At 67.3% G+C, this 54,098-nt stretch carries 59 protein-coding genes (2 of these 59 cut by a window edge); 27 read left to right on the top strand and 32 right to left on the bottom strand.

Going from position 1 to position 54,098, the window contains the following annotated elements; translation table 11 throughout:
• From KF941_RS20470 to KF941_RS20460, 3 genes are all read right to left on the bottom strand, one after another.
• On the bottom strand, positions 1–22 hold the start of the coding sequence (locus tag KF941_RS20470) for a hypothetical protein (protein WP_214274369.1). 530 nt of this gene lie to the left of the window's left edge; 22 of the gene's 552 nt are visible here — the first part of the coding sequence; the start codon lies at positions 20–22; its stop codon lies off the left edge, out of view.
• Between the two features lie 144 nt (positions 23–166).
• Entirely contained in the window at positions 167–1,762 is a 1,596-nt protein-coding gene (locus KF941_RS20465; protein ID WP_036754887.1) for a peptide chain release factor 3, read from the bottom strand.
• 82 nt (positions 1,763–1,844) lie between these two features.
• A complete protein-coding gene (locus KF941_RS20460; protein WP_072462526.1) occupies positions 1,845–2,594 on the bottom strand; it encodes an NAD kinase in 750 nt (249 codons plus the stop codon).
• 142 nt (positions 2,595–2,736) lie between these two features.
• Here KF941_RS20460 and glyA point away from each other — a divergent pair, with 142 nt between their 5' ends.
• Positions 2,737–4,020: a serine hydroxymethyltransferase gene (gene glyA, locus KF941_RS20455; RefSeq protein ID WP_036754882.1), complete on the top strand. Its 1,284-nt coding sequence runs from the start codon at positions 2,737–2,739 to the stop codon at positions 4,018–4,020.
• A gap of 795 nt (positions 4,021–4,815) precedes the next feature.
• Here glyA and KF941_RS20450 read toward each other — a convergent pair.
• Entirely contained in the window at positions 4,816–5,199 is a 384-nt protein-coding gene (locus KF941_RS20450) for a hypothetical protein (RefSeq protein ID WP_036754880.1), read from the bottom strand.
• A 73-nt stretch (positions 5,200–5,272) separates the two neighbouring features.
• Here KF941_RS20450 and KF941_RS20445 point away from each other — a divergent pair, with 73 nt between their 5' ends.
• Positions 5,273–6,037, top strand: a complete 765-nt coding sequence (locus KF941_RS20445; protein WP_214274628.1) for an alpha/beta fold hydrolase — start codon at positions 5,273–5,275, stop codon at positions 6,035–6,037.
• Between the two features lie 22 nt (positions 6,038–6,059).
• On the opposite strand, the gene KF941_RS20440 is transcribed toward KF941_RS20445, so the two are convergent.
• On the bottom strand, positions 6,060–6,368 hold the full coding sequence (locus KF941_RS20440) for a hypothetical protein (RefSeq protein ID WP_072462525.1): 309 nt from the start codon (positions 6,366–6,368) through the stop codon (positions 6,060–6,062).
• Between the two features lie 104 nt (positions 6,369–6,472).
• On the opposite strand from KF941_RS20440, the gene KF941_RS20435 reads away from it, so the two are divergent.
• Positions 6,473–6,616: an entericidin A/B family lipoprotein gene (locus KF941_RS20435; protein WP_036754874.1), complete on the top strand. Its 144-nt coding sequence runs from the start codon at positions 6,473–6,475 to the stop codon at positions 6,614–6,616.
• A 6-nt stretch (positions 6,617–6,622) separates the two neighbouring features.
• Here KF941_RS20435 and KF941_RS20430 read toward each other — a convergent pair whose 3' ends face one another.
• Positions 6,623–6,928, bottom strand: a complete 306-nt coding sequence (locus tag KF941_RS20430) for a TraR/DksA C4-type zinc finger protein (protein ID WP_214274368.1) — start codon at positions 6,926–6,928, stop codon at positions 6,623–6,625.
• Positions 6,929–7,176: 248 nt separating this feature from the next.
• On the opposite strand from KF941_RS20430, the gene KF941_RS20425 reads away from it, so the two are divergent.
• Positions 7,177–7,389, top strand: coding sequence for an entericidin A/B family lipoprotein (locus tag KF941_RS20425; RefSeq protein ID WP_240540501.1), 213 nt, complete (start codon positions 7,177–7,179; stop codon positions 7,387–7,389).
• Positions 7,390–7,425: 36 nt separating this feature from the next.
• On the opposite strand, the gene KF941_RS20420 is transcribed toward KF941_RS20425, so the two are convergent.
• Positions 7,426–7,860 carry a MarR family winged helix-turn-helix transcriptional regulator gene (locus KF941_RS20420; RefSeq protein WP_214274367.1) on the bottom strand — a complete coding sequence of 145 codons (435 nt, stop codon included), beginning with the start codon at positions 7,858–7,860 and terminating at the stop codon, positions 7,426–7,428.
• A 132-nt stretch (positions 7,861–7,992) separates the two neighbouring features.
• Here KF941_RS20420 and hmgA point away from each other — a divergent pair, with 132 nt between their 5' ends.
• A complete protein-coding gene (gene hmgA, locus KF941_RS20415) occupies positions 7,993–9,354 on the top strand; it encodes a homogentisate 1,2-dioxygenase (RefSeq protein WP_214274366.1) in 1,362 nt (453 codons plus the stop codon).
• A 186-nt stretch (positions 9,355–9,540) separates the two neighbouring features.
• Here the strand turns inward: hmgA and KF941_RS20410 are convergent, their stop codons facing one another.
• The 4 genes from KF941_RS20410 to KF941_RS20395 all read right to left on the bottom strand — a co-directional run bounded on the left by KF941_RS20410 (position 9,541) and on the right by KF941_RS20395 (position 15,907).
• Positions 9,541–10,902 carry an efflux transporter outer membrane subunit gene (locus KF941_RS20410; protein WP_214274365.1) on the bottom strand — a complete coding sequence of 454 codons (1,362 nt, stop codon included), beginning with the start codon at positions 10,900–10,902 and terminating at the stop codon, positions 9,541–9,543.
• 93 nt (positions 10,903–10,995) lie between these two features.
• Positions 10,996–14,121 carry an efflux RND transporter permease subunit gene (locus KF941_RS20405; RefSeq protein WP_214274364.1) on the bottom strand — a complete coding sequence of 1,042 codons (3,126 nt, stop codon included), beginning with the start codon at positions 14,119–14,121 and terminating at the stop codon, positions 10,996–10,998.
• A 4-nt stretch (positions 14,122–14,125) separates the two neighbouring features.
• Positions 14,126–15,301 carry an efflux RND transporter periplasmic adaptor subunit gene (locus KF941_RS20400; RefSeq protein ID WP_036754861.1) on the bottom strand — a complete coding sequence of 392 codons (1,176 nt, stop codon included), beginning with the start codon at positions 15,299–15,301 and terminating at the stop codon, positions 14,126–14,128.
• A 39-nt stretch (positions 15,302–15,340) separates the two neighbouring features.
• Positions 15,341–15,907, bottom strand: a complete 567-nt coding sequence (locus KF941_RS20395; protein ID WP_214274363.1) for a TetR family transcriptional regulator — start codon at positions 15,905–15,907, stop codon at positions 15,341–15,343.
• Positions 15,908–16,052: 145 nt separating this feature from the next.
• Between KF941_RS20395 and KF941_RS20390 the strand changes: the two genes are divergently transcribed.
• Complete coding sequence (locus KF941_RS20390; protein ID WP_214274362.1) at positions 16,053–16,646, top strand: TetR/AcrR family transcriptional regulator; 594 nt, start codon at positions 16,053–16,055, stop codon at positions 16,644–16,646.
• On the top strand, positions 16,643–17,572 hold the full coding sequence (locus tag KF941_RS28580; RefSeq protein ID WP_214274361.1) for an EamA family transporter: 930 nt from the start codon (positions 16,643–16,645) through the stop codon (positions 17,570–17,572). Before KF941_RS20390 ends, KF941_RS28580 begins: the two co-directional genes overlap by 4 nt.
• Before the next feature lie 1,087 nt (positions 17,573–18,659).
• Here KF941_RS28580 and KF941_RS20380 read toward each other — a convergent pair.
• The 6 genes from KF941_RS20380 to KF941_RS20355 all read right to left on the bottom strand — a co-directional run bounded on the left by KF941_RS20380 (position 18,660) and on the right by KF941_RS20355 (position 21,842).
• Positions 18,660–19,445 carry a DUF1217 domain-containing protein gene (locus KF941_RS20380; RefSeq protein ID WP_084197058.1) on the bottom strand — a complete coding sequence of 262 codons (786 nt, stop codon included), beginning with the start codon at positions 19,443–19,445 and terminating at the stop codon, positions 18,660–18,662.
• Positions 19,442–19,846, bottom strand: a complete 405-nt coding sequence (flbT, locus tag KF941_RS20375; RefSeq protein WP_084197056.1) for a flagellar biosynthesis repressor FlbT — start codon at positions 19,844–19,846, stop codon at positions 19,442–19,444. Before flbT ends, KF941_RS20380 begins: the two co-directional genes overlap by 4 nt.
• Entirely contained in the window at positions 19,843–20,211 is a 369-nt protein-coding gene (locus KF941_RS20370) for a flagellar biosynthesis regulator FlaF (RefSeq protein ID WP_084197054.1), read from the bottom strand. Before KF941_RS20370 ends, flbT begins: the two co-directional genes overlap by 4 nt.
• A gap of 64 nt (positions 20,212–20,275) precedes the next feature.
• Complete coding sequence (locus KF941_RS20365; protein ID WP_036754856.1) at positions 20,276–21,118, bottom strand: flagellin; 843 nt, start codon at positions 21,116–21,118, stop codon at positions 20,276–20,278.
• Between the two features lie 164 nt (positions 21,119–21,282).
• Positions 21,283–21,597, bottom strand: a complete 315-nt coding sequence (locus KF941_RS20360; protein ID WP_072462512.1) for a hypothetical protein — start codon at positions 21,595–21,597, stop codon at positions 21,283–21,285.
• Positions 21,594–21,842 carry a hypothetical protein gene (locus KF941_RS20355; RefSeq protein WP_214274360.1) on the bottom strand — a complete coding sequence of 83 codons (249 nt, stop codon included), beginning with the start codon at positions 21,840–21,842 and terminating at the stop codon, positions 21,594–21,596. The genes KF941_RS20360 and KF941_RS20355 overlap by 4 nt, the downstream gene beginning before the upstream one ends.
• A 96-nt stretch (positions 21,843–21,938) precedes the next feature.
• Between KF941_RS20355 and KF941_RS20350 the strand changes: the two genes are divergently transcribed.
• The gene (locus KF941_RS20350; RefSeq protein ID WP_214274359.1) at positions 21,939–23,138 is read left to right on the top strand and encodes a flagellar hook-length control protein FliK; all 1,200 of its coding nucleotides are present in this window, start codon (positions 21,939–21,941) and stop codon (positions 23,136–23,138) included.
• A 9-nt stretch (positions 23,139–23,147) separates the two neighbouring features.
• A complete protein-coding gene (locus KF941_RS20345; protein WP_214274358.1) occupies positions 23,148–23,816 on the top strand; it encodes a flagellar hook capping FlgD N-terminal domain-containing protein in 669 nt (222 codons plus the stop codon).
• A gap of 1,197 nt (positions 23,817–25,013) precedes the next feature.
• Here the strand turns inward: KF941_RS20345 and KF941_RS20340 are convergent.
• The 5 genes from KF941_RS20340 to KF941_RS20320 form a co-directional block, all read right to left on the bottom strand.
• Positions 25,014–25,361 (bottom strand): DUF3325 domain-containing protein, encoded by a 348-nt coding sequence (locus KF941_RS20340; protein ID WP_214274357.1) that lies wholly within the window; start codon positions 25,359–25,361, stop codon positions 25,014–25,016.
• Position 25,362: 1 nt separating this feature from the next.
• Positions 25,363–26,946, bottom strand: a complete 1,584-nt coding sequence (locus KF941_RS20335) for a PepSY-associated TM helix domain-containing protein (RefSeq protein ID WP_214274356.1) — start codon at positions 26,944–26,946, stop codon at positions 25,363–25,365.
• A complete protein-coding gene (locus tag KF941_RS20330) occupies positions 26,943–27,233 on the bottom strand; it encodes a DUF3649 domain-containing protein (protein ID WP_116220534.1) in 291 nt (96 codons plus the stop codon). Before KF941_RS20330 ends, KF941_RS20335 begins: the two co-directional genes overlap by 4 nt.
• Before the next feature lie 163 nt (positions 27,234–27,396).
• On the bottom strand, positions 27,397–28,752 hold the full coding sequence (locus KF941_RS20325) for a YncE family protein (RefSeq protein ID WP_214274355.1): 1,356 nt from the start codon (positions 28,750–28,752) through the stop codon (positions 27,397–27,399).
• Between the two features lie 69 nt (positions 28,753–28,821).
• Positions 28,822–30,852, bottom strand: a complete 2,031-nt coding sequence (locus tag KF941_RS20320; RefSeq protein WP_214274354.1) for a TonB-dependent receptor — start codon at positions 30,850–30,852, stop codon at positions 28,822–28,824.
• A gap of 282 nt (positions 30,853–31,134) precedes the next feature.
• On the opposite strand from KF941_RS20320, the gene KF941_RS20315 reads away from it, so the two are divergent.
• From KF941_RS20315 to KF941_RS20305, 3 genes are all read left to right on the top strand, one after another.
• Positions 31,135–31,641: an RNA polymerase sigma factor gene (locus KF941_RS20315; RefSeq protein WP_036754846.1), complete on the top strand. Its 507-nt coding sequence runs from the start codon at positions 31,135–31,137 to the stop codon at positions 31,639–31,641.
• An 11-nt stretch (positions 31,642–31,652) separates the two neighbouring features.
• Positions 31,653–32,630 (top strand): FecR domain-containing protein, encoded by a 978-nt coding sequence (locus KF941_RS20310; RefSeq protein ID WP_181820604.1) that lies wholly within the window; start codon positions 31,653–31,655, stop codon positions 32,628–32,630.
• Between the two features lie 156 nt (positions 32,631–32,786).
• The gene (locus KF941_RS20305; RefSeq protein ID WP_214274353.1) at positions 32,787–34,994 is read left to right on the top strand and encodes a TonB-dependent receptor; all 2,208 of its coding nucleotides are present in this window, start codon (positions 32,787–32,789) and stop codon (positions 34,992–34,994) included.
• A gap of 597 nt (positions 34,995–35,591) precedes the next feature.
• Here the strand turns inward: KF941_RS20305 and KF941_RS28425 are convergent.
• A complete protein-coding gene (locus tag KF941_RS28425; protein WP_255469536.1) occupies positions 35,592–35,717 on the bottom strand; it encodes a hypothetical protein in 126 nt (41 codons plus the stop codon).
• Between the two features lie 200 nt (positions 35,718–35,917).
• On the opposite strand from KF941_RS28425, the gene KF941_RS20300 reads away from it, so the two are divergent.
• From KF941_RS20300 to KF941_RS20285, 4 genes are all read left to right on the top strand, one after another.
• Entirely contained in the window at positions 35,918–36,115 is a 198-nt protein-coding gene (locus KF941_RS20300) for a hypothetical protein (RefSeq protein ID WP_036754845.1), read from the top strand.
• A gap of 26 nt (positions 36,116–36,141) precedes the next feature.
• Positions 36,142–36,393, top strand: coding sequence for a hypothetical protein (locus KF941_RS20295; protein WP_214274352.1), 252 nt, complete (start codon positions 36,142–36,144; stop codon positions 36,391–36,393).
• Between the two features lie 105 nt (positions 36,394–36,498).
• Positions 36,499–37,629, top strand: coding sequence for a carboxylate-amine ligase (locus tag KF941_RS20290; protein ID WP_214274351.1), 1,131 nt, complete (start codon positions 36,499–36,501; stop codon positions 37,627–37,629).
• Between the two features lie 92 nt (positions 37,630–37,721).
• Complete coding sequence (locus KF941_RS20285) at positions 37,722–38,219, top strand: superoxide dismutase family protein (RefSeq protein WP_036754830.1); 498 nt, start codon at positions 37,722–37,724, stop codon at positions 38,217–38,219.
• A 16-nt stretch (positions 38,220–38,235) separates the two neighbouring features.
• Here the strand turns inward: KF941_RS20285 and KF941_RS20280 are convergent, their stop codons facing one another.
• Positions 38,236–39,330 carry a PAS domain-containing sensor histidine kinase gene (locus tag KF941_RS20280; RefSeq protein ID WP_214274350.1) on the bottom strand — a complete coding sequence of 365 codons (1,095 nt, stop codon included), beginning with the start codon at positions 39,328–39,330 and terminating at the stop codon, positions 38,236–38,238.
• Positions 39,331–39,644: 314 nt separating this feature from the next.
• On the opposite strand from KF941_RS20280, the gene KF941_RS20275 reads away from it, so the two are divergent.
• From KF941_RS20275 to KF941_RS20265, 3 genes are all read left to right on the top strand, one after another.
• A complete protein-coding gene (locus KF941_RS20275) occupies positions 39,645–40,256 on the top strand; it encodes a cysteine hydrolase (RefSeq protein WP_116220528.1) in 612 nt (203 codons plus the stop codon).
• A gap of 149 nt (positions 40,257–40,405) precedes the next feature.
• On the top strand, positions 40,406–40,972 hold the full coding sequence (locus KF941_RS20270; RefSeq protein ID WP_214274349.1) for a hypothetical protein: 567 nt from the start codon (positions 40,406–40,408) through the stop codon (positions 40,970–40,972).
• Positions 40,973–41,201: 229 nt separating this feature from the next.
• On the top strand, positions 41,202–42,107 hold the full coding sequence (locus KF941_RS20265; RefSeq protein WP_214274348.1) for a hypothetical protein: 906 nt from the start codon (positions 41,202–41,204) through the stop codon (positions 42,105–42,107).
• A gap of 356 nt (positions 42,108–42,463) precedes the next feature.
• Here KF941_RS20265 and KF941_RS20260 read toward each other — a convergent pair whose 3' ends face one another.
• On the bottom strand, positions 42,464–42,961 hold the full coding sequence (locus tag KF941_RS20260; RefSeq protein WP_036761186.1) for a ferritin-like domain-containing protein: 498 nt from the start codon (positions 42,959–42,961) through the stop codon (positions 42,464–42,466).
• A gap of 121 nt (positions 42,962–43,082) precedes the next feature.
• Between KF941_RS20260 and KF941_RS20255 the strand changes: the two genes are divergently transcribed.
• The 3 genes from KF941_RS20255 to KF941_RS20245 are packed head-to-tail and all read left to right on the top strand — an operon-like array spanning position 43,083 to position 44,901.
• Positions 43,083–43,796: a hypothetical protein gene (locus KF941_RS20255; RefSeq protein WP_240540500.1), complete on the top strand. Its 714-nt coding sequence runs from the start codon at positions 43,083–43,085 to the stop codon at positions 43,794–43,796.
• Positions 43,793–44,650, top strand: coding sequence for a glucose 1-dehydrogenase (locus KF941_RS20250; protein WP_214274347.1), 858 nt, complete (start codon positions 43,793–43,795; stop codon positions 44,648–44,650). The genes KF941_RS20255 and KF941_RS20250 overlap by 4 nt, the downstream gene beginning before the upstream one ends.
• A 14-nt stretch (positions 44,651–44,664) precedes the next feature.
• Entirely contained in the window at positions 44,665–44,901 is a 237-nt protein-coding gene (locus KF941_RS20245) for a hypothetical protein (protein ID WP_116220524.1), read from the top strand.
• Between the two features lie 77 nt (positions 44,902–44,978).
• Here KF941_RS20245 and KF941_RS20240 read toward each other — a convergent pair whose 3' ends face one another.
• From KF941_RS20240 to KF941_RS20230, 3 genes are all read right to left on the bottom strand, one after another.
• Positions 44,979–45,173 (bottom strand): DUF3008 family protein, encoded by a 195-nt coding sequence (locus KF941_RS20240; protein ID WP_116220523.1) that lies wholly within the window; start codon positions 45,171–45,173, stop codon positions 44,979–44,981.
• 61 nt (positions 45,174–45,234) lie between these two features.
• The gene (locus KF941_RS20235) at positions 45,235–45,441 is read right to left on the bottom strand and encodes a hypothetical protein (RefSeq protein WP_036761175.1); all 207 of its coding nucleotides are present in this window, start codon (positions 45,439–45,441) and stop codon (positions 45,235–45,237) included.
• A gap of 66 nt (positions 45,442–45,507) precedes the next feature.
• Positions 45,508–45,804, bottom strand: a complete 297-nt coding sequence (locus KF941_RS20230; protein WP_114537598.1) for a PRC-barrel domain-containing protein — start codon at positions 45,802–45,804, stop codon at positions 45,508–45,510.
• A 154-nt stretch (positions 45,805–45,958) separates the two neighbouring features.
• Here KF941_RS20230 and KF941_RS20225 point away from each other — a divergent pair, with 154 nt between their 5' ends.
• From KF941_RS20225 to KF941_RS20210, 4 genes are all read left to right on the top strand, one after another.
• A complete protein-coding gene (locus KF941_RS20225) occupies positions 45,959–46,864 on the top strand; it encodes a photosystem reaction center protein H (RefSeq protein WP_214274346.1) in 906 nt (301 codons plus the stop codon).
• A 70-nt stretch (positions 46,865–46,934) separates the two neighbouring features.
• The gene (locus KF941_RS20220) at positions 46,935–47,462 is read left to right on the top strand and encodes a hypothetical protein (RefSeq protein ID WP_214274345.1); all 528 of its coding nucleotides are present in this window, start codon (positions 46,935–46,937) and stop codon (positions 47,460–47,462) included.
• A 10-nt stretch (positions 47,463–47,472) separates the two neighbouring features.
• Positions 47,473–47,925: a YetF domain-containing protein gene (locus tag KF941_RS20215; RefSeq protein ID WP_072462492.1), complete on the top strand. Its 453-nt coding sequence runs from the start codon at positions 47,473–47,475 to the stop codon at positions 47,923–47,925.
• Between the two features lie 75 nt (positions 47,926–48,000).
• Entirely contained in the window at positions 48,001–48,837 is an 837-nt protein-coding gene (locus KF941_RS20210) for a Ku protein (protein WP_214274344.1), read from the top strand.
• Between the two features lie 11 nt (positions 48,838–48,848).
• Here KF941_RS20210 and KF941_RS20205 read toward each other — a convergent pair whose 3' ends face one another.
• From KF941_RS20205 to KF941_RS20195, 3 genes are read right to left on the bottom strand one after another with little or no spacing between them, the layout of a single operon-like run.
• The gene (locus tag KF941_RS20205; RefSeq protein ID WP_114537603.1) at positions 48,849–49,559 is read right to left on the bottom strand and encodes a sulfite exporter TauE/SafE family protein; all 711 of its coding nucleotides are present in this window, start codon (positions 49,557–49,559) and stop codon (positions 48,849–48,851) included.
• Complete coding sequence (locus KF941_RS20200) at positions 49,556–50,953, bottom strand: amidohydrolase family protein (protein ID WP_036760855.1); 1,398 nt, start codon at positions 50,951–50,953, stop codon at positions 49,556–49,558. The genes KF941_RS20205 and KF941_RS20200 overlap by 4 nt, the downstream gene beginning before the upstream one ends.
• Complete coding sequence (locus KF941_RS20195) at positions 50,953–52,290, bottom strand: uracil-xanthine permease family protein (protein WP_214274343.1); 1,338 nt, start codon at positions 52,288–52,290, stop codon at positions 50,953–50,955. Before KF941_RS20195 ends, KF941_RS20200 begins: the two co-directional genes overlap by 1 nt.
• Positions 52,291–52,448: 158 nt before the next feature.
• Here KF941_RS20195 and KF941_RS20190 point away from each other — a divergent pair, with 158 nt between their 5' ends.
• Positions 52,449–53,447: a LacI family DNA-binding transcriptional regulator gene (locus KF941_RS20190; RefSeq protein WP_240540499.1), complete on the top strand. Its 999-nt coding sequence runs from the start codon at positions 52,449–52,451 to the stop codon at positions 53,445–53,447.
• Positions 53,448–53,460: 13 nt separating this feature from the next.
• Here the strand turns inward: KF941_RS20190 and KF941_RS20185 are convergent, their stop codons facing one another.
• A protein-coding gene (locus KF941_RS20185) for a Tex family protein (RefSeq protein ID WP_214274341.1) crosses the window boundary here: on the bottom strand, positions 53,461–54,098 show its 3' end. It continues 1,675 nt past the right edge of the window; the window shows 638 of its 2,313 coding nt (coding positions 1,676–2,313); its start codon lies off the right edge, out of view; the stop codon is at positions 53,461–53,463.

Here is a 54,098-nt window from a genome sequence, read left to right as displayed (position 1 = left end):
CCAAGCAGATAAGAAGCCGCATCACATGATCCCAATCTATCATGACAAGTTTTGCACGACGCCAAATGTCTGTTTTGGGCTCCTCCACGCCGTTCAGGAACTGCGGGGCGACATGCGCGCACCATAGCCCGTCAGACAAGCCGGGCTTTTGCCGAGATCGGCGCGCTTACACCATCATCTCCTTGGTCGCCGTCAGCTTCAGATCGGGATGGTCGCGCTCTACGCGGTCGATGTCCCATTGCAGCCGCGTCAGGTAAACCAGGTCGCCGTCATGGTCCTGCGCCATATGGCCCTTGTTCGTATTGGCGAAAGCCTCGACCTTGTCCTTGGGCCCGGACACCCAGCGCGCGCTGGTGAATTGCGAGGATTCGAAGCGCACCGGCAGGCCGTATTCCAGCTCGATGCGGCTGGCCAGCACCTCGAATTGCAGCGCCCCCACCACGCCGACGATGAAGCCCGAGCCGATCATCGGCTTGAACACCTTGGCCGCGCCCTCCTCGGCGAATTGCATCAGCGCCTTTTCCAGGTGCTTGGCCTTCATCGGATCGCCCGCGCGCACCGTCTGCAAAAGCTCGGGCGCAAAGGAGGGGATGCCGGTGAAGCGCAGCGCCTCGCCCTCGGTCAGCGCGTCGCCGATGCGCAGCTGGCCGTGGTTCGGGATGCCGATGATGTCGCCGGCCCAGGCCTCCTCGGCCAGCTCGCGGTCGGCGGCCAGGAACAGGACCGGGTTGCTGACTGCCATCGGCTTCTTGGACCGGACGTGCAACAGCTTCATCCCGCGCTCGAAATGCCCCGAGGCCAGGCGGACGAAGGCCACCCGGTCGCGATGCTTGGGGTCCATGTTGGCCTGCACCTTGAAGACGAAGCCCGTCACCGGCTTTTCCTCGGGGGCGATCTGGCGCTCGGCGGCGTTCTGCGGCTGCGGCTGGGGGCCGAACTCGCCGATGCCGGTCATCAGCTCCTTGACGCCGAAGCTGTTGATGGCGGAACCGAACCAGATCGGCGTCATGTGCCCTTCCAGGAAGGACTTGCGGTCGAAGGCGGGCAGCAGTTCGCGCGCCATCTCCAGCTCTTCGCGCAGCTTTTCCAGCAGGTCGGCGGGGACATGCTCGGCCAGCCTCGGATCGTCGAGCCCGCTGATCTGGATCGACTCGGCCACCTTGTTGCGGTCGGCGCGGTCCATGATCTCCAGCCGGTCGTTGAGCAGGTCGTAGGCGCCGATGAAGTCGCGACCCATGCCGATGGGCCAGCTGACCGGCGCCACGTCGATGGCCAGGTTTTCCTGGATCTCGTCGATGATCTCGAAGGTGTCGCGGCTTTCGCGGTCCATCTTGTTGCAGAAGGTCAGGATCGGCAGGTCGCGCAGCCGGCAGACCTCGAAGAGCTTGCGGGTCTGGCTTTCGACGCCCTTGGCGCCGTCGATCACCATGATCGCCGCATCCACCGCGGTCAGCGTGCGATAGGTGTCCTCGGAGAAATCGCTGTGGCCGGGCGTGTCCACCAGGTTGAAGCGATAGGGCCCGAAATCGAAGCTCATGGCCGAGGCGGAGACCGAAATCCCTCGGTCCTGCTCCATCTTCATGAAGTCCGAGCGCGTGCGCCGCGCCTCGCCCTTGGCGCGGACCTGGCCGGCCATCTGGATCGCGCCGCCGAACAGCAGGAACTTTTCGGTCAGCGTGGTCTTGCCCGCGTCCGGGTGCGAGATGATCGCAAAGGTGCGGCGGCGGGCGATTTCGGGCGGAAGTTCGGGACGGTTCATCATGCCCGGCCGTTTAGCGCGCGCCGCGCACAGTCTCAAATGGAATCGCGGCCCAGAGGGAATCGGGCTCGAACGGAATCGCGGATCAGACGAATTGTTCGCGGATCAGCCGTTCCTCCAGCCCGTGGCCGGGGTCGAAAAGCAGGTGATGGCGGATGGTGTTTTCCGAACGGATCTCGACCCACAGCACCGAATCGACGCCGCGCGAATCGGCATCGGCCATCACCGGCCGCTTGTCGGGGTCCAGCACGTCGATGCGCACCGTCGCCGACTTGGGCAGGATCGCACCGCGCCAGCGCCGCGGCCGGAAGGGCGCGATCGCGGTCAGCGCCAGCACGTCCGAGCCCAGGGGCAGGATCGGCCCGTTCGCCGAATAGTTGTAGGCGGTCGAGCCCGCCGGGGTCGACAGCAACATACCGTCGCAGATCAGCTCCTCCAGCCGCACCCGGCCGTTCACGCTGATGCGCAGCCGCGCCGCCTGCGGTCCGGCGCGCAGCATGCTGACCTCGTTGATCGCCAGCGCGCAATGCTCGTGCCCGTCGGTGGTGCCGGCGGTCATGGCCAGGGGATTGACCACGGTTTCCTCGGCGGCGCGGATGCGGCCGGGCAGGTCGTCCTCGGAATAGGCGTTCATCAGAAAGCCCACGGTGCCCCTGTTCATGCCATAGACCGGCAGGCCGCGATTCTGGTGCATGACCGACAGCATCAGCCCGTCGCCGCCCAGCGCCACGATCACCTCGGCCTCGCGGATCGGCACATGGCCGTAGCGCGCGGACAGCGTCTCGGCGGCGGTCACGGCGGTTTCGGTGCTGGAGGCGATGAAATGCATCTTCATGCGGCCATCATGGCCAGCCGCCGGGCGGAAGCAAGTCCCGGCGACGCATGGAATATCTACCACCAAGGCGTCGCATCCGTCCTAGCGGGGCGCGGCGAAAGGCGCTAGAAGGCCGGCAAGCCGCTTTTTGCATGAGGACCAGATGACCGACACCGGATTCTTCACCGAGACGCTGGACAGCCGCGACCCCGACATCTTCGGCGCCATCCGCAAGGAACTTGGCCGCCAGCGCGACGAGATCGAGCTGATCGCCTCGGAAAACATCGTCTCCAAGGCCGTGCTGGAAGCGCAGGGCTCGGTGCTGACGAACAAATATGCCGAGGGCTATCCGGGCAAGCGCTATTACGGCGGCTGCCAGTATGTCGACATCGTCGAGGAACTGGCGATCGAGCGCGCCAAGGAACTGTTCGGCTGCGCATATGCCAACGTCCAGCCGAACTCGGGCAGCCAGATGAACCAGGCGGTGTTCCTGGCGCTTCTGCAGCCGGGCGACACCTTCATGGGCCTCGACCTGAACTCGGGCGGGCACCTGACGCATGGCTCGCCGGTCAACATGTCCGGCAAGTGGTTCAACGTCGTCAGCTACGGCGTGCGCCAGCAGGACCAGCTGCTCGACATGGAAGAGATCCGCAAGAAGGCGCATGAGAGCAAGCCCAAGCTGATCCTGGCCGGCGGCACCGCCTATTCGCGCGTCTGGGACTGGGCTGAATTCCGCAAGATCGCGGACGAGGTCGGCGCCTGGCTGATGGTGGACATGGCCCATATCGCGGGCCTGGTGGCCGGCGGCCAGCATCCCTCGCCGCTGCCGCACGCCCATGTCGTGACCACCACCACCCACAAGTCGCTGCGCGGCCCGCGCGGGGGCATGGTGCTGACCAACGACGCCGACATCGCGAAAAAGATCAACTCGGCCGTCTTCCCCGGCCTTCAGGGCGGCCCGCTGATGCATGTCATCGCCGCCAAGGCCGTGGCCTTCGGCGAGGCGCTGCGCCCCGAGTTCAAGGACTATGCCGCGCAGGTCGTCGCCAATGCGCGCGCCATGGCGGACGAGCTGATGAAGGGCGGCATCGACATCGTCTCGGGCGGCACCGACAACCACCTGTGCCTGGCCGACCTGCGCCCGAAAGGCGTGACCGGCAAGGCGACCGAGGCGGCGCTGGGTCGCGCCCACATCACCTGCAACAAGAACGGCGTGCCCTTCGACCCCGAAAAGCCCTTCGTGACCTCGGGCATCCGCCTGGGCGCCCCCGCCGGCACCACTCGCGGCTTCAAGGAAGAAGAGTTCCGCCAGATCGCCCGCTGGATCGTCGAGGTCGTCGATGGCCTTGCCGCGAACGGCGAGGAAGGCAATGCCGAGGTGGAAGCCCGCGTCAAGGCCGAGGTCGAGACGCTTTGCGCCCGCTTCCCGCTTTATAACGGTATGTAATCCCGGCGCGGCGCGGGTTCGTTCGGACCCGCGCCGCCCCTTAATGCCCGGCCAGCCGTTGCCCCGGCCGGACAGCAGGGCGCCACCGGCACCTGGGCCGGCATCCGGGCCTCTCCCTCCTTTGCCGTCCCGCCCAGCCGGCACAGTTCCTCGCTTCGCCCGGCAGCGCCGAACCTATCACAAGGCGCACAACCCGGAGCCGACCGCGCGGCTGTCCTGACGCCAGCGGCGACGGTGCTGCAAGAAGCAAGTCCACCGGAGCCAGTCGAGCCGGCTTCAAAGCGGGCGATGCGGACAAGGCGTGCGGCGGGGCCCCTTCACGAATCGCAACACCTTCGCCGGCAGGGAGCAAGCGACGCTCAGTCAGCTCACGGCGACTGCGGCTAGCGTGCTGGCTTGGCACAGATGCTGCGGCCACGCCCCCGGCGACGGCCCTGACAATCTTTGGAAAAAGCGGTAATCCATCGCAAACAATTGATCTATATCAAAAACAAGTATGCGACTGCTCTTCCAGCAAGGCGCACGGCAAGTCTCTGCACAAATCGGAACATCTTCATCGGCGCAGAGCAAGCGCCGTTCCGATCAGCCCGCGGCGGCCTTTCCGGCGCAAGACGCCCAGTTCGGCGCAGATGACTGAACCGCGCGGCCACTCCATCCCCGGCGACGGCCTGGTCTTGCAAGAAGCGCGATCCAACGTAACCCGTGGATCCGGCTGAAAAGCAGGCCTTCCGAGAGGAACGTGGGACGGCCTCTCCACGAATCGCGACACCCTTGCCGGCGCCCGGCAAGCGACCCTCAGATCAGCCCGCGGCGGGTCATGATCCAGAGGGCGACGGCACCCAGCAGCAGCAGGCCGAACAGCACGCTGGCCGCGATGCTGGCCGCGCCGCCCCGCAGCCGCATCCCCTGCCCCAGCGGCCGCAGATAGGCCGTCAGCGCCTTGTGCGCATGTTCCAGCCGCGTGAAATCCACCTGGCGCGCCAGCTTCGGCTGGCCGGCCTTGCGGTCGGCCTCGGCCAGGATGCGCGCCTCGCGCCGCAATCGCCGCGGCAGCGCGCCGCCGCGCTTGCGCAGCATGCTTTCCAGATCGGCCTGCTGGCCGCGCCTGAGGCCGCCGAACCGCGCCGCCATCAGGCTGGCGACCTCGTCCGCCATCGGCCGGATGCTTTCGATGCCCATCGCCCCCATCCCGTTTTCGCCAAGGCTAGCGCCTCTGGCGCCGCTTCGCCAGTGCCGCTAGGCTGCGCGCATGATGCTGAACATGACGATGACAGGAATGGATTCGGATCGCCCGCCGGTGCTGCTGGCACATGGGCTGTTCGGATCGGGGCGCAACCTGGGCGGCCTTGCGCGGCGGCTGGGGGAAAGCCGGCGGGTGATCTCGGTCGACATGCGCAACCATGGCGACAGTTTCCACGATCCCGACCATGGCTATGCCGCGCTGGCCGGCGACCTGGCCCAGGTGATCGCGGCGCAGGGCGGCCGGGCGGATGTTCTGGGGCATTCGATGGGCGGCAAGGCCGCGATGATGCTGGCGCTGACGCAGCCCGACCTGGTGCGCCGGCTGGTCGTCATGGACATCGCCCCCTTCGCCTATGGCCACAGCCAGAGCGGCCTGATCGACGCGATGGAGACGGTGGACCTTGCCGGGCTTCGCCTGCGCTCCGAGGCGGATGCGCGGCTGGCCGAACGCGTCGCCGATCCGGGCGTGCGGGCGTTTCTGCTGCAATCGCTGGACCTCAAGGCCGATCCGCCGCGCTGGAAGTTCAACCTGCCGGCGTTGCGGGACCAGATGCCCCGGCTGGTCGGCTGGCCTGGGGCGCCCAAGGGCGGTTTCACCGGCCCCGCGCTGTTCCTGGCCGGAGAGGATTCGGATTACTGCCGCGCGCCGCAAGCCGAGGCGATCCGCGAATATTTCCCCCAGGCCGAGATCCGCGTCATCCCCGGCGCGGGACATTGGCTGCATGCCGACCGCCCGGCCGAGGTCGCCGAGGCGGTGGCGGCCTTCCTGGACTGATCCCGCCGGCGGCACGGGCCCTTCAGCCGTCGGGACAGCGCAGCGACAGCCGCGCCTCGCCGGTATCGCCGGGGATGCGGCTGCGCAGGCTGTTCGGAATCGCCTGGCATCCGGTCGTCCGCTCGGCGGCGATCACCATCAGCTCCGGCACCACTGCCCGCGCGTCCCGGCCAAGGTAGCCCAGGCGGATCACCTCTGCCTGGCTGCCGTCGTGAAAGACGGCGAAGCGGATGCCCTCCAGCGTGATGTCATGCCGCTGGGCGCCGAAAAACTGCGGCGCAGGCGAGGCGCAGGCGGAAAGGAACAGCACAAGAAACAGAATCACACGCATGACGCCTGTCTAGCGACCAACGGTTAAGAAACCCTTAACAGGCGGGGAACCCCGGCCGGGGGCAGGCGTTGATCCCAAAGGAAAATCCACGCAGGAGACTGAATATGCGTAAAATTATTCACGTTTCGCCCCTGCTTGCACTGCTGGTCCTGGCCGCCTGCCAGACGGTGCAGGGCGCCGGGCGCGACCTGCAAAGCGCCGGACAGGCGATCAGCCGGGAAAGCCAGGAAGCCCAAGCCGGCATGTGATCTGCCTCAGGCGGCCCGGTTGCAGTCCTCGCAAACGGGGGTGTCCGGCAGCGGTTCCAGCCGTGCCGGCAGGATGCTGGTCCCGCAACCCGTGCAAACCCCGTATTGGCCGCTTTCCATGCGGCGCAGGGTTGCCTCTATACGCTCCACCTCGATCTGCTGGACCCTGCCGAGCGCGTGAAAGACCCTCTCTTGCGCGGCCTTCGCATCCTGCGGGCCGGCAGGGCGCAATGCCTTTTCGATAGAGGCAAGGTCGGCAAGAAGCGCCCTGCGCCGCATGATCAGCATGGTCTTGCGCGCATTCAGGTCCATGGAACTTCCTCTCTTGGTCCCGGCGTTCTGGCACAGCTGCGCGGCTGCCCGCTTGACTTGCGTCAAGTTGTCACGGGGCCTCGCGGCGGGCCCCGCCCAGCCGGATCGGCCGGGATCCGCCTGCGGGAGCGTCCCTTTCAAGACAATCCTTGCCGATCGGGCGCCCACTGCCACGGCTGTGACTTGAGCGGCTTGCCAAGGAGATTAGGCTTTGCCGACAACGAGCAGAAAAAAAGAAAGGAACGTGCATGCGTCGGATGGTTACGGTCGGCCTTTGCATGGCCGGCATGGCGGTCGCGGGCTGCGAGACGATGCAGGGCGCGGGGCGCGACATGCAGACCGCGGGACAGTTGCTGAGCGAACAGGCGGCAAACAGCCAGGTGCAGATGGGACAGCCGGCCCCCTATGGAACCGCACCGGCCCCTTATACGCCGCCGGAAGTGGCGCCCGCGCCCTATTGAGCCAGGCGGCCGGCCGGCTGTCCAGGCCGTCGCGGGCTAGGCCGCGCCCGTCTCCTTGCCGGCCAGCCGCGACAGGAGACGGTCCAGCGCGGCGGCATCCGGCCCCAGTTCGGCCAGCAGATCGGCCTGGAACGCCTCGGCGATGCGGCCCAGCCGCAGCATCAGCGCCTGCCCCTGGGGCGTCAGTTCCAGCACGATCAGCCGCCGGTCGGCGTCGTTGCCCGATTTCCGAACCAACCCCGCCCCCTGCAGGCGCGAGGCGGCACGGCTGACCACGGACTTGTCCAGGTTCACGCGGGCATGGATGTCGCGGATGCTGACCGCGCCGGAATGGTCCAGATGCGCCAGCACCCGCCATTCGGGGATGGTCAGCCCCGCCTCGACCTCGTAGAGCGCGGCGAATCGGCGGCTGACCTGCGCCGCCGCCACGGACAGGCGATAGGGCAGGAAAGCGTCCAGCCGAAAGGTCATGGGGCACCCCTTTTTCCGGCCAGAACAGCAAGGATTCGTCGCCTTGGCAACAGGAATGGGCGGCGCTTGACAGGCCTGCGGCCCAGGCGGCATAATCGTTGCAACTGCAATGATCTTGCGGGGAGGAGCCCGATGACCAGCCCTGCTCTGCCCGGCGGCATGATCCGCGCGACCGTCACCACCGGCACGCATCCGGGCTACATGCCCGGCTTTGGCAACGATTTCGAAACCGAGGCCCTGCCCGGCGCCCTGCCGCAGGGCCAGAACAGCCCGCAGAAATGCGCCTATGGGCTTTATGCCGAGCAGCTTTCCGGCACCGCCTTCACCGCGCCGCGCGGCCGGAACGAGCGGACCTGGTGCTATCGCATCCGCCCCTCGGTCCGGCATACCGGCGATTTCGCCGCGATCGACCTGCCCTATTGGAAGACGGCGCCGAATGTGCGCGACGACATCGCCAGCCTGGGGCAGTATCGCTGGGATCCGATCCCGGTCCCGGAGGAGGCGCTGACCTGGATCACCGGCATGCGCACCATGACCACCGCCGGCGACGTGAACATCCAGGTCGGCATGGCCAGCCATGTCTACCTGGTCACGCGCTCGATGCAGGACGAATATTTCTTCTCGGCCGACAGCGAATTGCTGGTGGTCCCGCAGGAGGGCCGGCTGCGCTTTTGCACCGAGCTGGGGGTGATCGACCTGGAGCCGAAAGAAATCGCCATCATCCCGCGCGGCCTGGTCCATCGCGTCGAAGTGCTGGAGGGCCCCTGCCGCGGCTTCGTCTGCGAGAATTACGGGCAGAAATTCGACCTGCCGAACCGCGGCCCCATCGGCGCCAATTGCCTGGCCAATCCGCGCGACTTCAAATGCCCGGTCGCGGCCTTCGAGGACCGCGAGGCGCGTTCCCGCGTGGTGATCAAGTGGTGCGGCCGGTTCCACGAGACCTGGATCGACCACAGCCCGCTGGACGTGGTGGCCTGGCATGGCAATTACTGCGCCTATAAATACGACCTGCGCACCTATTCGCCCGTCGGCGCGGTGCTGTTCGACCATCCCGACCCGTCGATCTTTACCGTGCTGACCGCGCCCTCGGGGCAGGAGGGGACGGCGAATATCGATTTCGTGCTGTTCCGCGAGCGCTGGCAGGTGGCCGAACACAGCTTCCGCCCGCCCTGGTATCACAAGAACATCATGTCCGAGTTGATGGGCAATATCTATGGCATCTACGACGCCAAGCCGCAGGGCTTCGCGCCGGGCGGCATCAGCCTGCACAATTGCATGCTGCCGCATGGGCCGGACCGCGGCGCCTTCGAGGGCGCCTCGAACGCCGAGCTGAAGCCCGAGAAGCTGGACAACACCATGTCCTTCATGTTCGAAACCCGCTTTCCCCAGCACCTGACCGAATTCGCCGCCCGCGAGGCACCGATGCAGCGCGACTACGTCCAGGTCTGGCAGCAGCTGGAGAAGAAGTTCGACGGAACACCCGGCGGCAAATAGGCGCGTAGCGGTGCGGTGCATCAATCCGCCCGCCCGCCCCCCGCCGAACGGCTTGAGCGTCGGGGGCGAAGAAGGACGCGGGCAGCATTCCCCGCCTTTCCCGGCGCGGCGCCGGGATCAAGGCGGGCAGCCGCCAGCCAGAACCGGCGTGCCGGGCCGAAGGCGACGGCGCGCCGCCTGCCGCGCTCAGACCGAGGGCAGGCCCACCCCGCCGGCCGAGGCCGCGCTCAGCGCGACGAAGTTCAGCGCCTGCTGGCGGATGGCCGCCGCCAGTTCCTGGCGGGCCGAGAGCAGGCTGCGCTCGGCATCGAGGACCGGGAAGAAATCCGCCTCGCCCAGCTCATAGGAGCTGCGGGTCAGGTTCACCGTCTCGCGCGCATTCTCGACCAGCCGCGATTGCGCGGCGACAGCACGGGCATCGCGGTTATAGCCGGCCAGCGCATTCTCGACCTCCTCGACCGCGCCCAGCACCGCGGCCTGCCAGGCCAGCCGCGCCTGTTCCGCCCGCGCCTGCGCCGCGGAAAGCCGGGCCTGGTTCGCACCGCCCGAGAACAGCGGCAGCGAGATCTGCGGCCCGAAGCCCCAGGTCTTGCCATTCGTCGGCGTGATCGAGCCCGAAAGCGTCAGCCGCGGATAGAAGGCCGCCTGCGCCTCGCCGACATCGGCGGCGGCGGCGGCGAGGTTGCGCTCGGCCATGCGCACGTCGGGGCGGACGCGGACCACATCCGCCGGCACGCCGACGCTGGCGCTGTAGCGTGCGCGCGGCTGGCCGCCGCCCTGGCGCAGTTGCGCCGCAAGCTCGGCGCTGCGCCCGGCGGTCAGCGTGGCCAGCCGGTTCACCGACTGGTCGAAGCCGACCTCGAGACCCGGCAGCGCCGCCTCGGCCTGCGCCACCAGCTGCTCGGCCTGCAGGACTTCCAGCCGCGAGACGCTGCCGAAGGCGTCCTGGGTGCGGGTCATCTCCAGCGTGCGGCGGCGGCTTTCCAGGCTCTGCCGGGTCAGCGCCAGCGCCTCCTGGTAATAACGCGCGTCGACATAGGCCGAGGCGATGGCGCTGGCCACGGTCAGCCGCGCCACCTCGGCCGACAGATAGGCCGCGTCCAGCCGGGCCGAGGCGCCCTGCCGCGCCGCGCGGGTCGAGCCGAACAGGTCGACCAGCCAGGACACGCCCAGCGTGGCGGAGCTGGTCTCGACGATCCCGGTCTCGCTACGGCTGCGCGCGGCCGAGCCCTGCACATCCACCTGCGGCAGGTCGCTGGCGCCGATCAGCCGGGCGTTGGCCTGGGCCTCGCGGATGGTGGCGACGGCGGTCTGCACGTCCAGGTTGCGCCGCAGCCCGGTGGCGATCAGCGCGTCCAGCCGCTTGTCGCGGAACGCGGCCCACCAGGCATTCGCCCCGGCGCGGCGGGCGGGCGAATCGGCGGCGAACTCGGTCGCCAGCTCGGCGCGGGGCGCGGCATAGCGGACCGGGTTGCAGGCCGCCAGCGCCAGGCTGGAGACGAGCCCGCCCAAGATGCCGCGGCGGGAGAAAGGCAAGGTCTGGGTCATCCGAAACTCTCTGTTGGGTGGCCCGGCTTGCGGGCGCGAAAGGAACGGGCAGGGACGGTTCTCAACCGCCCCTGCCATGGGCTGCGGCGCGACTCAAGCGGCCGTATCGCCGCGGATGGGCGCGGACTCGCGGCGGCCGGTCGCCCGGCTGAACAGGCCCAGCACGAAGACGAAGAACACCGGCACGAAGAACACCGCCAGCACCGTGGCCGCGACCATGCCGCCGATGACCCCGGTGCCGATGGCGTTCTGGCTGGCCGCCGACGGTCCGGTGGCGATGGCCAAGGGCACCACGCCCAGCGTGAAGGCCAGCGAGGTCATCAGGATCGGCCGGAAGCGCAGCTTCGCCGCCGTCACCGCCGCCTCGATCAGGCTTTGGCCCTCGTCGCGCAGATCCTTGGCGAATTCGACGATCAGGATGGCGTTCTTGGCCGAAAGCCCGATGATCGCGATCAGCCCGACCTTGAAATAGATGTCGTTGGGCATGTCGCGCAGCATGACCGCGACGACGCAGCCCAGGACACCCAGGGGCACGACCAGCATCACCGACAGCGGGATCGACCAGCTTTCGTAAAGCCCGGACAGCAGCAGGAAGACGAACAGGATGCTCATGGCGTAAAGCAGCGTCGCCTGGCTGCCGGCCTGGATCTCCTCCAGCGACTGCCCGGTCCATTCGTAGCCGAAGCCCTGCGGCAGTTCGGCCGCCAGCCGCTCCATCTCGGCCATGGCGGCGCCGGAACTGTAGCCCGGCCCGGCGGCGCCGGCGATGCGGACCGCCGGATAGCCGTTATAGCCCACGACCTGCGACGGCCCCTGTTCCCACGCCACGCTGGCGAAGGACGAAAACGGCACCATCCCGCCATTGGCGTTGCGCACGGTCAGCGCCAGGATGTCCTCGGCCTGCATGCGCGAGTCCTCCTCGGCCTGCATGACCACGCGCTGCATCTTCCCGGCATTGGGGAAGTCGTTGATATAGGCCGAGCCGAGGTATTGCGAGATCGTCGCCGAGATGTCGGCGAAGGTCACGCCGAAGGCATTGGCCTTTTCGCGGTCGATGGTGACGAAGACCTGCGCGGCCGAGGGCAGCCCCTCGATCCGCAGCCCGGTGGCGATGCCGTTTTCCTGGGCCTGGGCAATGATCTGCTGGGCGGCGGCCAGCAGCGCCTCCTGCCCCTGCCCGCCGCGGTCCTGCAGGCGGAAGCTGAAGCCGCCGGTGGCGCCGAAGCCGGGGATCGGCGGCGGTGACAGTGCGAAGGCCTGCGCGTCCTGATAGCCGAACATCTGCATGTTCGCGGCATTGGCGATGTCCTGCGCCGATTGCTCGCGCTCGGCCCAGTCCTTGAAGGTGACGAACATCAGCCCCGCATTCGGCCCCTGCCCCGAAAAGCTGAAGCCGCGGATCGCCACGGTATTCTCGACCGCCTCGTTCTGCTGGAACATCTGCGTGGCCTGGGCCAGCACCTCGTCGGTGCGGTTGGAACTGGCCGTGGCCGGGGTCTGGATGTCGGCGATGATGAAGCCCTGGTCCTCGTTCGGCAGGAAGCTGGAGGGCAGGCGAAGGAAGCCCATGGCCGTCGCCCCGACCAGCACCAGGTAGAAAGCCATCATCACCAGCCGCCGCCGCGTGACCAGCCCGACCGCGCCGGTATAGCGGTCGGTCAGCCGGTCGAAATTGCGGTTGAACCAGCCGAAGAAGCCCTTCCTTTCGTGATGGCCGCTGATCGGCTTGAGGAAGGTCGCGCAAAGCGCCGGGGTCAGCGTCAGCGCCAGGAAGGCCGAGAACAGGATCGACACCACCATGGTCAGCGCGAACTGGCGATAGATGATGCCCGAAGAGCCGGGAAAGAAGGCCATCGGCACGAAGACCGCCGCCAGCACCAACGTGATGCCGACGATGGCGCCCGAGATCTGGCCCATGGCCTTTTTGGTGGCCTCGCGCGGCGGCAGGCCCTCGGTCGCCATGATGCGTTCCACGTTCTCGATCACCACGATGGCGTCGTCGACCAGGATGCCGATGGCCAGCACCATGGCGAACATGGTCAGCACGTTGATCGAGAACCCCGCCGCCAGCATGACCGCCACCGTCCCCATCAGCGCGATGGGCACGACGATGGTCGGGATGATGGTATAGCGGAAATTCTGCAAGAACAGGAACATCACCACGAAGACCAGCGCCATGGCCTCGACCAGCGTATGCAGCACCTTCTCGATCGAAGCCTCGACGAAGGGGGTGGTGTCGTAGGGGATTGTGTAGCTCACCCCCTCGGGGAAGAACTGCGACAGCTCCTCCATTTTCTGATGCACCGCCTCGGAGGTGTTCAGCGCATTGCCGGTGGCCGACAGCTGGACACCCAGCGCCGCCGCCGGCTTGCCGTTGATGCGCGAGGCGAAGCTGTAGCTTTCCGCCCCCACTTCCAGCCGCGCCACGTCGCGAAGCAGCACGGTCGAGCCGTCGGGATTGGCGCGCAGCACGATCTTGCCGAACTCGTCCACGTCGTCGAGCTGACCCTTGATCAGCACGGTCGCGGTCAGCTGCTGGCCGATGGGGTTCGGGTCGGCGCCGACCTTGCCGGCCGCCACCTGCGCGTTCTGCGCCCGCACCGCCGCCACGATCTCGGCCGAGCTGAGGTTCAGCCCGGTCATCTTGGCCGGATCGACCCAGATGCGCAGCGCGCGTTCCGGGGCAAAGACCTGCGCCCGGCCCACACCCTCGATGCGGCGAATCTCGCCCACCACGTTGCGGTTCAGGTAATCGCCCAGCGCGATGTCGTCCAGCGAGCCGTCGTCCGAGGTCAGCGCCACCATCATCAGGAAGCCCGTGCCCGCCTCTTCGATCAGCACGCCCTGGTCGACCACGCTTTGCGGCAAGAGCGGCTCGACCCGCGCCACGGCGTTCTGCACGTCGACCTGGGCGCGGGCGATGTCGGTGCCCGGCTCGAAGGTGGCGGTAATCGACATGGCCCCGGAACTGTCCGAGACCGATTCGTAATAGGCCAGCCCCTCGACGCCGTTCAGCTCGTCCTCGATGGGCTGGGCGACCGCCTGGTTGATCTCGCCCGGCGCGGCGCCGGTATAGGCGGTCGAGATGGTGATCTGCGGCCAGGCCACCTGCGGATATTGCGCGACCGGCATCATCGGCAGCGCCAGCACGCCGGCGATGACGATGAAGATGGAAATCACCCAGGCCAGCACCGGCCGGTGAATGAAGAACCGTGCCATCGCCCTACTCCTGCGCGGGCGCTTCGGCGGCCGCGGCGGCGCCGGCCGGCACCCTGGGGGCCTCGACCGGCTGCGCCACCACCTTGGCGTCGGGGTAAAGCTTCTGCGCCCCCAGCACCACGACGCGGTCGCCCGGCTCCAGCCCGCTTTCCACCAGCCAGCGGTTGTCGGTGGTCTGGCCCAGGGTCACGTCGCGGCGCTCGACCGTCTCGTCATCCTTCAGCGCATAGACATAGGCTTGGCCCGACTGGTCGCGCTGCACCGCCATCTGCGGCACGGTCAGGGCGTTGTCGCGCATGGCCTGCTCGATCCGCACCCGGACGTAAAGGCCGGGCAGCAGCTCGCCCTCGGGGTTCGGGAACTCGGCGCGCAGTGTGATCTGCCCGGTCGAGCTGTCCACGCTCGCCTCGGAAAACAGCAGCTTGCCGGGATGGGCATATTCGCTGCCGTCGTCGAAGATCAGCCGCACCGCCGCCTCGTCGGCCGACATCATCGCCAGCTGCCCCGCCGCCAGGGCCCGGCGCAGCGCGAAAAGCTCCGAGGAGGACTGGGTGAAATCCACATAGACCGGGTCGAGTTGCTGGATCGTCGCCATGATGTCGGTCTGGGCGTTGACCAGCGCCCCCTCGGTCACCAGCGCGCGGCCGACCACGCCGGCGATGGGCGCCGTCACCTCGGTATAGGAACGGTTCAGCTGCGCCTCTTGCAGCGAGGCGCGGGCAATGGCGACATCCGCCTGGGCCTGGGCCAGCGCGGTGGCGGCATTGTCCAGGTCGACCCCCGCCGTTACCTTGCGCTCGCGCAGGGCACGGGCGCGCTTTTCTTGGTCGGCGGCGTTCAGCGCGGTGGCCTCGGCGCGGGCCAGCGCACCCTGGGCGCTGGCGACGCGCACGTCATAGGGCGCCGGGTCGATGCGATAAAGCACATCGCCCGCCTCGACCTTGCCGCCCTGTTCGAAGACGCGCTCGACGACGATGCCGCCGACGCGGGGCCGCACCTCGGCGATGCGGGTCGCGGCGACTCGGCCGGGCAGTTCGTTCACCACCGGCAACGCCTCGGGCGTCATCACCTGCACGCTGACCTGGGGCGGCGGCAGTTGCTGCGCCGCCACCGGGGCGGCCGCCGTCAGGCAGCAAAGCACAAGCCCGGCGCAAAGGCCGGGAGACAGTCTCATGGTCATGGTTCTTTCCTGGGAGGGCTGAATGGTTGGGGGGAGGGATCAGTCTCCGGCTGTGCCGGGGTCGCTTTCCGCGACCGCCATCAATTCATCAAGGATCTCATCGCGGGTTTCCTGGTCGAAGCGGTGGAAGCCGAAATATTCCAGGAAGGCCATGCCGTGCAGCGTCAGCAGCGCCATCAGCATCCGGCGCCGGTCGGCCGCCTCGGCCGCGACCGCCTCGGCATCGCCGGCCAGCACCTCGCGCATGATCTCGCGGCATTCGGCATGCTCGCCCATGCTGGCGCTGATCAGCAGCGCCATGTCCAGTTCCTCGTCGGTCGGAACCCGGCGATATTCATCGATCAGCGCGCGCAGCCGGGCATTGGGCTCGCCCTCGTGCCGGGCGCGCACCTCGGCGAATCGCGCCCGGTGCTGGGCCATCTTGTGGCGGATGAAGGCGGCCAGCAGCCCGGCCTTGCTTTCGCAGTCATAGACCACGCTGGACTTGCTGATCCCGGCCTCCCTGGCCACCGCGTCGATGCTGAGCCCGGCAATGCCCGAGCGCCGCGCCACCCGTTCGATGGCGCCCATCAACTCGTCGCGGTTGATCGTGCGCTTGCGTCCCATATCCACCACCAAGATTTCAATACGGTCGTTCGTTTATAATTTTGACCCTCTCCTGTCAACCGCTTCTCCGCGTCGGATGCCGCAAGCCCTGCTTGACTCGCCGGGCCAGCCATAGGTATACCGACCTACCTACTTCGTGGAGGCGATGATGGAAGCTCCCCAGCCCCCAGCGCCGGAAAGCGCGCGCGAACGGCTGCTCAAGGCGGCTGCCGTGCTGTTCTACAACAACGGCATCGGCGGGACCGGCATCGACGCCATCGTCGAGCGCGCGGGCGTGGCGAAGAAAAGCCTCTACAACAACTTCTCCTCCAAGGCCGACCTGGTGAACCAGTATCTGCAGGCGCGGCACGAGGAATGGCTGGGCCTCCATGAAGCTCGGGCGCGGGATGCCGAAACACCCTGCGCGCGGGTGCTGGCAGTGTTCGACGCCTATCAGGACCATGCCGAGCATGAATACGAGCGCGGCTTTCGCGGCTGCGGGTTGCTGAACGCCGCCGCCGAACTGACCGCCGGCGACGTCGGCCGCCAGGCCGTCCGCCACCACAAGGAAGAGGTCGAAGCCCTGCTGGCCGCGCCCCTGGCCGAACTGCTGCCTGATGATCCAGACCGCGCGGCCCGGCTGGCGCAGCAGCTTTCCTTCCTGCTGGAAGGGGCCATCGCCCGCGCCGGGCTGGAAGGCACCAGCGCCCTGGTGCATGAGGCCCGCGCCATGGCCTCGAACATGCTGGAGGCGCTGTGAGCAGCCCGTCCAGGGATCACGGCATCGGCGTCGCCGCGGTCCTGTTCTCCTCGGTCGTCTGGGGCACCACCGGCACCGCCGCCACCTTCGCGCCCGAGGTCGGCCCGGCCGCCATCGGCGCGGCGGCGATGGGCGTCGGCGGGCTGCTGCAGGCGCTGCTGGCCGGCGGGCGCATCGCCCGCGCCCTGCCGGAACTGGCACGGCATTGGCGCAACCTGCTGCTTGGGGGGCTGGCGGTGGCGATCTATCCGCTGGCCTTCTACGCCTCGATGCGCCTGGCCGGGGTGACCATCGGCACGGTGGTGACCATCGGCTCGGCACCGCTGCTGTCGGCCCTGATCGAATGGCTTTTCGACGGCGCGCGGCTGTCGCGGCGTTGGCTGGCCGGGGCCTCGATCGGGCTTCTGGGCATGGTGCTGCTGTGCCTGGCCGAGGATGCGGGACACCAGGCCGGCGAGGGCGCGACCCTGCTCGGCATCGCGCTCGGCCTGGTCGGCGGGCTGACCTATGCGCTTTACTCCTGGACGGCGCGGCGGCTGATGCTACGCGGCATCCACTCGCGCGTGGCGATGGGCGCGACCTTCGGCATCGGCGGGCTGCTGCTGATGCCGGTGCTGGTCGCGACCGGCGGGCCGTTCCTGGCCTCGTGGGGGAATGCCGCGGTGGGCATCTACATGGCGCTGGTGCCGATGTTCCTGGGCTATGTCTGCTTCGGCATCGGCCTGGCGCGGATTTCCGCCAGCATAGCGACGACGATCACCCTGATCGAGCCGGTGGTGGCGGCGATGCTGGCCATCCTGGTGGTGGGCGAGCGCCTGCTGGCGCTTGGCTGGATCGGCGTGGTGCTGGTCGTCGCTTGCCTGGTGGTGATCACCGTGCCGGTCAGGCTGAAGATACGCCCGGTCCGCACCGCGCAGAAGGCATGAAAACCCGCCATGGCCGGGCTTGTGACCGGCACCGGACCCCCTGATGCCTCGCGGCTGTCCCATTGGCCGGGATCGCCCCCGCCCATCGCATCGGCCCTCGGCAGCGCCGTTCTGACACCGCCCGCCTGTCAAGCCGAGGCAGGAGCGCGCCCTGGTCGCACCTCCGTTGCCCCTGGAAAAGAGCAATCGCCAAGGTGATGCTGACCAAGCGCGGCGCCGGTTGACTTCGCATAGGTGCCGAACGCGATGCGCGACCTGGCTCGAACCCGTGCCACCGCAATGCCGGTGCTGCACAAGGCGCGGAGGCACCTGCCGGGTTTTCCGCTGCGCCACGGTCGCAGCCATCCCGAAAGAAAATGCTGGCTGAATACCTGATCGGCGCACCTAATGTCGCCGCGCTCCCCACAGCAGGCAGAACAGATCCTGCTCCAAGACTGCCAAGACCGAAATGCGGGTCGAGCATTTGCCAGGACGAATCAAGGAACTCCTCCCGAAGCCTGGCGCCGTTTATCCCAGGGGTACACCACGTCGCGACCATTGGCGTTGTCGCCGAGGGCAGCGGGTTTCGACACTCCGATAATCCTCGGCGGCCGATTGCTTCTCTCGCACCGACACCGCCGAGCATTCGAACGGTACCGCCGGAGCGGGATCGGCAAGACCGGCAGATGGCGTGCGCAACCATTCTTTCCAACCTGCAAGCGACCAGCCCCTTCCGCTTGTAAGGTTCTGGTGCGGTCATCTCCCCCCGCAAAAACACCCGCGGATTCGCCTTCCAGTTCGACCCGCATCTCTGTCCGCGCACATGTGGATCCAACGAAATCAAGCTGCGCAGCGCGGCCATGGCTTCCACCTTAATGTCCAAGGGGAACAGAACGGTGACGAAGTTAGTGATCTGGACCCGGTAAGCTCCCTGAGGCCGGGATGGCGTCGCAGGACAGGTGGCTCTGTCGCAATGGCGATGGCCACCCGCAGCTGCGCCCTCTGGGCTTCAAGCTTGCGCTCTCGGGTATCAATCGAGATCAAGCAAGGACAACTCCCACAGGCACGTCTTCCCATTTCTTAACGTAAAATATTACGGAATAGCTGCCTATGCTCTCAACAAGGCAAGGGCATTGGCATAACGAGAGCTCCCCGATGACACACTCATCTGGCTACGCAAAAGAAAATGCCTGAGAACAAGATCAAGACCATCGCCTGATTCGAACTGGCTCACGCTATTGCTTCCGGTAAGTCTCTCGGTTCTCACCTTCAGCTCCGAAAGCTGCCTATCAATGGAAAGAGAGGAAAATCCGGTTCCAATACCATAAGCTCCTTCAAACACCTGGCGCAGAGGCTTAGACGCGAGAATTTGATACCATTTCGTATTTTCACTTGCATCTGAAGTCGCAATATTTAGCAATTCTCGCTGCGCGTTCAACGCCAGCTCAATTTCCGCATGCCTTTCCCCGATATTCCTCTCGAATGATCTCGACTCATATTTCTCAATAATCGCACCGACATCAACCCTAGCACCTTGCCCCTCCGACGAAAAATGGAGCGCCAAACCCTGATTCAGGGCAAGGTAACGCTTATCTGCAAGCCTATTTACCAAACTACCCTTATCGGCAGGATCGGATTCAATAACCTTTCTTAAAAAGAACTTGTTGTTAACGTCAGAATCCAACCCAAAGGCACGCAGCACGACCACCAACAGTTTTCTGTCATTGACCAGCTCTTCGGCAGTCTTAATGTTCTGAATGTTCTTCTGAAAATAATCCTTGGAAACCCTTATGTCATGACTCTTGAGAAAAGCGCTACGCTGCTTCACCATCGTACGCTCAAGAATCTTCCAGCCCGCATACCCTCCCGATCCCGCCTGAACATTATAACTCATGGCTTACCTATGGCCATTAACCTTGACTCCCTTGGAATAAGCAGTCTGAGCTTCCTAAAGGCCCCGTAGTAATCCCCTTCAATTACTGCATTGGAGGCGAAATCAAGCAAACTGCCACTGTCCAGATCACGAAAAACTTGAGACAACTGCTCTATACCGTAGAGAACCTGCCTTCGCCCCTCATCCTCAAGAGCATCTCCGGTGAGAACGAGTTGGCAGATATAGCATATCCTCGAAACCGGAGAGTTGACAGAATCTGGATGTATGGCATCTCTTAATCTAAGGATACTGGTATTCGGCGTAAGAATTGATACCTTGGAACGCTTATCGCCGTTTTCTATTACGGCACCGTTCACCAGAATTCTTTCGCGAGGAGCCAGCTTGAGAACAAGGCCTGTCATGAATTCATGTCCCCTCGCAAACCCTTCATTATTCTGATGTTTATTTCTATGAGCGGCTCAGCAGAGGCGCGTTCCAACAGGATACGACGGCCTTGCTTGAGAGAGAAAAAAGCAAGCGATAGCAGGCCCGCCTTTACCTCTGGAGGTAGACTGTTTTCCTCATGGGCAAGATCGGCAGCTATGACAGTCCAAAGCTGGCTACTGGCGTTTACCGCCTCTATCATCGCATAACGATCATCGATTTTAGTTGCGTTCTTGAGCTTTTGCGTTACCTGGGAAAACGCAAAATACTCATTATCCCTGTCTGTTCGAACATGCCGCGAACCAAAATTCGTGTCAGTGCTTTGAAAATTTGCAAGCTTCACGTCAGGAGACCCATTCTAGACCTATATTGGAACGAAGGGCGCCCCACAGGGCGCCCTTGGTAGATTATCGGAATAGCGACAGAATCGTTTGCGGCGCCTGATTGGCGATCGACAACGCCTGCACCCCAAGCTGCTGCTGGGTCTGCAGCGCCTGCAGACGGGCTGACGCTTCCTCCATATCGGCATCCACCAGCGCACCGATGCCGGCAGTCAGCGAATCGGCCAGCTTCGATACGAAATTCGATTGATCGTTGATCCGCTTGGCGGCCGTACCAAGTTCTGCTGCCCCTGTCTTCGCGATGTCGAGCAACGCCTCGATTTCACCAACCGCAGTTCGTGCCGTGGTGCTGTCCGTGATGGTCGTGATTGTAGCGCCTTCAATATCCGCCTCGAAGTCCACAGAATTGACCGTAATCGTCTGCGCAGTGGTTACAGCTGTACCCGCCGTCCGGTCCAAGGACGCCAAGACGCTGAAGGATGTCGCAGTACCGATCGGATTGGTCTTGAGCAGATTGACCCCATTCATCTGGGTTCCGTCAATCGTCGAAATAATCTGGTTCCTTTTCTCCACGATCTGCTCGTTCACAGTCGCAAAATCGTTCGCATCACTGCCGGCACTGCTTGCCAGCCTTCTCATTTCATCAAGCAAATCACGGATATCTTCAGCACCGTCCCGCGCAGTCGTCACCACCGCCGCAGCAAGATTCAGGTTGCTCTGAAGCGTCTTGAAGACTGCTTGGTCGGATTCCATGACCTTCGAAATGGCCCAAACCGCAGCGTTGTCCTGTGCGTTGGCGACCTTTTTTCCGGTCGAAATCTCATTCTGGGCTTTCGTCAGATTCGCATTGATCCCCTTCAGGGTTTGCAGCGCGACCATCGCGCCATTATTGGTCAGAATGCTGGACATCTTCAATCTCCATTCCTGGGTGGTTTACCCGTTTCTAGTGCAAGAGGCCTTCTGACCTACGGGACGGACCCGATGACTATGTCACGTCATTCGATCTATCCGCCCTTCCTGAATAAACTCCTGACCAGGCGACCCAGGCAATCAAAGACTACAGAAAAGTTTACTCAAAATCTTCTATCATGCGGTGAAGAAATAGGATTGCCGATCCTGCGGCCCTGGCGATCATAGGTGTTCAGGTGGCGCGACAAGGCTGCGATCTCGGCAAGCTGCCGCTGCGCGGCCGCCACACCGTCGCAGGCAGCACTGGCGAGGGACAGAATGTCGCGCAGCAGTTCGGCAGTTTCTGCAACCCTGTCCCTTGGCATCGCGCCAGAGTGAACAAGCACTTCAAATTCCTGCATTTTCACAAGGGCCGAATCGGTTTGGAATACCAGAAGATCCTCCCTCGCCTGTTGGAGCAAATGTAGGGCTTTTGTCATTCGATCTCCTCGTTACGTCGTTGAAATCCAATATCAATTCGTTCCGCGATGGCTTCCGCATAGGTATCGTTCAGCAGGCTTGCAAATTGCGATTCGCCGATGCCGCCGCCGAACTCACCGGTCGGCTGTCCGGGTCCGGCGAGCTTCAGCATTTCCACAAGAAATGCCTGCTCGAGTCCATCGACGACGCTCGGTTTCGGTCGGGTTGTCGTGCAGGCGATTCCTGCTGCCAGAACTCTCTCCATGCCAGGCTCTTTTCTGAATAAAAGTTTCAACAACGGGTGACTTTATCTGGCATAAGTAAATATTTGGTAATCTTGCTATGCCAATCTGGCAGCAACTTGATCGGCACAGAGGGGATCCAAGTGGATGTGGGTTTTACATGTCACCAAGCAGCAGCTGCGCCACTTGGCGTGCAGTGCAACAGTGCGGTTCGGCTAAGCACTTGCAAAACCGCTGATTTTTCTGGTTTTTTCGGCATCCAGCTGCAAGACGACCCTACGGCGGAGCCGATCGAATCGCCCGTCCATTCCACTGCATCCGACCATGAAGATATCCTTGCCGATGCAGATGATACGGCCGACAGTTCGGTTCTTGATCTGGCCGCCGATCCGACCGTTGCAGCCGATCAGCTATCTCTCGGCAGTTCGGACCATATCGGTGCCGCCGGAGAGAGACAAATCACAGCAGAGCCGTTGGTGGAGGAAAGCGAATGGGTGGAAATGGTATCGGATTTCTTCGAATACGCCGATCAGAAACCGGGGAGAGCAGAGATCCTGCATCATGAGCTCTCGGAACGAGGCCTCAGCACCTACGCAGGCATGTCGAGCAATGGTCATACTCTCAAAAATATATTCGGCGGTAATTTTCTTGAAAATTCTGCCGATGAAGGCTCTCTACACGGCCACAAGGAACACGATCTCATAAAAGTTACACCTCTACCGAATGTTGCGGCATTTTCAAAATCCGACCCGATCGTAATGGAGAGCTTATCCGAACCCTTCACCGACACAGCCATGATGGATTTTCATATGAGTAACGAGGGTCAAGATGCAATCCCTTTAAAGGATTATGAGATAAAGGCTCCAGCCTCTCATGAAGGTGACCATGCTGAAAGATCCATCAAGACCTCGAGCTTTGACCCACGCCAAGTTATACGCCAAATAGGGCGAGAAGTTACACCTACGCAGGTTGCTGCGCGGGTTGAGGTTATTCTTGATCCGGCAGAATTGGGGAAAGTTCGGATGCTGATATCACCGGGCGACAATCCGGCTGTAACGATCCTTGCCGAACGGCCAGAGACGTTCGATTTGTTGAGGAGAAACATAGATCTACTCTCAAAGGAGCTTCGTGACGCAGGGATTTCAGGCGCAGACATCTCATTTTCCGATGGTGAGGAGGGATGGAGCTCGCAAAACAATTTTTTGGCGAGAAAGCCTAATCCTCTGCCAGAATCGGCGCCGCAGCCATATCTGGAAACTACGGACTCGATTAAAATTACCGCAACCTTTGTGAACACCGGAATTGATATCAGGATCTAGGGGAAAGAGATGGTGACTATCAATACAACTTCTGCGGTTGGCGGAATTGATGCAAGAAGCCTCCAATCCTCAAAAGAATCCAGCGAAACCAGCTCCACGAACCAGTTCGAAATGTTCCTGAAGATGCTGACGACGCAGATCAAGAACCAGGATCCGCTTAATCCAATGGAGAACACGGAATTTGCCGTGCAGCTTGCGACATTTTCCGGGGTTGAGCAGCAGGTTCAGACCAACTTGCTTCTGACGCAGCTTCTGGGCAATATCGATGGAGGGGAGATCGGTCAGCTTTCGACCTGGATAGGCCGGGAGGTGAGAACGAATGCTCCTGTATGGTTCGACGGATCCTCCTTGATACTGGCGGCGGACAGAAGCGCGAATGGCGAAAGTGTTACGCTCGTTACGCTGAATGAACAGGGCAAAGAGGTGCTACGACAAGCCATAGGATCAATGTCTGGGGAGATTGAATGGCATGGTCGATATGCGGATGGCACTTCACTCCCTGCGGGATTTTACACCTTCCGCATCGAGGAAGAAAGCAGCAACGGCAGCGTGACCCTACGCGATGTCGAATCCTATAGTCGCGTGACCGGGATCGAATTAACCCAAAACGGCGCCGAACTGGTCCTGAAAGGCGGCGGATCTGCAAGAGTCGATCAGGTCAGCGGCCTGCGGGAATGATTTGCTTCGATCAGCTATCCGGTTTACAGAACACGGTTTCATCGCAAGGAGTCGCCCTGTCTCGCAGCAAAGGTCGGCGAAGTATCTGGACCACCCACGTTCCCGGAGACATGTTGCGCGATCGATATTCAGCGACTGCTAGGCGGTGAAACCCATGTCATGCGAGTTGAGCGAAAAATGCCACGGATACGAGGAAAATGACCTTTTACTCGCAATTCCAGCCGCCGGATTTGCACCGAGAAGCAGCGCGCTAGGCAGCGTTAGGACCAATTCGACCCGCATGGATTCTTCCGCTTCTTGTAACGTGAACCGGCAGTTTCACGGCGGCAAAGCCAGACCGGAGGCTGCTTTAAACTTACACGTTCTGACAGTTCGCCTTGGTATTGGAGGAGATTCCACGGAGGTAACGAAATTCTATAGCCGTCGGGGGAACGCAGTATTTCCATATTTGCCGTCGGATACGACAAAAGGCTTGCTTCACGATCGCCTTGATGGCGCCCGGTAAAGCAAACCGAAGTGCGGGCCTTCATCCGCACACACGCCACGGCACGGTTCCGCCATATCGGCTATAGGACGACGGGCGCGCCGGCATCAAGGCATAGCAGCATCAGGTCTTGTCGCCGCCCCTGCCACGACAACGACCGCCTGACCGCCCGGCTACCTCGTCAGGACGGAGGGCGCGAACCCCGCTGGCGAGCTTGAGCCAGGCTCATCAGGCCGGACGGGGCCCGCGTTCCAGGCAACTGCACGTCCGGGTCGCCTCGAAACGCCGGGGGGCGTGAGCCCGCGGAAGCGGCGGCAGGTCATGACACGCCCGGCCGCCAGCAACACCGCTAGCAGACTGCGGAGAAAGGGCCCTGACAGGGCGTCGTGGCGGAATTCGTTCTGGATTCGGCGAAGATCGGCCTGAAAACCGGGAATTTCCGGCAGAATTGAGGCGGATTTCCCGGTTCCCGGCCCAAGCTCTCCTGTCGCACGGATTTTTTCAGCAGCCTGCTAGACAGCTGCTAATGTAAACAGCCGCTATTGGGGGCCTGCGTGCAAATGATGACGGATGCCGGGGCCGGCGGCCGCGCGGATGGCGCGCCGGGCCACCAGGGAAATGCCAAGGAAACCCGGCTCAATCCCCGCCTTACCAGCAAAACGGGCGGTCCGAGCGGCGGGCGACCGCGCGGGCCATGGATGCCGATACGCAGGTCACGGATGCAAAAATACCGGCAGGACCAGCAGCAGGATTGCCGCGGTCCCGGCCCCGGCCAGGGTCGTTCGCCACCAGCCGGGGGCATAGGTCAGCATCATCGCGACCGCGAAGGCCGCCACGGACAGGATGCCCAGCCAGGACGAAACCGCGACAGCGGGGTTTCCCCACCAGATCAGCGCGGGCCAGGCCGACAGGCCCAGCAACACAGCGCCGGTGATCCGTAACAGCCAGACCAGCCCTCGGCCAGGCTTGCGGCTGCGCAGCTGCTCGTGGTGCCGCGGCATGGCCAGGGCCAGCGCAAGGAACGCCAGGTAGCAAAGGACAAGGGACAGCCAGACCAGCATCCTACTCTCCCGGAACCTGGCTGGCCTGGACACGGGCGCGTGGCTTCGGTGCCTTCACCCGTCCGGGCCGGGCCCTCCAGGCGGCATGAGCGCAGGCAAGGCCGCACAGGATCGCCATCAGATCGACCGAGGCCAGCACCCAGTTCCCCTGCCCCATCGCCTGCAACAGGCTGGACGGGCCGGTCGCCGCGTTCAGCGGCGGCAGGGCCAGAAGCAGCAAGGCGGCAAGGCCAAGCTGCTCGCTCCAGGCTTTCGCGGGCGGGCGCAGGAAGGGCCAGAGCGCCGCGGCGAGCCAGATCAGGAAGAAGGCGCGGATCTCCAGCAGCGCGCGTTCCGGCGCATCGGCCGGGATCAGCCGGTTGGCCCAGAAATAGCCCGCCGTGGCCAGCGTGAGCCCGGCGATGCCGCCGATGTTCAGCCGCTCGACCAGCCACAGCCCGCGGGGCTGGCGCTCGGCACGGGAATGCCTGGCGACGCGTTTCGACACCCACAGCACCAGCCCGCTGCCCACCATGACGGTCCCGGCCAGGCCGGCGACGAAGAACAGCCAGCGCAGCGCGGTATCGGCAAAGCGGGCGCGATGCAGCGCGCCGAGCGCGTGGTTCACCTTTGCCGTGGCCGAGGCCTCCGGCCGGCCGGTCTGTTCGATCAGCGCCCCGCTCAGCCCGTCGAAGCGCATCCGCTCAACCCCGTTCGCGCCCGAGCCGCTCTGCACCGTCAGCACCGAATTGCGCTGCGGGACCAGGACGATCTCGGGCCGGGGGCCGTCGAGCTTTTCGATGCCGATCCGGCCGACCGGCATGGCCCAGGCCGCCTCGGCCTGCGCCAGCAGCGACGCCAGCGGGACCAGTTGCGGCAGCGCCCGTTGCGGGGGTGGCGCGGCAACGGCGGCGGATGCCTGGGGGGTCGGGCCGCGCGGCGCGGGGCGGTCCACCACCAAGGGCATCAGCGTCGCCGCGAACAGCACCAGCCCCGAAAAGGTGATCATGACATGATAGGGCAGCGCCAGCACCGCGGTCATGTTGTGGATGTCCAGCCAGGAGCGCTGGCCCTTGCCGGGGCGGAAGGTGAAGAACTCCTTGAAGATCTTCTTATGGGTGATGACGCCGCTGATGATGGCCACGAACATCGCCATGGTCGCGATGCCGACGATCCAGCGCGCGAAGCTGCGCGGCAGGCCGTAAAGCTCGAAATGAAAGCGATAGAGGAACTCGCCCCCCGCCGTCGGGCGCGGCGAAAGCGTCGCGCCCGTGGCGGCGTCGATCACCATGGTCTCGCCGCCGCGCCGTCCCGCCTGCTCGCCCGGCTTGGCCCAGGACAGCGCCAGCACCGGGCTGCGCTCGTCTGGCAGGGTGATGTTCCAGCTTGCCGCCTGCGGCGCGACCTCGGCCAGGCGGGCCAGGGCAAGCCCGGCCGGGTCGGCGCCCTGGACCGAGCCGTGCAGCTCGGGGCGCATCCAATAGGTCACCTCGCTGCGGAAATAGGCGATGGTGCCGGTCAGGAAGATCGCAAAGAGCAGCCAGCCCAGCAGCAGCCCGGTCCAGGTATGCAGCCAGGCCATCGACTGGCGAAAACCGTTCTTCATGCGCCACCCCCCGGCAGGGTCGCGACGACCAGCGCAAACAGCGCCGCGGCGCCCAGGATCCCCGCCCAGGCCCGTGCGGCGCTGCGGCAGGCGAAGGCCCAGACCGAGGCCGCGGCGAAGACGACGAAGGACAGCATCAGCGCCAGCTGCGCGGCATCGCGCGGCGGCATCGGCACCAGCCTGGCAAAGGCCGGCACGAAGAGATTGGCGGCCAGGTAGCCGCCCAGGATGGCGGCAAGGCTGCGCGAGGCGACCGAGAGCCGCTGCCGGGAAACGGGCTCAGGCATGGCACCCCTGCCGGGACGGGGGCTGGCAACGGGCGAAGGGCTGGGCGTTGGCGGGCATGGATGGGGTCCGGGATACTGGGTGACGGGACGAGGCGGTCTCTGCCCCCAGAGGGACGGGGCAGAGACCGGGGACCGCGCGCGGCAGGGACACCGCGCCTTGCGGTCACGCCTTGGGCGCGATGCGGGTCAGGCGGTCGCCTTCGGGATCGTCCTTGCCGCGCGCCTTGTTGACCGAGAACACCGTGCCTTCCGGGGCGACGACCAGGTGGTTGGGGAAGGAGCCGCCATCCAGGTTGGCCTTGATCTCGCCCGTGGCGGCATCGAGGACCGTGATCGTGTCCGAGGCGCGGTTGGCCACGAACAGCCGCCCGCTTGCGGCGTCGAAGGCGACGTTCAGCGTGCCCGCGCCGACCGGCGTGTCGAACAGCACCGCGCCGCTTTCGCCGTCGATCGCGATCACGTTGTCGCTGCCCTGCGAGGCCACGAAGACCCGCCCGGTCGCCGGATCGAAATCCACGCCCGAGGGGGTCTTGGCGCCCGGCAGCGCCAGGATCTTCACCTCGCCCGAGACCAGGTCGATACGCGCCAGCTCCGGCGTGCGCAGCGAGACGGTGTAAAGCCGGCCGGCCTTTTCATCCAGCGCCAGGCTCATGGTGGCGAACTGCCCGCCGCGCTCTGCGGATTGCAGCTCGAACCCGTCGAGCTTTTCCAGCGTCTTGGTGTCGAAGGCCTCGATCCGGCTGCGATGGGTGCTGACATAGGCGCGGCCGCGCGCGGCGTCGATCACCACGTCGCGCGGCTTTTCGACCGAGCCCGCCTCGAACTGCCTGACCAGCGACAGGTCGTCCTGGGCATAGACCGCGACCGCGTCCTGGCGGGTGTTCGTGACCCATAGGGTGCCGTTCGCATCGTCCACGGCGATGCCGAAGGCGCCGAAATCGCCGGGATTGACCTCGGCCAGAACCTCCAGCGTGCCGGCGTCCAGCTTGGCGATGCTTGACGTGCCCTCGGGCGGCCTGCCCACGGCGGAGGCCACGAAAACCGTGCCGTTCTGCGCGCTATGGGCGACCTGGTAGACGCCGGGCCCCACCTTGGCCGAGCGGATATCATAGCCCTCGGCCCCGGCAAGCGGCACCTGGGGCGAGACCTTCAGCTCGGCCACGCCAGCGGTGTCCGGGCCTTCGGTCTGGACGACGACCGGATGCAGGCCGACCGCCGCGTCCTGGGGCAGGTCGAAGGCAAAGCTGAAGCCGCCCTCGGCATCGGCCTGCATGTCCTGCGGCGACAGCAGCGTCTTGCCGCGTTGCAGGCTGACCTGCTGCTGCGGGGCAAAGCCCGAGCCGCTGACCTCGACCTTGCCGCCGGCATGGATCGCGCCGCGCTCGGGGCCCGAGAACATGACGCGGCCGGCGAAATCCGCGGGCGTGTCGAAAGCGGTTTCCGCGCTCAGCCCCGAGGCCGAGGCGAAAAACGCGGCCAGGGTCAGCGCCCGGCCTGCATTGCGAAGGGGAAAAGCCATGTCGGCTCCTGAAGTTGCGATTGGCATGAACCGGCCGCCGCTGCGGCGGCCGGAGGGGGTTCCGGTGGTTCAGAAGGTGCTGGTCAGGCCCATGTAGAACCGGCGGCCGTCGTTGTAGCCGGTATTGTCGAAGGTCTTGTCATCGACGTTGTAGATGGCCAGGCTGCCCATCACGTGGTCGTTGAAGTGATAGTCGGCGCCCAGGTCGACGATCGCATGCTCGCGGATATAACCGCTGCCGGTATCGGTGGTGGCGCTGCGATACTGGACGTTGCTCCACAAGGACAGCGCATCCGTGGCCTGCCAGTCGAGGCCAAGGTTCGCCACATGCAGCGGGCTGTTGTTGAAGGCGGTGCCGACGGCGTCGCCCTTGGTGATCTTGCTGTCGGCATAGGTATAGTTGAACGAGACATCGACGTTGCGCAGGGTGAAGTCCACCGTGGCCTCGACCCCGTTCAGCTCGGCGGCGTCGCGGTTGACGTATTGGTTGATCCACTTGATCGGATCGGTCGGGCTGTTCATGCCGCAATCCGTCGGCAGGCCCGGAACCGGCGTGTCATGGGCGCAGATCTGCTCAGTGGTGATCTTGTTCTTGAACCGGGTGTGATAGGCGGTCAGGCCCAGCTGCACGCCGCCCGCGGTTTCCCAGATCGCGCCGATTTCATAGTTGGTGCTTTCCTCGGGCTTCAGGGCGGTGTTGCCCTGGTCGCGCGCCCGGCCGTCGCCGCCCGAGGGCTCGAAGATGTTGCTGTCGGCCTGTTTCAGCGTCGGCGTCTTGTAGCCGCCGCTGACCCCGCCCTTCAGCGTCAGCGAGGGGTTGGCGTGCCAGACCGCATAGACCCGCGGCGTGACCTGCGAGCCGTAGCGTTCGTTATGGTCGTAGCGCAGGCCCAGCGTCAGGGTCAGGTCGTCGCGCAGGTGGAAGTTGTCCTCGGCGAACAGCGCCCATTGCCAGCGGGTCATCTCGGGATCGACGCTGACCCGCTCGGGGTCGTGGCGGGTGGTCTCGTCCCGCCAGTCGGCGCCAAAGGTCAGGTCGTGGCGGCCCAGGCTCATGCTGGTCCGGGTGTTCAGGTTCAGCATCTCGTAGCCCGAGACGTTCGAGCCGTTCTCGAAATCGACATCCTCCAGCGTCAGGAAGCTGTCGGTGCGATAGTCGTTGCCCCAGGTGATTTCATGCGAAAGGCCGTAGTTCATGCGCTTGACGCTGACGCCGCCGGGCGTTCCGCCGCCCTGCGGGGTCGAGATGGTGTCCTGTGCGCTATAGACCGTCTCGAAATCCAGGTTCTGCGTCTCGTCGATCTTCCAGGTCAGGCGGGCGCCCAGCGACTTGCGCTCGATGTCCTGGGACTGGTAGCTGACGCTGCCGCCGCGGCCCGCGACGGCCATCTCGTCCTTGCTGCGGTCATGGCGCGAGCCGAACAGCGCCAGCCCCAGCCGGTCCTGGACCAGCGGCCCGCTGAGATAGAACCGCCCCTCGTTGGCATCGCCGGCGCCACCATGCTTGTAATGGCTGCTGCCCAGCGTCAGCGAGCCCGACCACACATCCGAGATCGGCTTGGTGATGATATTGATCACCCCGCCCGAGGCGGCAGAGCCGTAAAGCGAGGACATCGGGCCGCGGATCACCTCGATGCGCTCGATGGCCGAAGGCGGCGGCAGATAGGACATCGCCAGCCCCGAGCCGAAACCGTTGTAGGTCGCCTCCTGCGAGTTGCCGATGGGCTTGCCGTCGACCAGGGTCAGCACATAGCTCTCGCCCAGGCCGCGGATCGAGATGGTCTCGGCCCCGGACCGCCCCGAGGGCGCGCTGACGATCACGCCCGGCACGTTCTTCAGCACATCGGCCACGGTGGCATAGGGCTTCGAGTTGATCTCTTCGCCGTCGATCACCGTCACCGTCGCGGGGGCGTCCGGCAGGGCCTGGGCCTGGCCGGTCGCGGTCACGACCACGGTATCAAGCTGCACCACCGCCTGCTCGTCCTCGACCGTCGCCTGTGCCAGCGCCGGCGCGGCGGGCAGGGCCGCCGCCCCCGTCACCGCCAGCCACAACGGCAGCCGGCCCAGCATATCGGCCGTGGTGTTCTTCAATCCTCTCATCGGTTCGGTCCCTCTTTCCTGTTCGGCGTTCGGCCTTGTTACGAGGGCTTCACGCACCAGGGCGGCGGACACTGAACCCGATCGCAGAGTTTTTTTGTCGGCTTTCTCGGCGCGACTGTATCGGAACTGCAACAACGGCCCGCCGGGCGCCGGCCAGAGGGGTGGACAGCCCGTCCCGCCGCGGCCTAATCTCGCCCCGGTCAGCCGATGCGCCGCGCGCATTTCGCCAGAACGCTCTTCCTGCCCCGATGCGGACCCCGATGCGGATGTTTGGCTGCTGCGATGTCTTCCTGCGACAGTGACAAGGTTGGCCGGCTTTACCGCGACGAGGGCGCGCGGCTGGAACGCCAGATCGCGCGGCGCATCGGCAACCGCAGCATCGCGCGGGATCTGGTGCATGACGTCTTCCTGCGCTTCTGGGAACGGGCGGGCGAGCTGCGCGGCAATCCCGCCGCCTTCGTGACCCGTTCGGCCCGCAATGTCGCCATCGACCACCTGCGCCGCGAAAAGGTGCGCTGCACCCATGCGGCCGGGGCCGAGGCCCCCTTGCCGGCGCAGGATCCGGCCTTCGACGCGCTTTCGGCGCAGCAATCGGGGGATGCGGTGCGCAGGGCCATCGCCGACCTGCCCGAGACCACCCGCCGGCTTTTCCTGATGAACCGCGCCCAGGGGCTGAGCTTCCAGGAAATCGCCGCGATCTGTGGCATGTCCGAACGGAACGTGGCAAAACACATGGCCAAGGCCGTGGCCCGCTGCGCGCAGGCCCTGGAAGATCTTCGCAACGAATGAGGGCCGCCCCCTTGCTGCCACGACCCGATCCGCAGGAACGACTCCGGGCAGAGGCTGCGGATTGGGTGGTGCGGATCGTGGCCGATCCCGCGCTGGAACACGACCCGGCCTTTCGCCGCTGGCTCGGGGGCGGCAAGGACCGGGCACGCGCCTTTGCCGACGCGCGCCTGGCCTGGCAGATCGCCGGCGAGGTCGGCGGCACGGTCATGGCCGGCACGCAGCCCATCCGGCCGGCGGGCCAGCGTCCGTCAGGGACGGGCCGGGGCTGGTTCCGCCCCCTCGCCGCGGGCCTCGCGCTTGGCGCCTGCGCCATGGCCGCGCTGTGGCTGGACCTGGCGCGGCCCGACCTGCGGCTGCGGCTGCTGGCCGATCACGTCGCCCGGCCCGGTCCGGCGCAGGATCTGGCGTTGCCGGACGGCAGCCGGACCCTGCTCGACGGCGGCTCGGCGCTGGACTATGCCGAGGACGGCGCCACCCGCCGCGTGACCCTGCGCTCCGGCGCCGCCTTCTTCGATGTCCAGCGGGACGGGCGCCCCTTCTCGGTCCGGCTGGGCGGGAACGAGGTGCGCGTGCATGGCACCCGCTTCGAGGTGCGCGATTGCGGCGGCTGCATGCTGGTCACGCTGGAAGAGGGCCGCGTCGAGATCCTGGACCCGCAGGGACAAAGCCTGGCGATGCTGGAACCGGGGCAGCAGGCCCGCATCCCCGCGCAGCCCGGCGCCCGCCCGCTGGTGCAGCGGGTCGACGTGCCCGACGCGCTGTCCTGGCGCGAGGGCCGCTTCACCTTCTACGACGCCAGCCTGCGCGAGGTCGCCGGTGTCCTGCAACGCCACGGCGCGGGCGCGATCCTTTTCGCCAGCGAGACGCTGGCCCGGCGGCCGATCACCGGCAGCATCAGCCTGGCCGACCCCAGGGGCGAACTCGAGGCGCTTGCCGAGGCCGTGGGTTTCCGCATCCTGCCCCTGCCCGGCGGCAGCCTGCTGATGTAGCCCTGCATTCCGGGCCGGGGCGCGCCGCCCTTGCCCGTTTCCGCCAGCCCTTCCGCCAGCGCCTGAAAAACGAAACCGCGGGTTCAGCGTGCCGCCGGCTCATGCGTCGAGCATGTGTGGGGCGGCATTCGGCCGGCCCCTCGCACGGAAGGAACGATGTCGCCGCTCTTGTCTCGATACGGGGTCTCGCTGCTCGGGCTGGCCGTCCTGCTGTCGCTGGGCTGCGCCGCCGCGCCCGCGCCGGCCGTCGCGGCGGCCGGGCAAGCCGCGGCGGCGGAATACGACTTCGACATTCCCGCGCAGCCGCTGGCGCGGACGCTCAACCGCATCGGGCAGGTCGCGGGCCTCTCCGTGCTGGTCGAGGGGGATGGCGCGGCCCTGGTGGCCCCGCCGCTTTCCGGGCGCATGACGCTGGACGCGGCCCTGCGCAGCGTGCTGCCCGCGGGGCGGGGCCGGCATCGCTTTACCGCGCAGGGCAGCCTGGTCGTCGAACTGCCGGCGCCGGCGGATGAGGCCGCGCCCACGGTCACGCTGAAGACCGTCGTGGTCACGGCGACCGGCTATCCCCAGCAGCTGGCCGATGCGCCCGCGACGATGACCGTGGTCGGGGCCGGGGATCTGGCCCGCCGCCCCGGCCCGACCCTGGCCGAGGCGCTGCGCGACGTGCCGGGCCTGTTCGTCGGCGCGCCGGGCCGCGACGGCGGCACCCCGATCACCCTGCGCGGCATGGGGCAGCCCTATGTGCTGTTCATGATCGACGGCAAGCCGCTCAGCGCCTCCGAGGAGGCCGCCTATAACGGGCGCGGCGTGGGCGCCAAGGCCGGCTTCCTGCCCCCCGTCCCCGCCATCGACCGGATCGAGGTGATCCGCGGCCCGATGTCGGCGCTTTACGGATCGGCGGCCTCGGGCGGCGTCGTCAACGTCATCACCCGGCCGGTGCCCGACGCCTGGACGGGCAGGCTGGACCTTGGCCTGACGCATGACCTTGGCCCCGGCAGCGCGAACGAGGCGCGCTTCATGCTGGGCGGGCCGCTGGTCAGCGACCGGCTGGGGCTGATGCTCTACGGCTCGCGCCATCGCCAGGACGGGGCCGTCGCGCCTTCGTCCTCCGGGCGGCGGGCCAACCTGGGCGGCAGGCTGGGCTGGACCCCGGCGCCGGACCAGTCGCTGGAACTGGACCTGTGGGGCAGCCGCCTGCGGCTGGACGAGGGCGGGCCCGCAGCCCCGGCCCCGACCGTGATCCGCGACCGGGGCACCAGCCTGACCCACCGCCTGCGCCGCGGCGACGAGGCCGAGACGGTTTCCTTCCTGTTCCGCGAGACCACGGATTTCGATGCCGGCAATCGCAGCGGGCACGAGGCGCTGACCTTCGGCACCCGCTCGACCCAGCCCTGGGGGCGGCATCACCTGACCTTCGGGTTCGAGCATCGCCACGAGCGCACCCGGCACGACCCCGGCCGCCTGCCCGATTCCGCCGTCACCGATCCCGGCCGCTGGCACCAGGCGCTTTACGCCGAGGGCAGGCTGGCGCTGTCGCCCGACCTGACCCTGACGCTGGGCCTGCGCCACGACCGCAACCAGAGATACGGCGCGCAGCTGACGCCCAGGGCCTATGCGGTCTGGCGCCCCCTGCCCGGCCTGACCATCAAGGGCGGGTTCGGCAGCGGCTACCGGGTGCCGGCGCTGAAACAGGCCGACGACGGGGTGTGGGAGCCGTCGGGCGGCGACGGCCGCTCGCGCGACCGCGGCAACAGCGCCCTGAAGCCCGAGCGGAGCAGCAATTACGAACTGGGCCTGGTGTGGGAGGGGCAAACCGGCCTCCAGTTCGGGGCGACCGCCTTCTACACGCGGTTTCGCGACCGCATCGGCCGGGTGGACCTGTGCCGCACGCCCGCGGGTCAGGCCCCGGCCTGCGTGCTGAACGGCGCGCATTACGTGGCGGTCACGCAATACCGCAACCAGGACGAAGCCCGGCTGCGCGGCGTCGAGCTGACGCTGGACATCCCGCTGGGGGATGCGACGGTGTCGGCGAATTACACCTGGTCGGATTCCCGCATCGCCAGCGGCCGCAACGCCGGGCAGCCGTTTCACAACCTGCCCCGGCACATGCTGAACCTGGCGCTGGACTGGCAGCCGGACGAGGCGCTGAACCTCTGGGCCCGCGCCCGCTATCGCAGCACCTCGCAGGCGCTTGGCCGCACCGCCGGGCTGCGGGCGCATCTGGTCGTCGATCTGGGGCTGGACTACCGCCTGCGCGAAGGCGTGACCGGCGCCATCGGCCTTTACAACGTCGCCAACGTGGTGCCGGACGAAAGCATAGTGGAGGGGCGGCGGCTCTACCTGGGCCTCAGCAACTCCTTCTAGGGGGCATCGGCCCGGCCCGCCGCCGGGCCCGGCGGCGGGCCAGCCATCGCGATAGCGGCCGCACCTGCCCTCGCCGATTCGGTCGTCCGCACAGCGACAGCCGCGGCGGCACTCGTCATGGTCGCGCTACGCGTCCTGGCGGCGGTGGCGTTCGGCCTCCTCCGGGCCAAAGCAGGACGCCGCGTCGTCCCCGGCGGGGTCCATCCAGTCCCGGTCCCGGCGGTCGCGCCAGCCGTCATCGTCCGGTAGCCGCGGCGATAATCGCCGGGGCCGCCACGGACATGGTCGTCATCCCGCCGGAAATCCCCCCATAGGCCCCGCGCCCATAATCGCCATAGCCGGGTCGTGGTCGTCGTCGCGGCCATGGGCGCCGCGCCAATCCTCGTGATCGGAATGGTCCCGTCGCGGCGGTTGCGCTCTTTGTCGCTCAAACGATCTGCCTTGTCATCCTCCTGTCTCGCGGATCGCCCGGCGCCGTCCTCGACGGCGGGGAGGCGCATAACCAGACCCATGGCGGTTTCGGAGGAACGTGGCCCCTGCGGGCCTGCAACCCCAGCCTGCCGCAATACCTGGGCATCGCCGCAGGCAGGCGCCCCGCTAGAATCGGGGCGGTCCGACCCACAGCCCCATGGACTGCATGGTCAGCACCGACGCGGCCGCGATGCTGGCGCTGGCGATGACGCCGAACACCAGGGCAGAGGCGAAAACGGTTTCATGTGGCATGCTCAACTCCTCATGTCCTGAGCGGTGCCCTCGGGCGTGCTTGCAGAGTCAACGCGCAAGCGCAAACCCCTGGGCGGAAAATGGCCGTCCTGCCCAATCCGGCGGCGCTTGCGGCGGCGGCCCGGCCGGCCTGGAACATTGTCCGGGCTTGGCGGTTGTCCGCCTTCTTTCCCGGAAATCCTTCAGCAAGGAACACCGACATGACCGACAAGCAACCCAAGCCCAGCCAGCCCTCGGACGCGGACCTGCGGCACGATCCGGGCATCGGCCGCTCCAAGGGCGCCGGTCGCAAGGACCCCGAGATCGGCGGCGAGAACACCTTCGAAGGCGACGTGCTGAACGACACCACCCCGCAGGGCGGCATAGACCCCCGCCAGCGCGGCCGCGAGAACAAATAGCCAGCCGGAGGAAAAGGAGACCGGACATGATCGGCAAGAAGACCCGCCAGCAGCAGCGGCAGATCATCGAAAAGCGCGTGGATACCAGCAACGCCGGCAAGGATTTCGACCCCCGCCCCTATCTGGACGCGGCCAAGCACCCGCACCAGGAGATCGCCGAGTCCCCCAAGCCGCGGGCCGAGGCCAAGGAGGACGGCGATCCCACGCCCAGGGGCGAAAACCAGGAAAGCCGGCATCGCAAGCACAGCGGCACGCCAGAGGACCAGGCCGAGGGCTGAAAGCCCCCTGCCCTGCAAGACCCATCCGCCGGCATCGGTGGCGGGAACAACCGCCGCCCGCTTGGGGTTCGGCCTGAAGGCGGCATCTGACGAAAGGGACAGCACATGGCCGACGAGCCCGAATTCTCGCTGGGCGTCGAAGAGGAATACCTGCTGGTCGATGTTGAAACCGGCGACGTGCGCGAGGCGCCCGATGCGCTGATGGCCGCCTGCAAGGCCGAGTTGGCCGACCAGGTCGGCCCCGAGTTCCTGCGCTGCCAGATCGAGATCGGCACCCCCGTCGCCGCCAATGTGCGCGAGGCGCGCGATCATCTGGCCCGGCTGCGCGGCAGCATCGCCCGCCATGCCGCCGAATTCGGCCTGGCGCCGATTTCCGTCGCCTGCCATCCGGTCGCGGACTGGCGCAGCCAGGACCATACCGACAAGGACCGCTACAACCAGCTTTCGCAAGAAATGGGCGGGGTGTCCCGGCGCATGCTGATCTGCGGCATGCATGTCCATGTCGGCGTCCCCGACCAGGACATGCGCATCGACCTGATGAACCAGTTCTCGTGGTTCCTGCCGCATCTGCTGGCGCTTTCGGCCTCGAGCCCGTTCTGGCTGGGCGAGGATACGCTGCTCGCCTCGTATCGCACCACGGTCTTTGCCGGCTATCCCCGCACCGGCCTGCCGCCGCGGCTGGGCAGCTGGGCCGAATACGACCGCTCGGTCGCGGCGCTGACCGAGACCGGGATCATCGGCGATGCCAGCAAGATCTGGTGGGATCTGCGCCCCTCGGCGCGCTTTCCCACGCTCGAAACCCGGATCTGCGACGCCTGCCCCCGGCTGGATGACACGATCACCCTGGTCGCGCTGGTGCAGGCGACGCTGCGCATGTTGTGGCGGCTGTCGCGGCAGAACCTGCGCTGGCGGCAATACGATAACTTCCTGCTGGGCGAGAACCGCTGGCGCGCGACCCGCTATGGGTTGACCGAGGGACTGATCGACTTCGGCACCCGCCGCATCCTTCCCTTCGACGAGATCGCCGAGGGCTGGCTTGCCGCCATCGCCGAGGATGCCGATGCGCTGGACAGCCAGCCCGCGGTAGCCGGGCTGCGCGACATGATCGCCCGCGGCAGCGCGGCCGAGCGGCAGCGGGCGCTGTTCGCCTCGGCCATGGCCGCCGGGGCCACGCCGCAGGAAGCCTTTCGCAGCATCGTCGCCTGGCTGGTCGAAGAGTTCCGCCGCGGCCTGTGATCCGGCCTGGCGGCGGATTTCCCCGGCTCGCGGGAACAAAGCCCGCAGGCCGGGGGTTCCCCCGCCGACATGCAGCACTGGGAGAAACAGCAATGCCCAAATATCTTCTGGCCCTCGGCCTCGCCCTGATGCCGCTTTCGGCCCATGCCCAGGATGCCAAGGCGGTTTTCCTTGACACCGAGGGACAAGAGGCCGGAACCGCGGCGCTGACGGCGACGCCGACCGGCGTGCTGATCGAGGTCGAGGCGACCGGGCTGCCGGCCAGCCAATGGGTCGCCTTCCACGTCCACGAAACCGGCAGCTGCGACCACGCCACCGGCCATGAATCGGCGGGCGGCCACTTCAACCCATCGCAGGCCCCGCATGGCGTGCTGGCCGAGGGCGGCCCCCATGCCGGCGACATGCCCAACATCTGGGTCGATGCCGAGGGCACCGCGCGGGCGCAGGTCTTCAACCCGCTGGTGACGCTGGCCGAGGGCGACAATGCGATCAAGGGCCGGGCGCTGATGATCCATGCCGGCCCCGACGACTACCAGACCCAGCCCACCGGCGGCGCCGGCGACCGGCTGGCCTGCGCGGTGATCGAATAGGCCAGCGGCGCCGGGATCAGCTCGGCGCACCCTCGCCCTCGCCCGCGCCCAGGTGGCTCATGCGGCTGTGCAATTCGCAGCGCAGGCCCTCGGGCTCGTGGCGGATCACGCTTTCGCCCATGAAGTCCTGGGCCAGCGCCTCCTCGATGATGAGCGAGCCGAAGCCCTTGCCGGCATGGGAGGCGACGGGCGGGCCGCCCGATTCCGCCCAGAGCAACCGGAACGGGTCGTCGCTGCCCGGCCGCCCGCCGGTCCAGCCCAGGTCCACCGCGCCCTGCGGGACCGACAGCGCGCCGTATTTCAGCGCGTTGGTCGCCAGTTCGTTGATGGCCAGCGCCAGGGTCAGCGCCTGCCTGGCCGACAGCCGCACCGGCGGGCCGGCGATGCGGAAGCGCCGCTGCCCGGTGCGAAACGGCGTCAGCGCCTGCCGGACCACCTGGCCGATTTCGGCATCCAGCGCGCTGGAATCGGTCAGCAGCGTCTGCGCCTGGGCCAGGGCGCCGATGCGCTGGCGCAGGATCTCGCGCGCCTCGGGGCCGTCATGGCTCAGCAGCGTCTGGTTGACGATGGCCGAGACCACGGTCAGCGTGTTCTTGATCCGGTGGCCCAGCTCGCCGTTCACCAGCCGCAGCTGGCGGGTGGCCTCGACCTTGCCGGTGGTCTCGATCACCGTGTCGATCATGCCGCGCACCACTCCGTTCTCGTCGCGGATCGGGCTGTAGCAAAAGGTGAAATGGCATTGCTCGGGATAGCCGTAGCGGTCGATGACCAGCGGGAAGTCCTCGATGAAGGTCGCCTCGCCGGCATAGGCGCGCTCGGCGAGGGGGCCGATCTCCTCCCAAGCCTCGCTCCAGACCTCGGCGAAGGACCGGCCCAGCACATTGCCCTTGTCGCCCAGGATCGGGCGAAAGGCGTCGTTGTGCAGGGTGATCAGCCCCGGACCCCAGACGATGCATTTCGGGAATTTCGAGTTCAGCGCCATCCCCAGCGCGATCTTCAGCGCCGAGGGCCAGCCGTCGGGCGGGCCAAGCGCGTTGCCGGACCAGTCATGGTCGCGGATCGCCCTGCCCATCTCGCCGCCGCCATCCAGAAAATGCACCGATCCGTCCATCGCCCCTCCGTCGCGCTGCTGCCGCCCCATCCGGTATGCCCGTCCCCGTCCGACGCAAAATAGCGCAACGCGGGACATTGTCCGGCGGTTTCCCATCCTGGCACGCGGCGCCGGGGAAAATGACCGGCGCCGGCTCGTGCCGGCCGCGATCGCGGCCCGCCGCACGAAATCATGCGCCACCCAACCGGCCGGGCGCGGGAATGTTCCCGGAAAAATTCGCCCGCCCCAGGCCCTGGCGCGGAACGATTCGCGGAACGATTCCGGCGCTGCCCGGTTCTGCATGGAACGTCCCGATCATCAAGAACCCCGGCGCCATGGCAGAAACCCTTCGCTTCGGCCGCCTTCCGGCGGCGACGGTTCATCTTTGCGTCGACATGCAGCGGCTGTTCGGGCCCGGCTCTGCCTGGGCGGTGCCGTGGATCGAGCAGGTTCGGCCGGCGGTTGCGACGCTGGTCGAGGCGCGGCCGCAGCACACCGTCTTCACCCGCTTCATCCCGCCCGAGCGGCTCGGGGCGGCGCCCGGCGCCTGGGCGCGCTATTACGCGCAATGGCCCGAGATGCTGCGCGAGCGGCTGGACCGGACATGGCTCGAGCTGCTGCCTGAACTGGCGCGGCATGTGCCGCCGGCCCGGGTGGTCGACAAGCCGGTCTATTCGCCCTGGCACGACGGGCGGCTGCACCGCTGGCTGCGCCGCGCCGGGATCACCACGCTGGTGATCACCGGCGGCGAGACCGACGTCTGCGTGCTCGGCACGGTGATGGGCGCGGTCGACCTGGGCTACCGGGTGGTGCTGGTGGGCGATGCGGTCTGTTCCTCGACCGACCAGGGCCATGACGCGGCGATGACGCTCTACCGCACGCGGTTCTCGCAGCAGGTCGAGACCGCGCCGCTGGGCGAGGTTCTGGACGCCTGGGCCGCGGCCTAGGGGAACAAGCCGGGGGCGGCGGGTGTTTCCTTTCCATGACCGTCCCCAAGCACGCCGGAGGGGGATCCCGCGGAAGGCCGCCCGACGGGGCGGCCGCGCCAATGGGGCCCGTCTGGAGACCCGTCCGACACCAGCACAGGAGCTTTGCAATGTCCGCACCACGCACCGACCTGGAAAGGCAAAGACGCCGCCACCTCGTCCCGATCATCGGCATCCTCGCGGCCGTGCTGATCGCGCTGGCGGGGTTTCTCTGGTGGTTCAACGACGAGACCAGCGATCCCGAGATCCCCGGCCAGGTGCCGGGTCCGGTGGACGAGATCGCCGACCCCCCCGCCTCGGGCGCCCCCGCCACCGGGGTCGAGACCGCACCCGCCACCACACCCGCCGACGCGGCGCCTGCTGCCGACGAGACCGCGCCCACCAGCAGCACGCCCGAGGCCGCGCCTGCCGATACCGCCCCCGCCGAGCCTGCCCCCGCCGACAGCACCCCTGCTGACGCGGCGCCCACGGATACCACTCCTGCCGAGACCGCGCCCGCCGCCGACGCCCCCTCCGGCGAGACCGCACCTGCCGACGCGGGGTCTGCTGACGTCGCGCCCGACGAGACCGCGCCGAGCGATACCGCGCCGGCCGGGACTGCCCCCGCCGACGCCGCATCCCCGGACAGCGCCCCCGCCGGAACGGCCCCGGCCGATCCCGGCCAGCCGTCGCAATGAGCGCCTCGGGCGGCACCGCCCGGCCGCCCGAGCCCCCAAGCAGCATGGGAAGCCCCGCGATGCCCGACCGCAAGACCCCCGCCAGCCTCCCGCCCGCCGGGACCGGGCGTTTCCCTCGCAAGACCGACATGCCCCCGGCATCGCGGGAAGGGGAAAGCGCCGTCTTCCGGTTCTGGCGGCTGGCGTTTGGGCGCCTTTCGTCGCCGGCCGGGGCCTGAGGATCCGGGTCATGCCGAACCGGAAAACCCTTTCCTGCATCTCGCCCGCGGGGGTGCGGCATTTCTACCGCAGCGCCGACCTGCACGGGCTGCGGCTGGCGCTGTGGGAGGACGGCGCGGCCGGGGCGGGATCGGTGGCGGATTACCTGCGCCAGGCCGGCGCCTCGGTCGAGGTGCTGGTGGAGGATGCGCCCCGGACCCATACGCAAACCTGCGCGCCAACCCATGCTTCGGCCCATGCTTCGGCCCACCCGCCAACCCATGCGTCGGTTCACGCGCCGGTCCTGCCGCCGATGCTGGCGCGCCACCGGCTGGCCGCGCCTTGGGCCGGAGACGGGGCCGGAGATGGGGCCGGAGACGGGGCCGGAGACGGGGCCGGAGATGGGGCTGGGGACGGGGCTGGGGACGGAGAGGGTGACGGGCCGGCGGAGATCCGCTTCAGCGGCAGCCTTGCGGCCGCGCTGGTCCGGCCCGGACCGATGCAGGTCGACGCGGCGGTGCTGAACCTGCGCGACCCGGCGCCGCTGGCGCAGAGCCTGCAGGCCGCCGGCATCCCCTTCGTCATCTTCGCCCAGGCGCCGGGGCCCGGCCTGGGCCTCTACCCGCATGGCCATTGCGTGCCGAGCCACGAGGGCCCCGAGGCGCTCGCCTCGGCCATCCTGCTGCACAGCGCAATCTACCGGGCCGGGCTGTGCTGCACGCCCGAGATGACGGTGACGGAGATGCTGCCGCGGCTGCGGGCGCTGGCGCGCTATCTGGTGCAGGACGCGGCGCTGGCGGATGCGCTGGTCGAGGATGCGCTGGAACAGGCGCTGGCGCTTCTGCCGCATCTCGGCCGCGAGCGCGAGTTGGGCGCGCTGCTGGTCACGCTGGTCGAGCGGATCTGGCAGCGGCAGAAGATGTCGCGCCCGACCTGAAGGGTTGGAGGCGCAGGCCCGGCAGCACCAGCAAAAGCGCAGCCGGCAGCAGGGCCAGGAGCGCGGCGCTTGCGGACGCGCTGGTAAGGGAGGCGCTGGGATAGGCGGCTTTTGCCGGATCTGGGCCGGGAACGCGGCGAGGCCCAGCCGCTGCAGCAGCGGCCTCGACTCCGGATCGTGGGGCAGCCGGGACGCGGCCTTCAGCTCGGCGAAGCGGCCCCTCCGCCGCTGCACGCGGCCACCTCACCGATGCCGAACGAGGCCGGGCCACGACGGGGCACCGAGGCACGCCTTCAGGCCCCGAAAAGCCCCGACAGTCCCCCGCCGCACGGGGGGGCAAGCCGGGGAACCCGCGCTCAGGCCGGTTCGGCCGCTTCGCGGTTGGCCTCGCTTTCGGCGATCTCGGTCAGCAGCTCGTCGGTCGCCGATTCCTCCTCCAGCGTCTGGCCCAGAAGCGCCGCGGCCTCCTTCAGGCCCAGCTGTTTGGCCCATTGCCGCAAGGTGCCGTAGCGGGCGATCTCGTAATGCTCGACCGCCTGCGCAGCCGCCACAAGCCCGGCATCCAGCGCCGGGGCGCCCTTGAAGGCGGCCATCACCTCCTCGCCCTCCTCGATGATGCCGTCGATGGCCGGGCAGGTCTTGCCGCGCGCCGCCTTGCCCAGGATCTCGAACACCTGCTGGAGGCGCTCGACATGGATCTCGGTCTCCTCGCGATGCTTCTCGAAGGCCTTGCGCAGCCGGTCGGACTGCGCGCCCCGCGCCATCTTGGGCAGCGCCTTCAGGATCTGGCGCTCGGCATAATAGATGTCCTTCAGCGTGTCGTGGAACAGGTCGTCAAGAACCTTGTGGGCCATCTCTCAGGTCTCCTGCGTTGAAAAAATCCAATCGGGACGCCCTGAACCAGAACCGGCGGAAAATGTTCCCAAGGAACAAACGCCCCGGCCGCTGGTTGCCCGTCAAAGAAGGAGGAAACCCATGGCCCGTCCCATCCCCATGGCCCGATTCACCCTGGCATGGCCCCTGGCCGGCGCAGGCGCGGCGCTGCTGTCGATCCCGGTCCTGGCGGCGCTTTCGGCCGGGCGTGGCCTGCCGCCCTGGATGCCGCTGAACGCCACCACCCATGCGCTGCACGGGGCCGAGGCCGCCCGGACCACCGCCCTGGACCTGGCCCATACCGGCCTGGGCACCGCCATCCATGTCGCCTCGTGCTTCTTTTGGGCGGGGGTGGCGGTGCTGCTGGTCCGCCGGGCGGCACGGGGCGGGCCATGGCTGGCCTGGCTGGCGGGGCTGGCCACCGCCGCCATGGCCGGGCTGATCGATTATGGCCTGCTGCCCGCCCGGCTGCGTCCGGGATGGGAGCTGGTGCTGCCGCCCTGGGCCGTCCTGGCCGGGCTTGCCGCCCTGGGCGTCGGGCTGTCGCTGGGATTGCTGGCCGCATGGGCCATCGGCCGGCGCGCGCCGGGAACATCGCCGGCGCTGGATCGTTATCCCCCCGTCCCCGGCGCGGCCGAGCCGCCGCAGGCGCCGGTCTCGGCCGTCGAGCGGCTGCGCCATCCCGCGCCGCATGTGCTGGACCAGCGCCAGCAGCGCATGGACCCGGCCGGCACCGTCACCGAGGATCCGAACCGCCAGGGCGACGGCAACAAGCAGCCCGGCGTCCCCCATCCCGATGAAAGGCCCGACAGATGAGCGATTATCCCAAGCCGCCCTTTCCGAAACAGCAGCAATCCCTGCCCGGCAGCTTTCGAAACATGGATCCGCGCCCCGACCATGGCGAGGAAAGCTGGAAGGGCGCGGGCCGGCTGGAGGGCAAGGTGGCGCTGATCACCGGCGGCGACAGCGGCATCGGCCGCGCCGTCGCCATCGCCTATGCCCGCGAGGGCGCCGACCTGGCGCTGTCCTGGCTGAACGAGACCGAGGACGCCGCCAGCACCGCCGATCTGGTGCGCGAGGCCGGGCGCGACTGCCTGTCCATCCCCGGCGACATCGCCGACCCGGACCATTGCCGCAAGATCGTCGCCGACGTGGTCGAGCGCTTCGGCCGCATCGACATCCTGGTCAACAACGCCGCGCACCAGGCGCTGTTCGACAGCATCGAAGAGATCGCGGACGAGGAATGGCGCCGCACCTTCGCGGTCAACATCGACGCGATCTTCTACCTGACCAAGGCGGCGGTGCCGCATATGCCCAGGGGCTCGGCGATCATCAACACCGCCTCGATCAACGCCGACAAGCCCAATCCCAAGCTACTGGCCTATGCCACGACCAAGGGCGCGATCCAGAACTTCACCACCGGGCTGGCGCAGATGCTGGCCGAACGCGGCATCCGGGTGAATGCCGTGGCGCCCGGCCCGGTCTGGACGCCGCTGATCCCAGCCAGCATGCCGCCCGAGGACGTGGCCGAGTTCGGCGCCAACTACCCGATGAAGCGTCCCGCCCAGCCGGTCGAGCTGGCCTCGGCCTATGTCATGCTGGCCGAGCCGATGTCGAGCTATGTCTCGGGTGCGACCATCGCCGTCACCGGCGGCAAACCGATGATCTGAGAAGGGAGTCGACCATGAACAACCGCCATCTTGCGTTCCTCTGCGGCCTGGCCGCCGGTTTCGCGCTCAAGGGCGCCTGCGATGCGCTGGCCCGGCCCGCCACCGGACCCCGCCACCGCAGCCGCCGGCGCCAGGACGAGATCCGCCCCGCCGGCCGGCGGCAGATGGAAAACCCGCCGCGCAACTGGGACATCGTGGACGAGCAAAGCGACGAATCCTTCCCGGCCAGCGACCCGCCGGGAAACTACTGAACGAAAAGGGGCGGGGACCGCGGTCCCTGCCCCCTTTCCGGCACCTGTCGGTCCCGGTTCAACCCTTGTGTTCGGGGTCAGCCCTTGTGTTCGGGCTTGTGTTCGGGCTTGCCCTTGCGCTTGGTGGCGGCCAGTTCCTCAAGCTCGCTTTCGCTCATCGAATCGTGCATCTGCTTCGAGGGGCCGCGCAATTCGTCCTTGCTCGTCTCGCCGCGCTTGGCGGCCAGCGCCGCGCCGGCCGCCTTTTGCTGCGCCTTGGATTTGGCTGGCATGGTCTCGATCCTCCTGGTTAGGCCTCCTGGTTAGGCACCCGGTTCCGGCCAGGGCGCGGCGTCATTCGCCGCCATTGGTGGCGCGGTCGTTCTGCCGGGCCTTGCGGTCGCCCGCCTCGCGGTTCTCCCCGCCGGCATTGGGTTCGTTCGAACGCTGCATCTGCTTGGGGTTCAGCACCGGATCGGCATTGCCCATCTTCAGCTGCTGCGCCCTTTGCTGGACATTGAACTTCTCGTTTTCGGCTTTGGGATCGAATTTCTCGCCCATGGCGAAGTCCTCCTTGTCAGGGGCTGGTCAGGGCTGGCCGGAGCGGATCGCGGCCGGCCGCGGGGGTCAGTCCCGATGCTCGGGCATCTGCTTCAGCTCGTCCTTGGTCCAGCGCGAGACGGCGTGGACGCTGTTGCTGCCGTCGCGCATGAAATCCAGCTCGCGGGCGGGAACGGCGACGGGCTTGGAGCCGATGCCCAGGAAGCCGCCGACGTCGATCACCACCACCGCCTCGTTGCCGACGCCATGGACATGCGAGACATGGCCGATCCTTTCGTCGCCGGGGCCATAGATGGTGGCGCCGGTCAGCGCGGCCTCGGTCAGCTCGCTTTCGTTCAGTCGGATATGGGTGCTGTGGTCCATTGGGCCCTCCTCTGCTTTGTCCGGTTGAGGCACCCCCAACCGCCGGAAGGCCGGTCTGTTCCATAACGGTGCCGTGAAGGCTGCGGCGGGAACATTTGCCGCCGGCCACGGTTCAACCGCCCTGCGCAAACACCGCATCCAGAGGAGGAATGAGATGAAACAGCTGTTCGTCACCACCGCCCTTGCCGCCGCGCTGAGCGTGACCGCCGCCCAGGCCCAGGAGACCGAAAGCCAGCCCGTTCCGATGGGCCAGGAAACCGCGCCCGCCGCCGACGAGCCCCTGCCCACCATCACCCCGCCCGACGGCTATGTCGAAGGCGAGGTGGTGCTGACCACCGAGAACCTGCAGGGCGCCACCGTCTACGACGCCAGCGGCGACGAGATCGGCGAGGTGCATGGGCTGGTCTTCGCCAACGGCTCCACCTCGCTGCAAGGCGGCGACGCCGGCGCGGCGATGCAAGGCAGCGATGCCGCCACGACCATGCCTGCGCCGGGTGCCGATACCGAGGTGCCGGATGCCGCCACCGAAACCACGCCGGAACCGCCGCCCGCCGCGGCCGAGACGGGCACCGACACCGGCGACACGACCGGCATGGCCGCCACCGGCGACACCGAGACGACCACCACCGACACCGCCCCCGCCACCGAGGATGCGAACACCTCGGTCGAAAGCGGCACGGCCAGCCCCGAGGCCACCGCGCCGGCCCTCGACACCGATTCCTCGAACGTGGCCAGCGGCACCGACCGCGGCGACAGCGACCGGATCGAGGGGATCGGCTCGGATGCCGGCACCATCACCCCCACCGATGCCACCACGCCCCCGGTGCAGACCGCGCCCGAGGGGGAAGCCCAGCCGATGGGCTCGGCCGAGATCAGCCATGCCATCATCGACGTGGGCGGCTTCCTGGGCATGGGCGAGCATCGCGTCGCCATCCCGGTCGGCGACCTGGTGGTCTATCGCAAGGATACCGACATCCGCATCTATCTGCCCTGGGCCCGCCAGCAGCTCGAGGCCCTGCCCGAGTTCGACGAGGACGGCCCCGCCCCCGTGACCCAGTAAGCGCCGGCAGCCCCGGCCCCGCAGCCGGCCCCGGCTGCGGGCGCCAGCATATCGCCTTGCCAGGACCGCCATGCCGAACCCCCGATCCGACAGCCCCACCCTGCGCGTCCCCTCCCTGCGCGACGACGGCCTGCAACTGGACGAGGACCGCCGCTTCCAGCGCCGGTTCTGGCGCATCCAGCGCATCGCCTGGCTGCTCTTCGGCGCGGTCTGCCTGCTGGCGCTGCTGGGCTTGACGGGAAGCGGCGGCGCGCTGCACAGGGGCGAATTGCGCCTGGACGGCGCGCGGGTCGAATTTCCCCGCATCAGCCGCTGGGAGGGCACCGACGAGGTCTCGATCACCTTCGAACGCCCGGCCGCAATGCATTCCTTTCGCATCGGACAGGATTTCTTCGACCGCTTCTCGGTCGAGCGCATCCAGCCCGAACCGGCGCAAGCCACGCTTTCGGACCGCGGCCAAGGCTTTGCCGTGCCGGCGCAGGGGCCGGGGCCGCACAAGGTGGTCCTGGAGGTGCGGGCGCTGCATTTCGGCTGGACCCGGCTTGACATCGCCATCGGCGCGCAACGCCGCGCCGCCCATATCCTGATCCTGCCCTGAAGGCCAAGCCATGGATTCCGTCATCCGAGGCGTCGCGATCTATCTGGCGCTGCTGGTCATGACCCGGCTGTCGGGACGCCGGACGCTGGCGCAGACCACGCCCTTCGACTTCGTGCTGCTGCTCATCATCGCCGAGACCACGCAGCAGGCGCTGCTGGGCGACGATTTCTCCATCGTGAACGCGGTGGTGCTGATGATCACCCTGGTCACGGTCGACGTGATCCTGTCCTTTGCCAAGATGCGCTCGACCCGGCTGGCGACCTGGCTGGACGGCACCCCCACGGTGCTGATGAGCCGGGGCGAGGTCGACCGCGCCGCGCTGGAGCGTTCGCGCATGGGCATCACCGACATCCTTGAGGCAGCACGCGTCCAGCATGGCCTGGCCAACCTGCAACAGATCGACGCCGCCGTGCTGGAGATCAGCGGCGCGATCAGCATCATCCCCCGCAAGGACCAGGGATAGGCCGCCCGCGCCGCCGGAACCGCCGCCAGGCTGGGGACGTTGGGCCGACGTCGTATTTCACCGGGAAGGCAGGCCATGGCACCGCGGGCGATCTGGAAGGGGATGCTGAAGATCGCCGAGGTCAGCTGCCCGGTCGCGCTTCACGCCGCGGCCTCGACCTCGGAACGCATCGCCTTTCACACGCTGAACCGGGCGACCGGGAACCGGGTGCGCCGGCAGTTCATCGACAGCGACACCGGCAAGCCGGTCGAAAAGGACGACCAGGTCAAGGGCTACGAGGTCGGCGAGGGCGACTACGTCGTCCTGGATCCCGACGAGATCGCCGCGGCCATGCCGGAAAGCGACAAGACCCTGGCCGTCGCGGCTTTCATCGCCTGCAAGGACATCGACGACGTCTATTTCGACCGCCCCTATTACCTGACGCCGGCGGACCGGACGGCCGAGGAAGCCTTTGCCCTGATCCGCGAAGGCATGCGCCGCAAGCAGGCGGCGGCGCTGGCGCGGGCGGTGCTGTTTCGCCGCGTGCGCACGGTGCTGATCCGCGCGCATGGGCCGGGCATGATCGCCTCGACGCTGAATTTCGACTACGAGGTGCGCTCGGCCAGCGAGGCGTTCCGCGACATCTCGGCCGTGAAGATCAAGGGCGAGATGCTGGAGCTGGCCAAGCATATCATCGCCACCAAGATGGGCGCGTTCGACATCGCCGCCTTCGACGACCGTTACGAGGCGGCGCTGGCGGACCTGGTCCGCGCCAAGCTGGAGGGCCGCAAGATCAAGCCCCGCCCGGCGCCCAAGCGCGAGAATGTCGTGGACCTGATGGCGGCGTTGCGCGAAAGCGCGGGCTTGGCCCGGAAAAAGCCGCCCGCCCGCAGGAAGGCGGCGGGGGCGGGCTCGCGGCGCAAGTCCGGCTGAGCCCGCGCGCCCTAACCCTTCAGGACCAGCGCCGCGCCGCTGACGATGGAGAATACCAGCACCGCCAGCCGCAGCGCCGGCCCATTGACATGGGCGTGGACATGCCGCGACAGCAGGCTGCCGACCAGCACCGCCGGGATCAGCGCCAGCGCCGCCAGGATCTGCTGCCCGCCGATCCGCCCGGCGACCAGCAGGATCACCAGCGAGATCGCCTCTCCGACCAGAAAGCAGGTCGCCACGGTCGAGCGCAGCACCGGGCCGGGGGCGTGCTGGTATAGCAGCGCCAGCGGCGGGCCGCCGATGCCCGTCGCCGTCTCGGTCACGCCGGTGAACAGCCCCACCCCCAGCGAGGCCGAGCGGCTGGGGGCGAAGGGCGGCGCCAGCAGGGCCGCGACGGCGGCCAGCACCGTCAGCAGGCCGACGGCGATCTCGAGCTGGCGCACCGACAGCGCGACCAGCACCGCCATGCCCAGGAACGTCCCGAAGAAGCGGCCGAAGGTGATCCACCCGGTGCCCTGCCGGTCGATCATCTGCCGCTCGCGCCATGCGACCAGGAAGTTCAGCGGCAGCATCAGGATAAGCAGGGTGACGGGCAGGTGGCTGGCATCGACGAAGCCGAAGACCGGCGCCATGATCAGGGCAAAGCCGATGCCCACCGCACCCTGGACGAATGCGGATGCGGCGACCAGCAGCGACAGGCCCAGAAAGATGGAAAGGGTCACGCCAGCCTCATGTCGATCAGGCTGTCCGCCGTCGGATGGATGCGTTGGATCGGCGCGGCGGCGATGGCCGGCGCGGCCAGATCCCTGATCTCTTCCATCAGGGCGCGCGCGTCCCAGTCCACCGGCCAGCCCTGCACCATCCTCAGCCGGCCATTGGTAAAGACCGCGTCGATCTGGTCGCGGTTGCCATAGCGCACCAGCTCCCAGCTCAGGTCGTGCGAGGGGGTGAATTCGGGCCGGTCCAGGTCGACCAGCAGGAAGTCGGCCGCCAGCCCCTTGGCGATGCGGCCGGTCACGCCGGCCAGCCCGCCGGCATCGGCGGCCATCCGCGTCGCCGCATCCAGCCACAGCCAGCCACCGCCGCAGGAACTGTCGCCCGAGGCCAGCCCATAGGCCACGCGCTGCATGCTTTCGGCCGCGTCCATCAGCCGGAACCCGTCGGCCCGCGTGCCGTCCGTGCCCAGCCCGAAGCGGATGCCAAGCGCCTGCATCTGCAACGCCGGCGCGACCGCGTTCCCCTTCCAGACCGAGGCGACGGGATTGTAGGCGACGGCGGTGCCGGTATCGCGCAGCAGGTTCAGCTCCGACGGCGTGACCAGCGTCGAATGCGCGATCAGGGTCTGCGGCCCCAGCGCGCCGACATGGGCCAGATGCTCCAGCGGCCGGCGGCCATGCGCCACCAGCGAGCGTTCGACCGCCACCAGATGCTCGTTCACATGGGTCTGGAAGGTCACGCCCGCCTCGGCCGCCATGGCCGAGACCTCGCGCAGCATCTCGTCGCTGGCCACCTCGGGGATCGAGATGGCCAGCGAGGCATGGATCAGCGGATCGCCCTGGCAGGCGGCCAGATGCGCCTGGGCGTTGCGCAGGATCTGGCCGCGATCCGGCACCACCGCCGCGCCGCCCAGGTCGTTGCAGATCTGCGCCACCACCAGCCGCAACCCCACCTCGCGCGAGGCAAGGGCGAGCTTGCCGATATGGCCGGCCGAGCGCGTGCCGGCGTCGATCGCCGTGGTAAAGCCGCCCCGCAGGCATTCCAGCGCCGCCAGCTTCGAGGACAGGTAGACCATGTGTTCGTCCAGGCTGCCCTCCAGCGGCACCCAGATGCGGCGAAAGATCTCGGAGGGTTCGCCGAAGACCAGCGACTTGCCCAGCGATTGCGTCAGGTGGGTATGGGTGTCGATGAAGCCCGGCATCATCAGGTGATCGGGCAGTTCGACCAGCCGCGCCTGGGGATGGCGGGCGCAAAGCGCGGCGGCTTGGCCGACATCGGCAAAGCGGCCGGCGCGCAGCAGCACGGCCATGTCGCGCTGCGGCCCTCCGTCAAGAAGCAGGCGCCCCGGCGCGACGATCGTCTCGTCGGTTCGGGCAAAGGTCTGGCGCAGGTCGGTCATCAGGCATGCTCCGTGGCATCGACAGGTTTGGGGGCGCTGAACTGGAAGAAGGCGTTGACCACGGCCGCGGTGATGGTGCCCATCGCCAGCCCGTTGCCCAGGATCATCTGCGACCATTGCGGGAACTGGCTGTAGACGCCGGGCACCAGGATCGGCATCAGCCCCATGGCCAGCCCCGAGGCCAGCGTGAACATCGCGCCATGTTCGCGCAGGTCGACGCGGCTCAGCACGTGGATGCCGATCACGCCGATGATGGAAAAGACGATGACGGCCGTGCCGCCGACGACCGGGCCGGGCAGGACGCTGGCCAGCCGCGACACCGGCGCCAGCAGCGCGATCAGCACCAGGATCACCCCCGCCATGGCGGTGACATGGCGCGAGCGCACCCCGGTCGCGCGGACGATGCCGATGTTCTCGCCCGAGGTGATGATCAGCGAGGTGCCGAACAGCCCGCCCAGGATCGAGGCCACCGCATCGCCGCGGATGGTGCGCGGCACGATGGCATGGGCGTCGCCCTTGCGGTCCACGATCTCGGCGGTGGCGATGGTCTGGCCGGTCGCCTCGGCCATCGAGATGATCGAGAAGATGACCAGCGGCAGCGAGGCGATCAGGTCGAACTTCGGCATCCCGAACGGAAACAGCTGCGGCACCGCGACCAGCGGTCCCTGCATCACGCCCGACAGGTCGAGCCGGCCCAGCGCCGCCGCCAGCAGCGTCCCCGCGATCAGCCCCAGCATCACCGAGATGCGCTGGAGCGTGCCGGTGAACACGCGCGAGAAGATCACCGTCAGCGCGATGGTCGCCAGCGCCAGCCCGACATTGACCGGATCGGCAAAGCCCTCGCTGCCGGGCTTGCCGGTGATGGTGCCGCCATAGATCTTGACCAGGTTGACCGCCACCAGCAGCAGCATGGTGCCCACCACGATGGGCGGGAAAAAGCGCAGCAGCCGGCGAAAGACCGGCAGCGCCAGGAAATAGAACACCCCGGTCATCAGCACCGCGCCCACCGCCGTCTGCACGTCGGTCTGGCTGGCGATGGCCAGGAAGATCGCGATGGGGGCGCCGCCCGGAACCATGATGAAGGGCAGCCGCGCCCCGAAACCGGCCGGCCCGAAGCTTTGCAGGATCGAGCCCAGCCCGCAGACCAGGAAGGTGGCGCTGATGATCGACACGGTCAGCGCCGGGTCGAAGCCCAGCGTCTGCGCCACCAGAAACACCGCCGTTATCGGCGATGCGGCCATCACCAGCACATGCTGGAAACCATAGAGGATCAGATCCCTCGGCGGCAGAACCCGGTCCACCGGATCGGGCGGCGTAAGCGTCTTTGCATTGGCCATCGTGGCGTTTCCCTGTTGTTGAAGCGGCGTTTACATTTATGCAAATCGTTTTGCTTGCCTCCGAAATACCACGCGGCGCGATTCGTGCAAATCGTTTTGTTGCCTCCGGTGCGGCGATGCTGCTAGCCTTGCCGCGAAAAGCGGCGAATGAGGACGCATTGCGCAAGCCCACCATATCGGATCTGGCCAGGGCCGCGGGGGTGTCGGTCACGACCGTTTCCCATGCCTTCAGCGGCCGCCGCCACGTCGACCCCGAGACCCGCAAGCGCATCCACGCCATCGCCGAGGAGATCGGCTATCACCCCAGCAGCATGGCGCGGGCGCTGCGCAGCGGCCGCAGCGGCACCATCGCGCTGGCCTCCTCGATGCCCTTCGCCATTGCCGCCGGGCCGTCGCGGCTGGGCTTCCTGATGGAGATCGCAGCCTCGGCCGCGATGTCGGCATTGACCCGCCAGCTGGCGCTGTGCCTGATCCCGCCGCATCCGGCGATCCGCAGCCAGGGCTCGGTCGCCTTCGACGGGGTGATCCTGGTCGAGCCCATGCGCGACGACCCGCTGGTCGCCCTGTTCGAGCAGCGCAAGATCCCCGTCGTCTCCATCGGCACCGTGCCGGGCCGGCCCGACATTCCCGCCGTCAACATCCGCTCGCGGGAAACCGCGCTGCTGCTGCTGGACCATCTGGCGCAGCAGGGTTGCCGCCATGTCGCCGCGCTGGTCGGCGCGACCCCGCGCACCAGCCAGATCGAGGCCGCAGAGGCCTATCGCGCCTTCGTCGCCCGGCGCGGCCAGCAAGCCACCCTGGTCGCCCTGGACGAGGAAGAGGGCGAGGAGATCGCCTATCGCGAAACCCTGCGCCTGCTGCGCGCGGACCCCTCGATCGACGGGATATTCGCCGCCATCGACGCCTTTGCCAGCGGCGCGGTGCGCGCGGCGCATGAGCTGGGGCTGGCGATGCCCCGGCAATTGCGCATCGCCACCCGCTATGACGGGCTGCGGGCGAAGCTGTCCGATCCGCCGCTGACCGCCCTGGACCTGCATCTTCCAGCGATCGCCGAGCAGGCGGTCCACCTGCTGCTGGACCGGATCGAGGGGACCGGCCGCAGGGTCGATGCGGACCTGCCGGATCTGGTCCCCCGGCGATCCTCGGTGCCGGACTAGGCGACCGGCCCGCTCAGTTCTTGCGCAGCGCGTTCAGCAGCGCCGCGCCCAGGGCGCCCGGCTGTTCCTTGCCGGCGGGGGCGGCGGATTTCGGACCGCGCGCCGGCTGGGCCTTGGGGCCGCGCTCCTTCTGCGCATCCCTGGCGCTGGCGCCGCCGTCCTTGCGCATGGTCAGGCCGATGCGCTTGCGGGCCACGTCCACCTCGGTCACGCGCACCTTGACCACGTCGCCGACCTTCACCACCTCGTTCGGATCCTTCACGAAACGGTCGGCCAGCTGGCTGATATGCACCAGCCCGTCCTGATGCACGCCGATGTCGACGAAGGCGCCGAAGGCCGCCACATTCGTCACCGTGCCCTCCAGGGCCATGCCGGGGCGCAGGTCCTTGATATCCTCGACCCCTTCGGCAAAGCTTGCCGTGACGAAGCTCGGGCGCGGGTCGCGGCCGGGCTTTTCCAGTTCCGACAGGATGTCGCGGATGGTGGGCAGGCCGAAATGCTCATCGACAAAGGCTTCCGCCCGGATGTCCTTCAGCGCCGCGCCATTGCCCATGATCTGGCGGATGTCGCGGCCGCAGGCGGCGACGATCCGGCGGGCGACGCCGTAAGCCTCGGGATGGACGGCCGAGGCGTCCAGCGGCTCGTCGCCCT

Origin of the sequence: Paracoccus sp. pheM1 (genome assembly GCF_018499825.1) — a bacterium.
Classification (GTDB): domain Bacteria; phylum Pseudomonadota; class Alphaproteobacteria; order Rhodobacterales; family Rhodobacteraceae; genus Paracoccus; species Paracoccus versutus.
This window is presented reverse-complemented; position numbering and strand designations above follow the sequence as displayed.

Coding starts and splice junctions, on each gene's coding strand:
- KF941_RS20465 (WP_036754887.1), bottom strand. CDS start 1,762: ATGATGAACCGTCCCGAACTTCCGCCCGAAATCGCCCGCCGCCGCACC.
- KF941_RS20460 (WP_072462526.1), bottom strand. CDS start 2,594: ATGAAGATGCATTTCATCGCCTCCAGCACCGAAACCGCCGTGACCGCC.
- glyA (WP_036754882.1), top strand. CDS start 2,737: ATGACCGACACCGGATTCTTCACCGAGACGCTGGACAGCCGCGACCCC.
- KF941_RS20450 (WP_036754880.1), bottom strand. CDS start 5,199: ATGGGCATCGAAAGCATCCGGCCGATGGCGGACGAGGTCGCCAGCCTG.
- KF941_RS20445 (WP_214274628.1), top strand. CDS start 5,273: ATGCTGAACATGACGATGACAGGAATGGATTCGGATCGCCCGCCGGTG.
- KF941_RS20440 (WP_072462525.1), bottom strand. CDS start 6,368: ATGCGTGTGATTCTGTTTCTTGTGCTGTTCCTTTCCGCCTGCGCCTCG.
- KF941_RS20435 (WP_036754874.1), top strand. CDS start 6,473: ATGCGTAAAATTATTCACGTTTCGCCCCTGCTTGCACTGCTGGTCCTG.
- KF941_RS20430 (WP_214274368.1), bottom strand. CDS start 6,928: ATGGACCTGAATGCGCGCAAGACCATGCTGATCATGCGGCGCAGGGCG.
- KF941_RS20425 (WP_240540501.1), top strand. CDS start 7,177: ATGCGTCGGATGGTTACGGTCGGCCTTTGCATGGCCGGCATGGCGGTC.
- KF941_RS20420 (WP_214274367.1), bottom strand. CDS start 7,860: ATGACCTTTCGGCTGGACGCTTTCCTGCCCTATCGCCTGTCCGTGGCG.
- hmgA (WP_214274366.1), top strand. CDS start 7,993: ATGACCAGCCCTGCTCTGCCCGGCGGCATGATCCGCGCGACCGTCACC.
- KF941_RS20410 (WP_214274365.1), bottom strand. CDS start 10,902: ATGACCCAGACCTTGCCTTTCTCCCGCCGCGGCATCTTGGGCGGGCTC.
- KF941_RS20405 (WP_214274364.1), bottom strand. CDS start 14,121: ATGGCACGGTTCTTCATTCACCGGCCGGTGCTGGCCTGGGTGATTTCC.
- KF941_RS20400 (WP_036754861.1), bottom strand. CDS start 15,301: ATGACCATGAGACTGTCTCCCGGCCTTTGCGCCGGGCTTGTGCTTTGC.
- KF941_RS20395 (WP_214274363.1), bottom strand. CDS start 15,907: ATGGGACGCAAGCGCACGATCAACCGCGACGAGTTGATGGGCGCCATC.
- KF941_RS20390 (WP_214274362.1), top strand. CDS start 16,053: ATGATGGAAGCTCCCCAGCCCCCAGCGCCGGAAAGCGCGCGCGAACGG.
- KF941_RS20380 (WP_084197058.1), bottom strand. CDS start 19,445: ATGAGTTATAATGTTCAGGCGGGATCGGGAGGGTATGCGGGCTGGAAG.
- flbT (WP_084197056.1), bottom strand. CDS start 19,846: ATGACAGGCCTTGTTCTCAAGCTGGCTCCTCGCGAAAGAATTCTGGTG.
- KF941_RS20365 (WP_036754856.1), bottom strand. CDS start 21,118: ATGTCCAGCATTCTGACCAATAATGGCGCGATGGTCGCGCTGCAAACC.
- KF941_RS20360 (WP_072462512.1), bottom strand. CDS start 21,597: ATGACAAAAGCCCTACATTTGCTCCAACAGGCGAGGGAGGATCTTCTG.
- KF941_RS20355 (WP_214274360.1), bottom strand. CDS start 21,842: ATGGAGAGAGTTCTGGCAGCAGGAATCGCCTGCACGACAACCCGACCG.
- KF941_RS20345 (WP_214274358.1), top strand. CDS start 23,148: ATGGTGACTATCAATACAACTTCTGCGGTTGGCGGAATTGATGCAAGA.
- KF941_RS20340 (WP_214274357.1), bottom strand. CDS start 25,361: ATGCTGGTCTGGCTGTCCCTTGTCCTTTGCTACCTGGCGTTCCTTGCG.
- KF941_RS20335 (WP_214274356.1), bottom strand. CDS start 26,946: ATGAAGAACGGTTTTCGCCAGTCGATGGCCTGGCTGCATACCTGGACC.
- KF941_RS20330 (WP_116220534.1), bottom strand. CDS start 27,233: ATGCCTGAGCCCGTTTCCCGGCAGCGGCTCTCGGTCGCCTCGCGCAGC.
- KF941_RS20325 (WP_214274355.1), bottom strand. CDS start 28,752: ATGGCTTTTCCCCTTCGCAATGCAGGCCGGGCGCTGACCCTGGCCGCG.
- KF941_RS20320 (WP_214274354.1), bottom strand. CDS start 30,852: ATGAGAGGATTGAAGAACACCACGGCCGATATGCTGGGCCGGCTGCCG.
- KF941_RS20315 (WP_036754846.1), top strand. CDS start 31,135: ATGTCTTCCTGCGACAGTGACAAGGTTGGCCGGCTTTACCGCGACGAG.
- KF941_RS20305 (WP_214274353.1), top strand. CDS start 32,787: ATGTCGCCGCTCTTGTCTCGATACGGGGTCTCGCTGCTCGGGCTGGCC.
- KF941_RS28425 (WP_255469536.1), bottom strand. CDS start 35,717: ATGCCACATGAAACCGTTTTCGCCTCTGCCCTGGTGTTCGGCGTCATC.
- KF941_RS20300 (WP_036754845.1), top strand. CDS start 35,918: ATGACCGACAAGCAACCCAAGCCCAGCCAGCCCTCGGACGCGGACCTG.
- KF941_RS20295 (WP_214274352.1), top strand. CDS start 36,142: ATGATCGGCAAGAAGACCCGCCAGCAGCAGCGGCAGATCATCGAAAAG.
- KF941_RS20290 (WP_214274351.1), top strand. CDS start 36,499: ATGGCCGACGAGCCCGAATTCTCGCTGGGCGTCGAAGAGGAATACCTG.
- KF941_RS20285 (WP_036754830.1), top strand. CDS start 37,722: ATGCCCAAATATCTTCTGGCCCTCGGCCTCGCCCTGATGCCGCTTTCG.
- KF941_RS20280 (WP_214274350.1), bottom strand. CDS start 39,330: ATGGACGGATCGGTGCATTTTCTGGATGGCGGCGGCGAGATGGGCAGG.
- KF941_RS20275 (WP_116220528.1), top strand. CDS start 39,645: ATGGCAGAAACCCTTCGCTTCGGCCGCCTTCCGGCGGCGACGGTTCAT.
- KF941_RS20270 (WP_214274349.1), top strand. CDS start 40,406: ATGTCCGCACCACGCACCGACCTGGAAAGGCAAAGACGCCGCCACCTC.
- KF941_RS20265 (WP_214274348.1), top strand. CDS start 41,202: ATGCCGAACCGGAAAACCCTTTCCTGCATCTCGCCCGCGGGGGTGCGG.
- KF941_RS20260 (WP_036761186.1), bottom strand. CDS start 42,961: ATGGCCCACAAGGTTCTTGACGACCTGTTCCACGACACGCTGAAGGAC.
- KF941_RS20255 (WP_240540500.1), top strand. CDS start 43,083: ATGGCCCGTCCCATCCCCATGGCCCGATTCACCCTGGCATGGCCCCTG.
- KF941_RS20250 (WP_214274347.1), top strand. CDS start 43,793: ATGAGCGATTATCCCAAGCCGCCCTTTCCGAAACAGCAGCAATCCCTG.
- KF941_RS20245 (WP_116220524.1), top strand. CDS start 44,665: ATGAACAACCGCCATCTTGCGTTCCTCTGCGGCCTGGCCGCCGGTTTC.
- KF941_RS20240 (WP_116220523.1), bottom strand. CDS start 45,173: ATGCCAGCCAAATCCAAGGCGCAGCAAAAGGCGGCCGGCGCGGCGCTG.
- KF941_RS20235 (WP_036761175.1), bottom strand. CDS start 45,441: ATGGGCGAGAAATTCGATCCCAAAGCCGAAAACGAGAAGTTCAATGTC.
- KF941_RS20230 (WP_114537598.1), bottom strand. CDS start 45,804: ATGGACCACAGCACCCATATCCGACTGAACGAAAGCGAGCTGACCGAG.
- KF941_RS20225 (WP_214274346.1), top strand. CDS start 45,959: ATGAAACAGCTGTTCGTCACCACCGCCCTTGCCGCCGCGCTGAGCGTG.
- KF941_RS20220 (WP_214274345.1), top strand. CDS start 46,935: ATGCCGAACCCCCGATCCGACAGCCCCACCCTGCGCGTCCCCTCCCTG.
- KF941_RS20215 (WP_072462492.1), top strand. CDS start 47,473: ATGGATTCCGTCATCCGAGGCGTCGCGATCTATCTGGCGCTGCTGGTC.
- KF941_RS20210 (WP_214274344.1), top strand. CDS start 48,001: ATGGCACCGCGGGCGATCTGGAAGGGGATGCTGAAGATCGCCGAGGTC.
- KF941_RS20200 (WP_036760855.1), bottom strand. CDS start 50,953: ATGACCGACCTGCGCCAGACCTTTGCCCGAACCGACGAGACGATCGTC.
- KF941_RS20195 (WP_214274343.1), bottom strand. CDS start 52,290: ATGGCCAATGCAAAGACGCTTACGCCGCCCGATCCGGTGGACCGGGTT.